Here is a 56,212-nt window from a genome sequence, read left to right as displayed (position 1 = left end):
CGGTCTTCGCCGGACAGGTTGCCCTGCCCGACCGGGCGGCACTCGCCGCACAGGTGGCGCCGGCCGGCGGGGAGGCGATGCGGCACGCCGCCCGACGCGCTGAGCAACGGCTCACCGACCTGTTGACGGCGGCACCCGCCACGGACCTGCTCGGTGCCCGGGCGCTCAGAACGGCCGGAACGGCGGCGCTGCGGGCCAGCAGGCGTCGCCACCGTGGCGGGGAGCGACTTACCGACGACGAGGTGGCCTGGCTCTGCCTGCTCCTGACTCATCTTCCGGTGCGCGACCACGCCTGGGAGCGCACCGACGGCCGGGACGAGGACGTCGCGTTCTGGGTCGAGCTGCTGCGCCGGGCCGAGCCGGAGCTGATCGCCGCCCCGGGCTCGCTGCTCGCGTTCGCCGCCTGGCGTGACGGGCAGGGTGCGTTGGCGGCGGTGGCGCTGGAGCGGGTGCTTGCCGAGCATCCGGACTATTCGCTCGCTCTGCTGCTGGACGATCTGCTGCGTCGGGGAGTGCCCCCGTCGCGGCTGGACGGTTGGCCGGCCAACGGGCTGCCCGGGGCGCGTCGGCGGGCGAAGCGACGCGCACGACGACGTCCGTGACGGCCGGCTCGCCGGCCACGGTGCAGCCGGACGCGGCATGATGAGGTACCGGTACCCACCGACGGCTGGTGCTCCGAGGCCGGTGCCGGTGGCGGTGCGGTGATCGGCGGGGTCACGCCCCAGCGCGGCCGTGCCGGATAATCGCCACATGTCCGAGCTTGCCGCTGGTACGGCATGAGCCTTGCCCTGCTGCTGTCCCTCGTCGGCCTGGCGCTGGTGGACAGCACCAGCATCGGCACCCTGTTCATCCCGGTGTGGCTGCTGCTGGCACCGGGGCCGGTGAGCGTCCGACGGGTGATGATCTACCTCGGCACCATCGCCGGTTTCTACTTCGTGGTCGGGTTGCTGCTGTATTTCGGCGGCAGCGGTCTGGCCGAGTTGTTGGGCGGTGCGCTGGACAACCGGCCGGTGCTCTGGGGGCAGTTGGTGCTCGGGGTGGGTCTGCTCGTGCTCAGCTTCCGTTACGACGGCAAGCGGGGCGCCGGTACGGGTCGGGTGCTGCGCTGGCGGGACCGGGTGACCGCCGGTGACTCGTCGTCGCGCTGGCTGGTGGGGCTGGCGCTGTTCGCCGCGCTGGCCGAGGTGGCGACGATGCTGCCGTACCTCGGCGCGCTGGGTCTGCTCGCCACCTCCGGCCTGGCGGTGCCCACCAGCATGGCGCTGCTCGTCGGCTACTGCCTGGTCATGGTGGTGCCGGCGATGCTGCTGCTGGGCGCCCGGGTGGCCTGGCCGAGGCTTGTCGAGCCGGTGCTCGCCCGGCTCAACGCGTGGATCGTCCGCTCCTCGGGCAGCATGCTCGGCTGGGTGCTGGGCATCGCGGGTTTCCTGATCGCTCGGGACGCCGCAGCCCGGCTGGAGCTGTTCGAGTTGCTGGCCGACCGCTGACGGTGGGGCCGGGGTCCGGTCAGTCGGTGACCCGGTGCCCGCCGGTGTAGACGTTCATCGTCCGCCCCCGCAGGAACCCGACCAGGGTCATTCCCGCCTCAGCGGCCACGTCGACCGCGAGGGTGCTCGGTGCCGACACCGCGGCGAGCAGCGGCACCCCCGCCATCCACGCCTTCTGGGTCAGCTCGAAACTGGCCCGACCCGACACGAGCAGCACCTGCCCGGTCAGCGGTAGCCGGCGTTCGCGTACCGCCCAGCCCACCACCTTGTCGACCGCGTTGTGCCGACCCACGTCCTCGCGCAGCACCACCAGCTCGCCGGCCGCGGAGAACAGGCCCGCCGCGTGCAGACCGCCGGTGCGGTCGAAGCCCCGCTGCCCGGCCCGCAGCCGCTGGGGCAGCTCGGTCAACAGTTCCGCCGGCACGCTGAGCGGGTCGTCACTGACCTGGAAAAGCGACCGGGTACGGACCGCGTCGATGCTCGCCTTGCCGCACACCCCGCAGGCGCTGGTGGTGGGGAAGTGCCGGGTCGGGTCGGTCACCGGGTCCGGAACCCCGGGCGCCAGGGTCACGTCGACCACGTTGTAGGTGTTCGGAGTGTCGGTGCCGGCACACAGCTGCGCGGTGGACACGTCGTCCGCGGAGCGGATCAGACCCTCGTTGAACAGGAAACCGATGGCCAGGTCGAGATCGGCACCCGGGGTACGCATGGTGACGGTCAGTGGCGGACGTCGCCCCGGTCCGGCGGAACCGACCCGGATCTCCAACGGCTCCTCGGCGGCGAGCGTGTCCGGCCGCCGCACCCGGCGTCGGCCGGTCTCGACCGCACCCAGATCCACCCGCACCACCGCACGCCGATCCGAAGCCCGTCCCACGTCACCCATCCTGCCTCGGCTCGCCGGACGCCATGCACACCGCCCCGAGCGTCACACGCTGACGCGTTCGTGGCACCGGAGCACGCGGCACGCGATCCGTCCGTGCGTTCAGCTCGACAGGAGCCGGTCACCGGTGCCTGCCCGCCACCTGTGCCTGCCCGTCGCGGTGGCTTTCGGCGTGGTGCGGGCGGTTAACGTGGCGGCATGACGGCGTACGCGGCGGTGGTGCTCGCCGGAGGTGCGGGGCGTCGGATGGGCGGGCGGGACAAGGCGGTGTTACCGGTCGGCGGGGTGCCGATGCGGGAGCGGGTGCTGACCGCCGTTGCCGATGCGTCGCCCCGGATCCTGGTCGGCCCCGGACCGGCGATCACCGGAGTTCGGCTCACCCGGGAGACACCACCGGGCGGCGGGCCGGTGGCCGCCGTCACGGCCGGGCTGGCCCTGCTCGACCCGGAAATACCCCTCGTCGCCCTGCTCGCCGCCGACCTGCCCCTGCTGACCCGGGACGCCGTCGGCGACCTGCTGGACCACCTGCACGGCGTCGACCGTGCCCGATCTGTCGGGACGGCGAGCGGGCAAAGGCCGGGGTCGGTGGCGGCCGACGGGGCCTGCTACGTGGACCGGTCGGGGCGACGGCAGACGCTGTGCGGGGTGTGGCGGTCAGCGGCCCTGCGGGCGGCCGTCGACCAACTGACCGTTCGACGCGGCGGTGAGGTGGCCGGTGCGCCGCTGCGGGAACTGCTCGCCGGCCTCACCGTGCGCGAGGTGACGTGGCACGGTGCCGGCCCGGAGCCCTGGTTCGACTGCGACACTGAGGGTGACCTACGCCGGGCGGAGGAGTGGACACGATGACGGTGCTGGACGACTGGGTCACGGCCGCCTGTGCGGAGCTGGGTCTCGATCCGGCGGAGGTGCCGGTGCCGACCGTGCTGGATCTGGCCCGCGATGTGGCTCACCAGGTGCTCCGGCCCGGTGCGCCGGTCTCCGCGTACCTGCTCGGTCTGGCCGTCGGGCGCGGCGCTGATCCGGCCGTGGCCGTGGCCCGGCTCGCCGGGTTGGCCGCCACCTGGCCGGTGGAGCTGGGCGGCGATCCGCATCCGCGGGCCGACCCGGCCGGCCCCGACCACGGTTGACGGCCGCGTTGTCCGATCACGGTCCGGGCTGATCCGTCCCGGCAGCCTGCTGGGTAGGGTGACCGGAACGGACGGAGGCGATCATGACGGCTGACCACCCCTCGGCACCGCCCGGCACGCCGGCGCACCACGAGTCGATCCTGCTCGACGAGCCGAGCACGGCCGACCTGCGGGCGAAGGTGACCGAGGCGTGGCGGGACTTCGCCCGGGCGCTGGCGGAGCGGCTGTCCACGCTGCCGCCGGGCGCGGAGGCGGCCCTGACCCTCGATCCGACCGCCTCCGGCACCGACGACGCGGTCTACTCCGTCTACGTCGAGGTACGCGGCGACGGGAGGTTCGCCGCCCGGGCGGTGGGCAACGCGGCCCTGCCGCAGGGGTACCGGCTGGACCGGGCGGCCGTCGCCGACATGGTCGCGCTGGGCTGGTCACCGCCGGGTGTGGTGGACGGCTCGGGAGACCACTTCGGCTTGGACGCCCCGGCGGACGAAGCCACCCGGCTGGCCGCGCTGCTCTCCCGTACCCTGCGCGACATCTACGGCGCCCCGCACCCGGCCTTTCTGGTGTACGCGTTCGCCGACGGCGAGGGCGAGCCGATCCCGGGCAAGGCGTTGGGGACCGCCCGCAGTGAGGTGAACCTGGCGCGGGAGATCGGCACCGAGCTGGAGAAGGCGCTGGCGGCGACCGACGAGGCCGATGCCGACACCGAGGTGCTGGATCTGGCCGAGCGGGTACGCACGGTCGTCTCGGCCATGCTCAAGTCGGACTCCGACCGGCTCCAGGTCGACTCGGACGGTGACATCAACATCCGGGCCGGCTCGGCGATGGTCTTCGTCCGGGTGCGGGACAATCCGCCGCTCGTCGACGTCTTCTCGCCGGTGCTGACCGAGGTCGAACCGACCGAGCGGCTGTACGTGAAGCTCTCCGAGCTGACCAACCGGATGCCGATCGGGCGCCTCTACTGTGCCGACGACACGGTGTGGGCGTCGATCCCGGTCTTCGGCCGCAACTTCCAGCCGACCCACCTGATGCTCGCGGTGCAGGTGATGACCGGGCTCGCGGACGAGCTGGACGACCGCCTGCACGGCGAGTTCGGCGGCAAGCGGTTCTTCGGCGAGGGCGACAAGCCGGGCCGCGGTGAGCACCGCACCGGCATGTACCTCTGAGGACGGTCAGCGCACGTCGAGCAGGGTTTTGCCGACCGTCGACCGGGCCTCGATGGCCGCGTGCGCCTCGGCCGCCCGAGCCAACGGGAAACGCTGGCCGATCACCGGGCGCAGCCGCCCGGCCGCACCCTCCGCCAGCGCCCGCTCGGTGTACGCCCGCAGCTGGGCGGGGGTCGGCGTCGGCCGGACCAGCGTCACGCCCCGCTCGGCGGCGGCCTGCGCGTCGATGCCCGCCCACTCGCCGCTGGCCAGCCCGAAGCTGAGCATCCGACCGCCCCGGTCGAGCAGGTCGAACGCGTCCCGTCCGACCGTGCCCCCGACCCCGTCGAAGACCACGTCGACGGCACCGGTCGCCGACCGTACCCGCCCGACCCAGTCCGGCTCCCGGTAGTCGACGGCGATCTCGGTGCCCAGCGGCGGCAGCAGGGCGACCTTGCGCGTACCGCCGGCGAGGCCGACCACCCGTGCTCCGGCGGCTGCGGCGAGCTGGACGAGCAGGCCGCCCACCCCACCGGCGGCGGCCTCGACCAGCACCCGGTCTCCCGACCGGACATCGGCCGCCTCGGCGAGCATCAGGGCCGTACGTCCGTCGGCGAGCAGGGCCACCGCCTGGTCGAGCGGCAGCCCGTCCGGCACCGCCACCGGCAGCGCCGCGTCCACGACGACCCGCTCGGCGTACGCGCCGGTGCCGCCGGTGCCGCTGACCACCCGTCGGCCGACCAGGTCCGGGTCGACGCCCGGTCCGACGTCGCCGATCAGACCGCCGACGCCGTTGCCCGGGATCACCGGCAGCGTCGCGCCCGACGGGCCGAAGCCGGTCGCCCGGAACTGGGTCTCCACGAAGGTGATGTTGGTGTGCACCACGTCGATCAGCACCTGTCCCGGTCCGGGTACGGGATCGGGTGCGGTACCCGGCACCAGCTTCTCCGGACCGCCGAACTCGTGGATCCACACCGCCCGCATGTCTCCCCCTTCACCGCCGCTTCCCGCCGAGTCGACCAGTTGAAGCGTGGTTGAGGTCAAGGCGGGTGGGGCCCGGAAACCCCGAGAAACCGGGCCCCACCCGCGGGGAGGAAGGTTCAGGTTGCGGCGATCCAGGCCAGGCTCCGGGCCGAAGCCGGGTCGGTGGCGCGCAGGCCCGCCTCGGAGACCGTCCAGAGCACGTCGCCGACCACGAGGGACCGTCGTACCGGCGGGTGCCACTGCCGCCGGCTGCTGTCGCCACCGACCGGGTGGGTCACCTCGCCGATCTCGCCGATGGTGTCGCCGCTGACCCGTAGCAGCCGGACACCGGCGTCGACCGGCAGCGCCACCAGGCCGGTGTCCGGGCGGTACAGGAAGGCGTGCGGGTCGTGCTCGGCGTGGGACCACCCGCCGGGCAGGTGCCACTGGTCCAGCCGGTCCGGCTTGGCGGGATCACCGACGTCGAAGAGCGAGACCTGCACTCCCTTGGTCCTGCCCTGGGCGTCGGCCTCCTGACCGACGCCCAGCAGGCGCCCCTCCGGCAGCGGATGCAGGTACGCGGAGTAGCCGGTGATCTTCAGCTCGCCGGTGACCACGGGTGCGGCCGGGTCGGCGAGGTCGAGCGCGTAGAGCGGATCGGTCTGCCGGAACGTCACGACGTACGCGACCGGGCCGAGGTAGCGCACCGAGTAGATCCGCTCACCCCGCCCGAGGCCGCCGATCATGCCGACCGGCACCAGCGCCCCGTCGTCGTGGCGTAGCACCCGAACCGCCGACTCGGATTCGCTGCCGTCGTCCCGGAATTCGCCGGTGGTGGTGGCCACCCGAAGGTGTCCCGCCCACTCGGAGAGCGCGTACTGGTTGATCAGTCGGCCGGGGACCGAACCGGCGGCCAGGAAGCGGGGACGCCCCGGCGCGGCGGTGTCGAACTGGTAGATGTCGGTGACCGGCTCGGCCGACGACGGCCGCCAGCGCGGCTTACCGGTGATCGGCTCCGGACGTGGACCCGCCAGGTAGAGGCTGGTCGCCGTGCCGTAGACGGTGTCGGCGTCGGCGGCCACCGAGACCGGATCACCGTCGCCCAGCCGGTCGCGGGTGAGATCGAAGCTGAGCACGGTGAGGGTGGACCAGCCGGTCATCCGCTCGGGTCGACTGAGCCGGTCGCAGCCGACCCGACCGGTGTGCCGCTCCGGTCCGGCGGTCCACTCGTACTCCGGCAGCCACGCCTCGACACCGGCCCGGGCGATCACCTGGCGGTTCCGTTCGGTGCGGACCTGGTCGGTGCCCTCGGCCTCCAGCGGGAATTCCAACTGGGCGTACGAACGGACCGCGACCCGGGCGGTGTCGCCGGTCAGCCGGGTGTCGACCGTGCTGCCCTGGATGCGGTACGTGCCGAGCACCACGGGACGGCCGGACAGGCCGATCAGCAGCAGGCGGGCACCGCCGGGACGCCTGATCGAGCGCAGCGCGTCGGCCGGACGCGGCGGATCCTCGCCGAGTACCAGCGCGCGGTCGCCGAGCAGCAACAGCCGGTGGTCCTGCCAGCGCAGTTCCTCCCGACCGCCGGCCAGGTCGAGTCGCCCGGTGACGCGGCGGCTCACCGGATCGACCACCCGCAGCACCCCGCCGGTGACGGTGACGATCCGTCGGCCGTCGGTCTTCACCAGGTCGGGTTCGTCGGCGCCGGTCTCGTGGTTGTTCGTCGTCGAATAGTCTGCCCCGGCGTTTTGACCGGCGGCGTCTGCCGGCGCTCCGCCGAAGGTACGGGCCATCGACTCCGCGCCACCGATCGCCGCCGTCCGGTCGCCGAACAGCGCCACGTCACCGGCGAAGCCGTACGGGCCGACCGAGGCGGTGGCCGCCGCCCGCAGCTCCGTGAGGGCATCGGTGCACGAGTCGAAGGAGACCAGGCCGACCGGCACCATCGGTGCTCCGGCGGTGTCGGGCCCGGTCGGCGGAGGTTGTGTCACGGTCATGCTGCCGGCGAGCAGAGCGAGCGCGACGAGTGAACCGCCTGCCGTGGCGAGCTTGGTGCCCCGTTTCATGGCCGGTTCGACGCGGTGGCTCCGCGTTCGGTTCCAGCCGGTGCCGGCTGTTGCGGCTTCAGCCGGTGGAGGGACCCACGCCGGGGGACTCGACCAGCCGGGAGAGCACGATGGTGCTGCGGCTGGAGGTCACGAACGTCTCGGCCCGCAGCCGCTCCAGCGCCTCCTCGAGATGGGCGATGTCGGCGGCCCGCAGGTGCACCAGGGCGTCGGCCTCCCCGGAGACGGTGTACGCACCGACCACCTCGGGATGACGGCGCACGGCGGCGCCGATCTGCGCCGGGGTGGTCCGACCGGCGCAGAACAGCTCCACGAAGGCCTCGGTGGTCCAGCCGACCGAGGCCGGATCCACGATGGCCGTGAATCCCCGGATCACCCCGGCGGATCGCAGTCGATCGACCCGCCGTTTCACCGCCGGAGCCGAGAGCGACACCCGGGTGCCGATGTCGGCGTACGAGGCGCGGGCGTCCGCGACGAGCAGCGCAATGATTCGCTGGTCAACGGCGTCGATCTGCAATGTTCCGCCTCTGGGAAGCAATGTTTGCGGCTGTTACCAAAGTTCTACCCTACCTACTCTTGGTGACCGTGAACCAGCAGCGCGTGCCGCGAAAGCGGACATATCTCATGTGCTCCCCCGAGCACTTCGCGGTCGAGTACGCGATCAACCCGTGGATGGACGTGACCGCACCGGTCGACGTGGAGCTGGCGGTCAAGCAGTGGGACCGCCTGCGCGAGACCCTGGTCGGCCTCGGCCACGAAGTGCATCTGCTGGTGCCGGAGCCAGGTCTGCCCGACATGGTCTACGCGGCCAACGGTGCGTTCATGGTCGACGGCACGGTCTACGGGGCTCGGTTCAAGCACCAGCAGCGGGCCGCCGAGGCGGCCACGCACCGGGCCTTCCACGAGGCGCAGGGCTGGCGGTTCATCGCGCCGAACGAGACGAACGAGGGCGAGGGCGACTTCGCGTACCTGCCGGAGGCGCACGGCGGGCTGATCCTGGCCGGGCACGGCTTCCGTACCGAGTTGCCGGCGCACGCCGAGGCGCAGGAGGCCCTCGGCCGGCCCGTTGTCTCACTGCGGCTGGTCGACCCGCGCTTCTACCACCTGGACGTGGCGCTCGCCTCGATCGACGACGGGAACGTCGTCTACTACCCCGGTGCCTTCTCCGCCGCCAGTCAGCGGGTGCTCGCCCAGCTCTTCCCGGACGCGGTGCTGGCGGACGACGAGGATGCCCTCGCCTTCGGGCTGAACCTGGTCAGCGACGGCGCCAACGTGGTGCTCAACAGCGAGGCCACCCGGCTCGCCGGTCAGCTCAAGGTGGCCGGCTACACCCCGGTGCCGGTGGAGCTGGCCGAGCTGAAGAAGGGCGGTGGCAGCGTGAAGTGCTGCGTCGCCGAACTCCGCCACTGAGCCCAGGCAGAGCGACGAGGCCGTCCCGGTAAGGGACGGCCTCGTTTCCGTCGCACCAGTCAGCCGAGCGTGGCCAACTCGTTGACCAGCACGTTCGACACCACCTGGCCGTCGCGCTGCACCTCGCGCAGGTACCACTTCTGCTGCGGCGTGCGCGGCTGGTTGAACTGCCAGGCACCGCGTGGACTGTCGATCTGCCCGATCCGCCCCAGCGCGAGGTTCACCTGCTGCGGGGTGGGCGCCTCGCCGGCGAGACGGATCGCCTGGTCGAGCACCTTGGCCGCGTCGTACGAGGCCATCGCGTACGTGGTCGGCGAGGTGTTGTGCTTTTTGCGGTAGGCCGATGCGAACCGGCGGTTGGCGGCGTTGTTGAGGTCGGCGGAGTAGTTCAACGCGGTGCGGATGCCGAGTGCGTCGCTCGTCGGGCGGATGTCCTCCAGCACCGAGCCTTCGGTGAGGAAACCGGGGGCGTAGATCCGGCCCCGGAACCCGGCGTCGCGCAGCTGCATGATGAACTCCACCGCCGCCGTGCCGGAGTAGAAGCAGAAGACGACCGACGGGTTACCGACCAGCGCGCGGTTGATGTCCGAGACGTAGGCGGTCCTGCTGGGACTGCTGTCGCCGGAGGTCCAGACCACCGGGGAGGCGATCCGGGGGTCGGATTCGCCGAACTCCTCACGGAACCCCCGGAGCACGTCCTCGACGCCGAGAACCCCTTCCGGCAGGATCGTGGCGACCCGGTCGGTGGCGGCGAGCTCGTCCTTCAGGTAGCGACCGAGCGCCCGGCCCGCCTCGTCGAGCACGTACGAGGTACGCCAGATGTACACGACGCTCTGCAGGCTCGGCGGGGAGGCGTTGGAACCGATCAACGGAACCCGGGCCTGCTCCACGATGTCCCGGATCCCGAACATGACCGCCGAGCTGGCGACCCCGGTCAGGGCGAGCACGCCTTGCTTGAGCAGCCCCTCGACGGCGGCCTGTCCGGACTTGACGTCGTCGCCTTCGTCGGCCGTGATCAGGTCGACCGGGTGACCGCCGAGCTGCCTGTCGTTCAGGTCCAGGTACAGCTCGAAGCCGTTGCCGAGTTCGTCGCCGACGGCCTTGCCCGCACCCGACTGTGGCGCGATGAGCCCGATCTTGATCGGGCTCGCTGAGCTGGCGGCCTCGGGCTCGGCGTCGGAGCCGCACCCGGCGACGAGTCCGCTCGTACCGATCGCGGCCAGCAGCTGGAGTGCCCGCCTGCGGTTCATCTGCGACACCGGGTTCCCTTCGAATGTGTTGCCGGGCGCATCCGCCCCTTCGGCGTTCTACCTGCTCGGCGACGCTGCGTCAATGGCTAGTGATCTTCGTGCAGAGACCGCAACGCGGCGGTAACTTCCGGCCATGCCGACGAGTCGGGGGCGATAAGACCGAAATGTTCGCAATCTGGTAGCTCAATCAGGCCGATATCGGCCCCCGCGGCGCGGGCGGAAGCCACGTAACTTCGAGAGAGGTCGATGGGGACCTGCTGATCCAGCGTGCCGTGCATCACTACCGTGCGTGGCCGCAGGGGAACCAGGGATCGTGGATCCGTCGTCGCGTACCGCTCCGGCACGTCGGCCGGGCCGCCGCCGAGCAGCGCGGCCACCGCACCGGCGTCCAGGTCCAGCCGGTACGCCTCGGCCAGGTCGGCGACCGGGGCGAGGGCCAGCACCCCGCCGACGGCACCGGGTGCGTGGGCCGCCGCGTACAACGCGAGGTGCCCGCCGGCCGAGTGACCGAGCAGCAGCGGGGGCGTCGAGGCGATCCGGTCCGACAGTGCGGCCTCGGCCAACCGGGGCAGCGCGGAGACTCCGGCCAGCACATCGGTGAGGGTGCCGGGCCAGCCACCACCGGGCTGCCCGGTCCGCCGGTACTCCAACTGGGCCACCGGATAGCCGATCGCGGCCAGTGCGCTCGCCAGCGGCCCGGTGTGCCGCCGGTCGTACTCCGCACGCCAGAAACCACCGTGCACCACCACCACCAGCGGCCGGGGCGGCCCGGAGCCGGCCGGGTGGCGCAGATCGGCGATCTGGTCCGGATGGTCGCCGTAGGCGACGGTGACGTCCGGTTCGGGCGCGGGGCGAGTCAGCACCGCCCGGGGATCGGAGGGCATCGGGCGACGGTAGCGCGCTTCACGACCAGCCGGGGAATGGGTGCCCGACCGGGACCGAGCAGCGGGCCGGCGGGCAGGGCGGGGGGCGACTGGGTAAAGATGGAGGGCATGACCGAAGCGCGCTCCGCTGGACAGAACGACGAGCCCGACCGGGACGGTGCCGGGCGGTCCGGAACCGTGGTGGTGGTCGGACCGGACGGCCGGCCCGTCGGCACCGTGCAGACCGAGGACGGACCCGGCGAGGATCCGTCGCGCCTGGTCGAACAGCCGGCCAAGGTGATGCGGATCGGCAGCATGATCAAGCAGCTGTTGGAGGAGGTCAAGGCCGCTCCCCTGGACGACGCCAGCCGACACCGGATGCGGGAGATCCACCAACGGTCGATCGTCGAGCTGAAGGAGGGACTCGCCCCCGAGCTGCGCGAGGAGCTGGAACGGATCTCGCTGCCGTTCTCCGAGGACCAGGCACCGAGTGAGGGCGAGCTGCGAATCGCCCACGCCCAGCTGGTCGGCTGGCTGGAGGGACTGTTCCACGGCATCCAGGCAGCGCTGGTCGCGCAGCAGATGGCGGCCCGGGTGCAACTGGAGCAGATGCGCTCCGGCCGGCAGGCGCTGCCCAGCGGACCGGCCGGGGCGATGCTGCCCGGGATGCCCGGCATGGGTCAGCCGAGTGGCGAAGGACACAGCACCGGCCAGTACCTCTGACCACCGTCCCGGTGCGGCAACGCTCGCCGCGCGTCGCACCGGGACGACTCACCGCACCCCGAAGACCTTCTCCAGGTACGCGGCCACCCCGTCCGACGAGTTCGCCGGGGCGACCTCGTCGGCGATCGCCAGCACGTCCGGGTGCGCGTTCCCGACCGCGACGGCGCGTCCCGCCCAGGTGAGCATCGGCAGGTCGTTGGGCATGTCGCCGAACGCCAGCACCTCCGGCGCCGCGACGCCGATGCGGTGGCAGTACCAGGCCAGGCCGGCGGCCTTCGTGACCCCCGCCGCCGAGATCTCCACCAGCCCGGAGTGCGAGGAGTGGGTGGCCTCGGCGAGCCCGGCGAGGGCGGCGGCGACCAGTCGGGTGAAGCGGTCCGGGTCCTGCTCACCGGCCCGCGCGAGCAGTTTGACCGCCGGCACCGACAACAGCTCCTCGGCGGTCTGCACGGCCCGGATCGCCTCGTCGTCGGCGTCCCACCGCAACGGGTAGTGCGCCTCGTGACGCATCTCCCGACCGTCGACGATCTCCACGGCCAGGCTCACCCCGGGTATTTCGGCCCGCAGACGGCGGACCACCTCGGCGAGCAGGTCCGGGGCCAGCGGGTCGGCCCGCAGCACCTCGTCGGTGGTCGGGTCGTAGACCACCGCGCCGTTGGCGCAGACCGCCGGCAACGGCGCGGCCAGCTGGTCGTACACCAGCCGGAGCCAGCGGATCGGCCGGCCGGTGACCAGCACGACCGGCGTGCCCTGGTCGGAGATCCGGGCCAGCACCGCGGCGGTGCGGGCGCTGAGGGTGCGGTCGTCGCGCAGGAGTGTCCCGTCGATGTCGGTGGCGACCAGCTGCGGCGTGGAATCCATCACCGGGACAGTAGCCGGTCGAGATAGATCGCCACTCCGTCGTCGTCGTTGCGCAGGGTGATCTCGTCGGCGACCGCGCGCAGGCTCGGGTGGGCGTTGGCCACGGCCACCCGCCCCCAGCCGGCCCACTCGAACATCGGCAGGTCGTTCGGCATGTCACCGAAGACCAGCACGTCCGCCGGGTCCACGCCGAGGGTCTGCGCGATGACACTGAGCCCGGAGGCCTTGTCCACCCCGGGTGGGCAGATCTCGATGAAGCCCAGGCCCGCCTGGGTGAGGGTGGCGAGGTGCGGCGGGACGATCTCGCGGGCGGTGGCCAGCAGCTCGTCCACGTGGTGATCGGCGGTACGCGCGAACGCCTTGATCACGTCACCGGCGAGGCACTCGGCGCGGCTGCGCACCTCGAACGCGTCCTGGTAGGGCCAGGCGGGGTGGTAGTCACCCCAGAGCGGGGCGTCGTGCTCGTCGGACGCCTCGACCATGACCGTCAGCGGTCCGACCGCGGCCTCCAGTTCGGCCAGCAGGACGGCCAGCACCTCGCTGGAGAGGCGTTCGTCACGGAGCACCACCGGTCCGTCCGGGTCGCTCTGGTCGACCACCCGGCCACCGCCCGCCAGCACGAGGAAATCGGCGGCGCGGATGTCGTTACGGGTCAGTTCGGTGAGCCGGGGGCCGCGACCGGTGGCGCCGACCACCGGGATACCGGCGGCGCGTACCCGGTCGAGGACCTCGTGGGTGAAGGCCGACACGGTGTCGTCGCTGCGGACGAGCGTCCCGTCGAGGTCGGTGGCGATCAGCTTGGGCAGGCCCGGGCGGGTCATCGTTCCTCCTTCGCCCGCCGCCGTCGCGACCAGCCGTTCACCTCGTCGATTGGCGACCCGGCGTGACGGCGGGCAGCAACCGTACCTCGCGAGAACGGTCGCAACCATGGCTTCCAGGCGAATCGGGTGCCAACGGGCGACGCACCGGAGATGACCTCTCGACCAGGGCCGGAGGGTCAGTCGGGCGGTGCCTCCCGGGCGAAGGGCACCGTCGGTGTGACGGTGATGTCCGCAGGCGGGCGGTCACCCTCCGGCTCCGCGTCCGCCGGCGTCCGGCGGCGGCGACGGCGCGCCCCGTCCACCCCTGGCTGGGCTTCGGCCGCTGCGGGTGAGGCCCGCAGGAGCGCGGCGGCGAACAGCCCGACGGCGACGAAGGCGACGATCAGGCCGCGGCCGTACTCGACGTCCACGGTCATTTCCGGGTTCAGGTACATCCCCCGTCCCAGGGTGTCGTCGAGCGCCGTCGCGGTCGTCGCCAGCAGCGCGAGCACACCCGCGGCGAGGGCCAGTCCGGCCACCCGGGCATTCGCCCGGACGGACTCCGTGCCGCGCACCGCGAGCGCCACCGTGGCACCGAGCGCGAGCAGCCCGACCAGGTACGCCGAGCCCAGCCCGACGTCGGAGACGCCGCTTGTCACCTGGAGCGGGGTCGCCGGGTCCGGTCCGCCGTTGGGGATGGTGAGCGTCGACCACTCGCCCAGCAGCGAGGCCAGGGCTGCCGCCGCACCGAGCCCGGCGAGCAGCACCGGCACCCGGTGGTCCCCGCCGAGGCCACCGAGAGCCCGCCGGAACCGGCCGGTCGCCGGCGACTCGTCCTCCGCACCCCACTCGATGACGCTGGCACCGTCGGAGCGGTCGTCCTGACGGGGAATGGGGAGGTCGTGGGTCATCACTCACCCTCTCCTGGTGGCCGGGGCGCCGCGCGTCCGCCGCGCTGCGGGGTCCGGGTCGCATCATGACACAGCCGGGACGCGACGCCGAGGAACGACCACGTGGCCATCGGCGGTCGGTCGCCTGCCGGCCGCCGGTGGACTAGCGTCAGGCGCATGCCTATTCGTACCGCTTCCGCACGCTGGCAGGGCAACCTCACCGAGGGGTCCGGCACCGTCCGCACCGGCAAGGGCGGGCTGGAGGGGAACTACTCCTTCAAGTCCCGTTTCGAGGAGGGTGAGGGCACCAACCCCGAGGAACTGATCGGTGCCGCACACGCCGGCTGCTTCTCGATGGCCTTCTCCAAGGCGCTGGCCGACGCCGGCACGACGCCCACCTCCGTCGAGACCACCGCGAAGGTTCACCTCGACAAGACCGACGCCGGCATGACCGTGACCCGGATCGAGCTGGACACCGTCGGCGAGGTGCCCGGCATCGACGAGGCGCAGTTCGCCAAGCTGGCCGAGACCGCCAAGCAGAACTGCCCGATCTCCCGCCTGCTCTCGCCCGGCGCCGAGATCACCCTCACCGCCCGCCTCACCTCCTGACCAACCCCTCCCATTCCTCGTCGATCTTGCACTTTCGGTCTCCGTTACGCGGCTTCTGTGCCGGTTCGCGGCGACCGGAAGTGCAAGATCGCGGGTGGGGTGGGGAAGAATGGGGGCGTGGCGGTGGAGATGGGGCGGGAGCGGTTCGAGGAGCTCGTGGGGGAGGCGCTCGACGAGGTTCCGGAGGAACTGCTGGCGCTGATGAACAACGTGGTGATCCTGGTCGAGGACGACCCGCCGCCCGGGGAGGATCTGCTCGGCCTGTACGAGGGACACGCGTTGACCGAGCGCGGCTGGGACTACGCGGGCGTACTGCCGGACCGGATCCTCATCTACCGCAATCCGATCCTGCGCATCTGTGACAGCGACGAGGACGTGGTCGACGAGGTGGCCGTCACGGTGGTGCACGAGATCGCCCACCACTTCGGCATCGACGACGCTCGCCTGCACGAGCTGGGCTGGGGCTGAGGGCCGCCGCCGGGGTTGCGGGCCGGCCCTACCGTCTCGGCCAGGTACGGCGAGTACGGGAGGAACCATGCGCAGCGAGCTGTTCTCGGCGGCGAATCTGGAGCAGGAGTCGACGCAACCCGGCATGCGGTTGCAGAACTCCAAGATGTTGAAGATCGAACTCGACGGTGAGGCGATGGCCCGGGTCGGCTCGATGGTGGCCTACCAGGGGCAGGTGCAGTTTCAGGCGCTCGGCTCCGGCGGACTGGGCAACTTCATCAAGCAGAAGCTCACCGGTGAGGGCGTACCGCTGATGAAACTCACCGGACGCGGCGACGTCTTCCTCGCCGACTTCGCCAAGGATGTGCACGTCATCGACCTGGAGCCGGGCGACGCCCTGTCCATCAACGGCTCGAGCGTGCTCGCCTTCGACGCCACCCTCCGCTATGACATCAAGATGGTCGGCGGGGCCGGCATGGCCTCGTCCGGCCTGTTCAACTGCGTCTTCACCGGGCACGGCAGGATCGCCGTCACCACCCGGGGGACGCCGGTCGTCCTCAACGTCGACGCGCCCACCTACGTCGACCCGCAGGCCGCCGTCTGCTGGTCGGCGAGCCTGCAGACCGGCTACCACCGGGCCGACCAGCTCGGGCTCGGCACGTTGCTCGGCCGCACCACCGGTGAGGCGTACACGATGAGCTTCGCCGGTCACGGCTTCGTCGTCGTCCAGCCCTCCGAGGAGCCACCGATCATGGGCAGCGGCCAACAGGACCAGGGCGGAGTGCTCGGCGGCCTGTTCCGGTAGCCGGTCCTGGCGGCGCTCACGCCTGCCGGCACAGCCAGGCCCGGCTGCGCCGGCTGGCGGCGCGCGCCGGGCCGCTCAGGTCAGCTCGCCCGCGCGTAGCCGGGCGAGCCAGGCCGCGGCGTCGGTGTAGTCCGCATCGGAAAGGCCTGCCGGTGCGGCCACCGGCCGTTCCCTGGTCGACGCGTCCCAGCGGTGTCGGGGATACGAGCCGAGGAAGCGTACGTCGGCGCAGATCCGGCGCAGCCCCTGCAACGCCTCGCCCATCCGCACGTCGGCGACGTGACCGGTGCAGTCGAGGAAGAAGACGTACCGGCCGAGCGCCTCGCCCGTGGGCCGGGACTCGATCCGGGTCAGGTTGACCCCGCGGACGGCCAGCTCCGTCAGCACGGACAGCAGCGCGCCAACCCGGTCGTGCGCGATGTAGACGGCGAGCGACGTCACGTCGTCGCCGGTGGGCGGCGGAGGTGGCCCGGGCCGCGACAACAGCGCGAAGCGGGTCACCGCGTCCGGATGGTCAGCGATCTTGTCAGCCAGGACGACGAGCCGGTGTCGGGTAGCGCCGATGGGGGCGCAGATGGCCGCGTCGAACTCACCGTTGGCCGCGCCGGCCGCCGCCGCACCGTTGGACAGCACGTCCACCACGACCGCGTCCGGCAGGTGCGCACGCAGCCAACCTCGGCACTGGGTGGACGCCTGCGGGTGGGCGGCGACGCTGCGCACCGACGGCAGCGGGGTTCCCGCGCGGGCCCCGAGTACGAACTCGACCGGCAGGATCACTTCCCGGGTGATGACCAGCGGCTCGCCCTCGGCCAACTCGTCGAGGGTGACCCCGACCGCGCCGCCGATCGAATTCTCCAGGGGCACCAGAGCCGCGTCGGCCTCGGCGGCGCGGACCGCCTCCAGCGCCTCACCGACGCTGCGGGCCGGCGTGCGGCTGCCCCGCTCGGCGGCCGGCACGGTACGCAATGCCTGCTCGGCGAAGGTGCCCTCGGGGCCGAGGTAGACGAAACGGGTCGGCGGTGTTCCCGGCATGTGCTCAGCCTACGCACCCGGAGTCGGCGACGAGCCCGACGGCGTGGGTGACGGGGTCGACGGCGTCGGCGACGGCGGCGGGACCGGCACCGCAACGCCGCCGCCGTCACTGCCACAGGCCAGCGCCTGGATGCCGGGCGGACTGGCGACCCGTACCTCGGCCGTGCACACGTCGGTGCCGGCGGTCACCAGCCGCAGCGTTCCGGCCCGGTCCCGGGTGACCACCTGGAGCGGCTCGTAGCCGGCCACGTCGAGCGTGGTCAGGTGCCAGTCGGCGGCACACAACGGACCCTTGCTGACGCTGACCCGGGCGCTGCCGGGCAACAGCCCACGCCGACCTCGCACCAACTCGATGATCCGTTTCGCGGACGGTTCCCTGGTGCAGGCCACCGCGACCAACCCGGGGTCGGCCGACGGGATGGTCGGAACGGCACCGGGAAGTACGCCGAATGACGGGGTGGCGGGGCTGGTCGGGCTGCTCGGTGTCCGGGTGGGCGCCAGGGTCGGCAGGCCGCTGTCGCCGACCTCCGGGGGCGCGCCGCATCCGACGGTCAGCACCGCGGCCAGCATGGCGACACCGACCAGTCGGCGGTGGCGCCGGCCGGGGCGGAGGGCCACGTGGGCACCGGAACGGAAGCCGGTGGTCGGCCGGCCGGGGGTGGCGTGGGGCGGCGAGGTGGGCGGCACGGGGGTGGTCCTCATCACGGGAGACACGGACTGGCGGGGCCGAGCCCATGGTAGGAGGAAGTCAGACCTCGGAGAAGAACGTGAGGGAGCCGGCCACCGCGCCGTCGGCGAGCACGGGGGTGGAGATCGCGTCCACCGTCGCGTCCGGTACGTCCTCCGTCGCCGCCTCGATCCGGAGCAGACCACGGGCCAGCCGGCCGGAGGTGAGCGCCAGCAGCGGCGGTATCTTGTCGATCTCGGGCTCGGCCAACTCGCCCCGGTAGGCGGTGAAGTCGAGCAGCCGCAGCCCGCCGTCGAGCAGCGGCAGACCGATCACGTCCTCCGGTGCGCCCAGTTGGAGCAGCTCACAACCGGCGGCGGAGACGGCCAGCACCCGGGTCTCGGCGTCGATCAGCAGGCAGGGCTCGTGGGCGCTGGAGACCGTGGCCGACCAGCGGCTGATGTTGTCGCACTCAGGCTCTGTCGGTGTCCCCCCGGAGGGCGCGAACACTTCCGACAGCGAGAGTTCGACGTGGGCCACCGAGCCTCCTATGCACACCGACGATGCGTCCACGCTAGCCGGTCGCGGCAGCGACCGCCGACCGCGTCGGGCGTACGGTTGCGTCGGTGTCGATCAGTGCCCGGTCGGCGACGGCGCGGGCCGGCAGGAGCTGGGCCGCCCCGGCAGCGTGGCGTCGCCGCTGACGTTACCGGCGGCCGGCCGGCTTGTCAGCGGCCATTCGGCCGTCCTCGTACCACCGGTAGTCGGCCGCCGGTGGGTGGCCACCGTTGCCCCAGGTCCCGGGGTGCTGCGCGACCCGGGAGAGCTTCTCGGCGGTGGCCGGGCTGATCCGGTTCCCGCCGGCCACCAGCAGTCGGTCGAGTTCGCGGTGGGTCGCCATCAGGCAGTCCTTGGGCAGGCCGTAGACGCTGATCACCCCGGATCCCACGAAGGTGAGCACCGGGGTCACCGGGATCGGATGGCCGACGGCGGCGGTCAGCGCCTTGCTCGCCCGCCGGGCGTCGCGGCGGGCCTCGGCCACGTACGGCGGGCGCTTGCCGTTGATCTGCACCACGTCACCGGCGACCAGAACGCGGGCGCGGCCGTGGTCGGCGATGGTGACGGCGAAGAGCCCACTCGGGCCGATGGCCAGGAACCCGGCCCGGTTGTCCGCGGGGTCGTCGAGCAGGACGTCGACCGCGTCGGTGCGGGGCCAGTCGATGACGTGCCAGGCCGGCCCGAGATGGTCGAGCTGGCCGAGTGCGCGGGCGCCGGCCGCCTCCAGCCGACGCGCGCCGCGCTCCGCCCGACGGCGGCGGGCCCACTCCAATGGGGACGGGCGAGGAGTCGCGACCACCCCGGGAGACTCGACCCGGGGGTGCGGTACCGCCACTGGCGGGAGCGCCCTGGCGGACGGTACGGCTCGACGTGCGGGGAAGACAGTCATCGCGACCTCCGGCAAAAGGTCCCTCGAAGTTACGTTCTCACTACCCTACGTTGCCAGTCCCGGTGGTCGGCAAGCCGGAGCGCCGGAATGACTGTGGATGAATGCCATATTCACCCACGGTTGTTTTACCGGATACCGCCAAACCCTGCCCTACGCTGCGGGGGTGAGCCACTACGTGGACAGTGAAGTCGGCCGGCTCGGCACCGTCCTGTTGCACCGGCCGGGGCCGGAACTCGCCCGGCTCACCCCGCGCAACAACGATTCGTTGCTCTTCGACGCGATCCCGTGGGTGGGGCGGGCACAGGAGGAGCACGACGCCTTCGCGGCGGCCCTGCGGGAACGCGGCGTCGAGGTGCTCTACCTCACCGACCTGCTCACCGAGACGCTGGCCGTGCCGGACGCGCGGAACGAGCTGACCGAAGAGGTGCTCGACTCGCCCCGGCTCGGCGACACCCTGCGCGCCCGGGTCGCCGCGCACCTGGCGTACCTCGATCCGGCCGCGCTGGCCGGCGTCCTCGTGGCCGGACTGGCCCACGAGGAGTTGCGGGTCGGCCGGGACCGTCGAGGTGGCCTCGTCTACACCCTGATGGACCGACACGACTTCATCATCGACCCGCTGCCCAACCTGCTGTTCACCCGTGACTCGTCACTGTGGATCGGTGACCGGGTCGGCGTGACGAGCCTGGCGATGCCCGCCCGGCGGCGGGAGACCACGCTCACCGATGCCATCTACCGGCACCACCCCCGGTTCGCCGGCACCGAGTTCGTCTACCGGCCGGGCCTGGAGCCACTGGAAGGCGGTGACGTGCTGCTGCTGGCACCCGGGGTGCTGGCCGTCGGTGTCGGCGAGCGGACGACTCCCGCCGGTGCCGAGCGCCTCGCGCGGCGGGTCTTCGCGGCCGGGCTGGCGCACACCATCCTGGTCGTACCGATCGCCCAGGAACGGGCCACCATGCACCTGGACACGATCTGCACGATGGTCGACACCGACGCGGTGCTGATGTATCCGAACGTGGCCAGCACCCTGTCGGCGTACACCGTCATCGCCGGCGCCGACGGCGAGGACCCGCGGGTGGACGGACCGTCGCCGTTCCTGCGGGCCGCCGCCGACGCGATGGACCTGGATCGGCTCCGGGTGATCGACACCGGGCTCGACCCGGTGACCGCCGAACGGGAACAGTGGGACGACGGCAACAACACCCTGGCCCTCGCGCCCCGACTCTGCGTCGGTTACGAGCGCAACGTCGAGACCAACGCCCAGTTGGAGCGGGCCGGCATCGAACTCATCCCGATCGCCGGCTCGGAGCTGGGCTCGGGGCGTGGTGGCCCCCGTTGCATGTCCTGCCCGATGCTGCGGGAGCGGAGCCCGGTCCGGTCCGGTTGACCGGCGGGTGGCTCAGCGCAGGGTGAGTTGGCGGCCGAGCAGCCCCTGCCGGGACCGGCGGGCGTCGGCGTCGAGCGGGCCGGTCTCGGACAGGGCGTCGGCGTACCGCTTGGCGAAGTCGGCGACCGGCTGCTCCCAGTCACCCGCCGGAGTGTCCTCGGGCAGGTCCCAGACCGGCACGAGCCGCCCGTGCGCCCGGAACATGCCGGCGAACCGGGTCGCCTCGCCGAGGGTCAGCGAGCCGGCCGCGCCGAGCCGGGCCAGCGCGTCCAGGGCGGCCTCCTCGGCCTCCGGCAGCACCCAGCGGACGTGGGCCTTCTCCGACACCCGGCACCAGTACGCGGCACGCGCGGCGGCCAGTCGCTGCGTCGGATAGATCGCCGCGTTCGCCCGCTCCAGGGAGGCGCGCACGTTCGGATCCTCGGCGGCCTCGGGAGCCAGCCAGAACTCGAAGCCCTCGTGCAGGCTGATCTCCAACGGGCCGTCGACCAGGATGTCCTGCAACCGGGGACCCGGGCCGGGCAACGGTGGCACCGCGACCTGTGCACCCGGGGCGGTACGCAGTGCGCAGAGCAGCGACTCGGCCAGGTCGCGCGAGACGTCCCCGGACTGGAGATGACGCTGCAGCCCGATGAAGATGTGGCCGTCGTCCCGGCTCATCGCGGGGGCGGCCATCGGCAGCACGGTGGCCAGGGTGACCGGCCGGTCGCCGTGCTCGTCGACGAGTGCCGGGACCAGCCGCAGGGGCGCGGAGGCGGCCGGCACCAGCTCCCGCAGGGCGATCCACTCGGGCTCGTCGACCAGCCCCTCGAAGGGCCGGGGAACGAAGACGTCCCGGATCCGTTCCCGCTTGCCGGAGGCGGTGGCCGCCCGCTGGTTCTTTCGACGCTTGCTCACGGCGACACAGCCTAGAGCCCTCCGGCGGCCGGTGGGGGCCGGACCCGCCTGCGCGCCGCGACGACGGGTCGACCCACCGGTTCAGCCGGTCGTCACCAGCGCCGGCCGGTCGCCGACCGGATCGAAGTCGGCCCAGACGCTCTGACCGAGCCCGTCGCGTTCCACACCCCAGCTGGTCGCCAGGCCGGAGACGATGTGCAGGCCGCGCCCGTCGGCCGCGTCCGGATCGGGTGGGCGGATCCGTGGGCCACTCGCGGCCCCGCCGTCCGTGACTCGCAGTCGCAGCTGCGGCCCCTCGGGCGGGTAGCGCAGCCGCCAGGCGACCCGGACCACGCCGCCCGGCAGCGGGTCGGCATGCCGGACCGCGTTGCCGACCAGCTCAGCCAGGACCGCCACCAGATCCGCGAGCATCGCCGGGGAGACGGCTCCGGCCAGCTCGGCGGCGAGCCGGTGCCGGGCGATCCGCGCCCCACTGGGATGGTGCGGCACCACCACGCACCACGCCCGTTCGACAGCTGTCGTCGCCACCTCTGCCCTCTTTCGCCCCGTGACCCCCACTGTCACCTGCGGGGCAGCCGCACCTCTGCGACGGTACCCCCACCACTTCTCGGACGAAGGAATACCCAGCCATTCTGTTGTTCAACGATCCGGCGGACCAGATAGAGGCCGAGACCGGTGCCGGGATAGCGACGCCGGTCACCGGAGTCGCCCTGCCAGAACCGGTCGAAGGCCCGTTCCACGTGCTCCGGGCGTACGCCGATGCCCCGGTCGGCGACCCGGAAACAGACCGTCTGGCCGTCCGCACCGGCGGCGACGTCGATCGGGGAGTCGGGTGGGGAGTACTTGCCGGCGTTGGTGACGAGTTCGGTGAGCACGGTGGCCAGGCTCTGCCGATGCCCGATCGCTCTGGGTAGTTCGACCGGCACCTCGAGGGTGGTCCGGCGACGCAGGTCCGCGGGCAGGTCGGCGATCGCGACCCGGAGCGTCTCGGTCAGGTCGAAGGGGGCCGGTGGCCCGTCGCCCGGCCACGCCTCGGCCGCGGACGAGAGCAGCCGGTCGAGCAGCCGGGCCAGCTCGTTGGCCCGCTGGCCGATGACCCGGGCCGCCTGCCGCCGGTCGGTCTCGCTCAGCGACTCCCAGTGGTCGGTGAGGGTGTCCGCGTAGCCCTTGATGACGGTGACCGGGGTACGCAGTTCGTGGCTGGTGACCGCGACGAACAGATCCCGCTCGTGGTCGTGCCGCTGCTGGTCGGTGGTGTCGCGGAAGGTGACCACCCGCAGGGCGCCGGGGCCCGGCAGCTCCCCGGAGGTGATCCGCAACCAGCGTCCGCTCGGCAGTCGGTGATCAAGAACCTGCCCCGACGGCGGCAGCGGGAAAGGTAGCGGTTGGTTCATCGCCTCTGCCGTGGACCGGCCGGTCACCTGCGCGGCGGCTGGATTCCAGAGTCGTACCTGGGCGTCCCGGTCGACCACGGCCAGGCCGTCGGCGAGCGCCGCGACCACCGGTCCGTCGCCGTGCACGGGCAGGCCGCTCTGGTCGCCGTACATGTGGGCGATGCAGGAGCCGAGGTATCCGACCACGCCGCGTTCCTCGGCCGTGGGTTCCTCGTCGCCGGCGAGGTAGAGGGCGTGCAGGCTGCCGACGGTGTGGCCACCGATCTCGGCCCGGGAGACGACCATCCGTCGCAGGCCGCGCTCGGCCAGTTCGCCGGCGAGCGCGTTGCTGAACCGGTCGGTCCGTACGCACTGCACCCGGGGGCCGGCGAGCAGGCAGATGGTGACCGGATCGTTGGCGGGCAGCGGCCGGCCGACGGTCCACTCGGCGGCACCGGTGGCGGCGATCACCCGACCGCCGCTCGGCGCGAACTCCACGAACGCCATCCCGGCTGCCCCGAGCGCCGGCTGGGCCACCCGGAGCAGCTGGGTCAGCACCGGCAGACCCGCGTCACCGGAGTTGATCATCTCGATGACGGCGGTGTGCCCGGCGATCAGAGCCGAGTAGTCGGTGCGGTCCGGCATGACCCGAGTGTGCCTGCCGGCCGCGTTTCCGGGCACCCCCGGCCCGGCTGCGATTAGCGGCGCAGCCGGGCGAGAGTCTGCGCCGGACGGTCGGTGATCACGCCGTCCACCCCCGCTGCCAGCACCAGGTCGAGGTCGGCCGGTTCGTTCACGGTCCACACGTAGACCTGGTTGCCGGCCGCCCGCAGCGCCGGCACCAGGGCCGGGCGGGCGCGGACCAGCGCGATCCCCGGTCCGGCGATGCCGGCACCGAAGGGCAGCCGACCCATGGGCAACCAACGGGGCAGCACTTCCAGCAGGAGCACGGTCGGCAGCGCCGGAGCCAGCGCCCGGATCCGGCGCACCGCCAGCGGGGAGAAGGACATCACGGTGACCCGTACGGGTGCGTCCGGGCGTGGCTCGGCCAGCCCGTACCGGTGCAGCAGGGCAACCAGCCGCCGCTCCACGTTGCCGCCGTAGCGGGACGGATGTTTGGTCTCCACGAGCAGGCGGACCGGTCGGCCGGCGGCCAGCACCGCCTCCAGCAGCCGTTCGAGGGTGAGCAGCCGGGTGTGTGCGTCGTCGAGCACCTCGTCGCCGTTGGCCGGCACACCCCCGGGATGCCAGGAACCGAAGTCCAACTGCTCCAACTCGGCGAGCGTACGGGCGCTGACCAGACCGCGACCGTTGCTGGTCCGATCCAGCCGCCGGTCGTGTACGCAGACCAGGTGCCCGTCCCGGGTCAACCGGACATCACACTCCAGCCCGTCGGCGCCCTCGTCGAGGGCGCGTAGATAGGCGGCGAGGGTGTGCTCCGGCAGGTCGTACGAGGCGCCACGGTGGGCGAAGACGAGGGGGCCGGCCACGGTTCGTGTCCTACAGAACCCGGCCCGGCTGCCCGTCGGAGCCGACCACCGGTCGACCGGCCGCCGCCCAGTCGCCCATCCCTCCGGCGACGTTGCTCACCTGGTCCCAGCCGTTGCGCAGCAGATACGTCACCACCTGGGCGGATCGTCCGCCGGAACGGCAGATGACGGCCACGTCGCGGTCCGTCGGCACCTCGGCCAGGCGGGCGGGGAGTTCCATCATCGGCAGGTGGTGGGCGCCGGGGGCGTGGCCGGCGGCCCACTCGTCGTCCTCCCGGACGTCGAGCAGGTACGTCTGATCGTTGATCTCGGAAACGGTCACGGTGGGTATCTGAGGTCCGAACACGGGTACCAAGCCTAGAACCTCGCCGCGCGGCTGCCCGCGACCGCACGGCGGTCACCGTCCGCTCCCGGTCCGGTGCCGGTCAGAGCCGGGTCACCCAGCGCGGATGGGCGCCGGCCCACTCCGACATCCGGCTGCCGCGAACCGCCGCGAACAGCCCGTCACCCTCGTCGTCGAGCCGGACGTAGGACACCTGGTCGATCATCTGGGGGTAGGACGGCACCTGCACGCCCCGTAGTCCGTCGGTGGCCAGGCCGTGCAGGGCCAGCAACAGGTCCTCCACCGGCACACCGTTGGTGTCCACGGTCAGCGAGCTGCCGACGGCCCCGATCAGCCGGTGCAGCCGTACCGGGTCGGTGCGCAGCCGGGTCTCGCCGGCCTGTTCCAGCATCGCCCCCAGCAACTGCTGCTGATGGGTCTGCCGGTCGTAGTCGCCGCCCGGCAGGTCGTAGCGCTGGCGCACGTAGTCCAACGCCTGCGCGCCGTCCATCCGCTGGCAGCCCGGACGGAAGACCCGGTCGGTGTGGATCGACCGAACCTCGCCGCGTACGCACATCTCGACCCCGCCGAGCAGGTCGATGACGTTTCGCAGGCCGGCGAAGTCGACAAGGGCGGCACCGTCGAAGCGGATGCCGGTGAGTCGGGCCAGGGTGGCCGAGAGCAGGTGCGCACCGGGCTGGCCGCCGCCGCCGTACTCGTACGCCGTGTTGATCTTGTCTTCGCCGCCGGGATAGCCGCCGCCCGGCGGAATGGCCACCAGCAGGTCGCGCGGCACGGAGACCAGGTAGCCCTCGCGTAGCCCGGGCGGCACGTGCACGATCAGGATGGTGTCGGTGCGCTGCTCGGAGTCGGCGTCACCGGGACGCCGGTCCGAACCGACGAGCAGGTAGTTGAGCGGGCCGTCCAGGTCGGTGCGGTCGGCGCGGGCGCTCGGGTCGAGCAGCTCCGCCCGGGTCATCGTGCCTTCGTACCGGTTGGTGAGCACCCGCAGCCCGACCACGGCGAGCGTGGCCAGCAACAGCACCGTCAGCCCGACGCCGAGCAGCACGCGGGGCCATCGCGGTCGTCGGGCCGGCGCGCCCGGTGACCGCCTTCCGCTCGTACGCCCCGTCCCGGCCGTGACGTCCCTCCCGCAGACCTGACATGAATTCTTCTCACATCAGGTTACGGAAGTGTCACCGGGAGTGCCGGCGGTTCGGTCATCACGAGCCGGCCGGTCACTTCCGTGAGGAGATCACCTCGGGGTTGTAGAACACGAACTCGGCGAGCTTGTCCCTGCGAACCGCCTGGAACATGTCCAGGGTCTGCTCGCTCAGCGCCTCGGTGCCGTTGCCCTTGGCGTTGTACGTGCCGCCGTTGGTCTTCAGCATGATCAGCTCGTTGCCGGTCACCCCGCGCATGGTGAACACGAAGTCCTCCACCGGCACCCCACCGGTGTCCAGGATGAACGCCTTGCCGGCCGCCTTGATCAGCTGGTTCAGCTTGACCGGGTTGGTGAGGCTGCCGTTCTGGGTGGCCTTCTTCGCCATCGCCTTGATCAGCTGCTGCTGGTTCTGCTGGCGGTCGTAGTCGCTGTTCTTGAGGCCGTACCGCTGGCGGGAGAAGTCCAGGGCCGCCCACCCCTCCATCTCCTGGCAGCCCTTCTTGTGCACCACCGGGGTGCGGGGCTTGCCGGTCTTCTTGGCGTCCGCGTTCCACATCGGCTCGCCGTCGACGTACGACATGTGGATCGAGGTGACCTCCTGCTTCGGGCAGATGCGCACCGAGCCGAGTGCGTCGATCACCTTCTTGAAGCCGCCGAAGTTGATGATGGCGGCACCGTCGAAGCTGACCCCGGTCATGCCCTTGATGGTCTGCGCCATCAACTGGGCGCCGCCCTCCCAGCCGCCGCCGTTCTGGGCACCGGCCTGGAACGCGCCGTTGATCTTCCCGACGCCGCCCGGGTAACCGGTCTTCTCGAACGCCGGGATCCGCGCCTCGGTGTCCCGGGGAATCGAGATCAGGTACGCCTGGTCGTGGGTGGCCGGGATGTGCAGCACGATGATGCTGTCCGCGCGTACGTCGTCGGCCGCCCAGCGCTCCCGGGCGTCGACCCCGAGCAGCAGCATGTCGATCGGGCCCTTGAGGTCGGCCCCACCCTCCGCGGAGGTCTTGCCCGCGTCGCCGAGCAGGTTGCGCTGGGAGATGCTGCCGGTGGCCTGACTGATCACCGCCTTGCTGCCGACGATCGCCACACCGCTCGTCATCATCAGCGCGGCCCCGAAGACCACGGTGAGCCGGGCCCAGAGCGGATCCTTGCGCCGGGTGCGCTTCTTGCCGGACTTACCGGACCCGGCGTTGCGGGTGGGCGGGGCGGCGGACGCGCGCGGCGGCTCAAGCAGGGAGGGGCTGTGAACCGGCATGCGTGCTCCAGCTCGTGTACGCAGAAGGGGGCGGGAACACTTTACGTTCGCATTCCGGCGCTGGCGAGTTCACGTGGTGTCCAGTTCACGTTCTCTACCACGTCATCCTGCTGAAATGGCCGATCGTCCACAGCAAAGTAGACGATCGGCCGTTCCGGGCGTACCGGTCGTGATCAGCCGTTGCCGGTGGTCGACGGTTTGTTGGCCCGCATCCAGTCGGCCATCGTGTCCCCGGCCATCGCCCGGTACATGGTCAGCGCCTTCTCCCGGTCGGAGACGACCACCGACTCACCGTTGATGGTCTGGCTGCCCAGATGCGGGCTGGTGACGAAGGTCAGGTTCTCGCCGCGCAGATTGCGGAACTGCACCGCCATGTCGGTGAGCGAGAAGCCCTGGTCGACGGTTACCGCTTCGGTGACCGACTGGAGGAAGGCGTTGAGCTTCTTCGGGTTGGTGAGCGTGCCCGTGCTCGCCGCCTTGTCCATCAGCGCCCGGAGGAAATCCTGCTGGTGGCGCATCCGGGCGAAGTCGCCGTCCGGGAACTGCTTGCGTTGACGGATCCAGTCCAGGGCCTCGGCGCCGTTCATGTGGTTGGTGCCCTTGGTGAACTTCCGGTACGGCTTGTGGATCGAGGTGATGGTCTGTTCCACCTCCAGGTCCACCCCGCCGAGGGCGTCGGTGACCTGCTTGAACCCGGCGAAGTCGATGGCCATCACGTGATCGATGTGCACGTCGGTGAAGCACTCGACCGTGCGTACCGCCAGGGGTAGACCACCGAACGCGAACGCAGCGTTGATCTTGCGCCGTTGACCCGTCTCACATCCGGCACCGGCGCTCTCCGGGATCGGCACGTACAGGTCCCGGGGGATGGAGACGAGGTACGCCTGCTTGTGGTCGGCGGGGATGTGCATGACGATGATCGTGTCGGCCCGCCACTCGCCGGCCCGGTCCATCGGCGCGTCCGGATCCCGTGAGTCGGTGCCCACCATCAGGATGTTGAGCGCGCCGTTCACCGCCTTGGCCGGCCGGTCACCGGTGATCTCCGAGAACGGGTCGGTGCGGGCCATGTTGTTGTCCAGGCTGCGGGCGTAGAACCAGGCACCCGCGCCGGCGATCAGGGCCAGCACCAGCACGGCGACGCCGGCCACCAGCGCGATGCGGCGCCAGTGCGGTCGCCGCCGTCGCGGCGACGGACCGCCACCGGGCCCACCCGGACCCAGCGGACCGCGGGGTCCTCCCGGCCCGGCGGGTGGGACCGGCTCGTCGTCGTACGCCGGGTGCCACCGGGTGTCGGCCGGTCCGCCGGCCCGGCCCCCGCGTCCCGGGCCCGGCACTGCCGCCCGGCCGGCGCTGCGGTGCAGGTGAAGGGCCGGCAGGGCGGCGGAAATGGTCGCTGACATGTAACTCAATGTACGCAGCGCGAGCCAGTCTCGCCCCTACCGAGCGCTGCGCCGCCGGTGTCGGGCTACCCCAACCGCTGGCGGAAGTGTTCGATGGTGCGGCGCAGCCCCTCCTCGGGAGCGACCGTCGGCTCGTAGCCGAGCGCCTCCCGGGCCAGGGTGAGATCCGGCCGACGCATCTCCGGATCGTCGGCGCTGCGCGTGACATATGTCACCTCGGAGCGGCTGTCGCAGAGCGAGACGATCGTCTCGGCCAGCTCCCGCATGCTCATCTCGTGCTCGGTGCCGCAGTTCACCGGCCCGCTCTCGGTCGAGTCGAGCAGCAGCAGGATGCCCCGGACCAGGTCGGCGACGTAGCAGATGGAGCGGGTCTGGTTGCCGGTGCCGTGCACCGTGATCGGTTCGCCCCGCATCGCCTGCGAGATGAAGGTCGGGATGGCCCGCCCGTCGTCCGGCCGCATCCTCGGCCCGTAGGTGTTGAAGATCCGCACGATCGCGGTGTCCACGCCGCGACTGCGGCGGTACGCCATCGTCGCGGCCTCCGAGAAGCGCTTCGCCTCGTCGTAGACGCTGCGAATCCCGATCGGGTTGACGTTGCCCCAGTACGTCTCCCGCTGGGGGTGCTCCTTCGGGTCGCCGTACGCCTCCGAGGTGGAGGCCAGCAGGAACCGGGCGCCGTCGGCGGCGGCCCGCTCCAACAGGTGCAGGGTGGCCACCGAGCCGACCCGCAGGATCTCCACCGGCAGCTTCTCGAAGTCGGTCGGGCTGGCCGGCGAGGCCATGTGCAGGATCGCGTCGAACCGATCCGCCACCGCCGGATGGCTGGGCAGCCCGTCGGAGATGTCGGCCTCGACAAGCGTGAAGGTCGGCGTGTCGAGCAGGTGCGCGACGTTCTCCTTGGACCCGGTGACGAAGTTGTCGAGGGCGACGACTGTGCAACCGCGCTCGATCAGCGAATCCACCAGGTGCGACGGCACGAACCCGGCCCCGCCGGTGACCAGGATGCGGTGACCGGGACCGAAGCGCTGCTCAACCTTCATGAGTTGTCAGCCTAAAGGAGCGCGATGACAGCTCCGTCGGGACGGTCAGGCCAGTCCCCGGTAGCGGCCCCGGTGGTGCAGCAGCGGTTCCCCGTCGTCGGCCAGCTCCACCCGCTCGATGGTCGCCTCCACCAGCAGACCCCAGCCGTACTGCCGGGCAGCGTCGAGGCGGCAGCCGGCCCAGCCGCCCGCGTCGTCCGGCACCGGCCCGTACGGCGTGTCCAGCCAGGCGCCGATGGCGAAGAGACCGCCCGGCGAGGGGAACAGGCCGGCGAACCGGTCGGCGAGCTGCCGGTGCGACGGGCCGAGCGGGGCCACGGCGAAACAGCCGGCCTCCTCGACCGCCGCCCACAGCTCCGACTCGGCGTCCACCAGCCCGAGCAGCCGGCCCGGCTCACCCTCGGCGACCAGCGTCGACGACACCGTCAGGCCGGCCGGCCCGGGCGCCGTCCAGAGGGTCACCGGCGCGGCGAGCCGGCCCCGCAGCCGGCGTACGGGCGAACGATTCCCGGCCGGCGCGGCGAACGGGTCGGTGTGGTGGATCTGGGCACCCGGCTCATGATTCACGTGAAACATTGTGACCCGTCCGCCCGGTTCGACCGGCCCTGGCCGCGGCTTCGCGACATGCGGCATGTCGCGGTATCCGAAGAACGTGACACCGCACCACGCCGCGTCCGGTGCGGCCTCAGCGCCGCGGGGTGACCAGGGCGAGCAGTTCGGGCTGGCGGTGGTCCAGCACGTCGCCGGCCAGGTACGCGCCGAGCAGCGCCGCCCCGACGCCGTAGGCCACGCCCAGCGGCAGGCCCAGCCAGAGCCAGGCGTCGCCGAGCAGTGCCGCGGCGACCACCATCGGTGCGGCGAGCGCCCCGGTCGCCGCCATGGCCAGCAGGGTCAGCATGCCCTTGACCACCCCGGCTCCGCTGTTCATCGCGAACGGGTTGCTCGTCTCCGGCAGCGAGTACGCGCCCAGCACGGAGACGAACAAGTTGACCGCCAGCCCGGCACCGTAGGTGGCGACCAGTGCACCCGCCATGAATCCGATCCACGTCGGCTCACCGATCACCAGCGCGATCACCACGGCGACCACCGCCAGCATCGGCAGCACGTAGAGCGAGAACGCGGTGATCCGGGCGCGCAGCTCCAGCCGCCCCGGCACGCCGGCCACCACGTTCGCCGCGTACGCGCTGCCGTCGAAGCCGAACTGGTTGGCCAGCGTCACCGCGGCGAGCAGACCGACGAAGAGCATGGAGAGGCTGACCAGCACCGGTGAGGAGTCCCCGGCAGGGCTGAAACCCTGGTCGCTGTCGAAGGTGAAGCCCTGCCCACCGAAATTGACCATCACCGGCACGAAGAGGCCGACCACCGCGATGGTGATCAGGTTGGCGCGTCGTCGGGCGTCCCGCCACCAGTAGCGGGCCTCCCGGGAGACCAGGGCACCGAACCGGTCCCGGCGCAGCCAGCCGGCGGCCCGGGGGAAGAGCTGGGCCACCACGCCGCCGGTGACTCCGGGCCTTGCCCGGGTGGGTCCGGCGGTCGCCGCGCCCACCATCGCGGACTCCAGCGAGCGTGACCACCAGGCCAGCAGCGCGACGATCGTCACCACGGTGATCAACAGCTTCACGGGAGCGGCCCAGGCCCGGCCCTGCGCCACGTCGATACCCGCCGTCCACGGGGCACCGAGGGGGGTCCAGCCGATCACCGTCGCCACACCGGTGAGCCGGTCCCAGTCGGTGTCCTGGATCGCGGCCACGCCGGCGAGCTGCAACGGGCCGAGCGAGGCGGCGAGCACCGCGAGCAGGACGGCGGCCAGGTCGCGTACCCTGCGGGAGCGGAGCATGGAAGCGAACGCGCTGGTCACCGCTCGGGCACCGGCGACGCAGAGGAGCAGCCCGCAGAACACCCCGACGGCGGTGACCACGGCGGCCGACCAGCCGCCGAACACCCCGGCGGTGACCACCAGCCCGGAGAGGGCCAGCAGCGCGGCGACCGTGGGCACGCTCACCAGCGCCGCCGCGAACAGCCCGGTCACCAGGGTGCGTCGGGACAGCGGCAGCAGCGCGAAGCGGGCCGGGTCGAGGGTCTCGTCGACGCCGAAGAAGACCAGCGGCAGCAGCAGCCAACCGAGCACCATCAGCCCACCGGCGAACGCGGCGACCAGCAGGGCGTACCGGTCGTCGCCGGCCAGCCCGGGAGCGGCCAGGCCGAAGAAGGCACCGACCGCGAACCAGAGCCCGATCAGCGAGCCGACCAGGAACAGCGTCACCCGCCAGCCCTGACCGCGGAAGTTGTTGCCCATCACCCGCAGCTTGAGCCGGACGAAGTGACGCGCCGAGACCGGCCGCACCTGGCTCGCCGGTGCGGTCACCGGGACAGCCACGCCAACTCCTCACCGGTGGCGGTACGGCCGCCGACCACCTCGACGAAGACGTCCTCCAGCGAGCGGTCGCCGCGGACCTGCTCCAGCGTGCCGACCCGCTTGATGGTGCCGGCTGCGAGGATCGCCACGTGCGAGCAGAGCCGTTGCACGACCTCCATGACGTGGCTGGAGAAGACCACCGTCCCACCGCCGCCCACGTACCGCTTCAGGATGTCCCGGATCAGCGCCGCCGAGACCGGGTCGACCGCCTCGAACGGTTCGTCGAGCACGAGCACCCGGGGACCGTGCAACAACGCGCAGGCCAGACCGATCTTCTTCTTCATGCCGGCGGAGTAGTCGACCACCAGGGTCCGGCCGGCGTCGGCGAGGGCCAGCACGTCGAGCAGCTCCGCCGCCCGCTGGTCGACCACGGCCGGATCCATGCCGCGCAGCAGACCGTGATAGGCGAGCAACTCGGCTCCGCTGAGCCGGTCGAACAGGCGTACCCCGTCCGGCATGACGCCAAGCAACCGCTTCGCGGTGACCGGATCGGCCCACACGTCGTGGCCGAGCACCCACGCGCCGCCGGCGTCGGGACGTAGCAGCCCGACGGCCATCGACAGGGTCGTGGTCTTGCCGGCGCCGTTCGGGCCGAGCAGCCCGTAGAACGAGCCGGCCGGGACGTCGAGATCCACGCCGGCCACCGCGACCTTGCCGTCGAAGCTCTTGGCCAGGCCGCGCAGCGCCAGCGCCGGGTGCTCACCAGTCATGCGCCCGACCGTATCCCGTGCCGACCAGCCCGCCGCCCGACCGGAGGAGGATCCGCAGCTCATCCCCGAGTCGGACCACCGCCGCCCCGGTGCCGCGAGCGCCCTCAAGAGTTAAGTGCGTCGGGGGCGTGCAGCCGGAGCATGGTGCGGCCGATGTCGGCCGGGGCGCGACGGCGGGTGGCCAGCGATACCGCGATCATCACCGTGAAGGCCAGCGGCACCGTCCAGGCGGCCGGCTGGGCGATGAGGGTGGCCGGCCAGCCGGTCAGGGCCGGCCCGAGGACGGTGACCAGGACCGACGCCACGGCGGCCCCGCCGCCGACGAGGATCCCGGCGGCGGCGCCCGCGTCGGTGAGACCCCGCCACCAGATGCCGAGCACCAGCAGCGGGCAGAAACTGGACGCGGCGACCGCGAACGCCAGGCCCACCACCTGCGAGACGTCCAGACCGGAGACGTTGAGGGCGAGGACCGTCGGCACCACCCCGGCGATCACCGTGGCCAGCCGGAAGCCGCGCACCGAGCCCCGACCGAGCACGTCGGTGGAGATCACCCCCGCGACGCTGGTGAGCAGCCCGGACGAGGTGGACAGGAAGGCCGCGAACGCCCCGGCGGCGACCAGCGCCGCCAGTAGCCGACCGGTGGTCCCGGCACCGAGCGCCGCCTCGGGCAGCAGCACCACCACCGCGTCGGTCTGGCCGGTGACCAGCAGTTGCGGTGTGTAGATCCGGCCCAGTACGCCGTAGATGGTGGGCAGCAGGTAGAAGACCCCGACGAGGGCCAGGACCACCAGGGTGGTCCGCCGCGCGGCGGCCCCGTCGGGGTTGGTGTAGAAGCGGACCAGCACGTGCGGCAGCCCCATGGTGCCCAGGAAGGTGGCCAGGATCAGCGAGTACGTGCCGAACAGCCCCCGGTCGTCGGAACCGGCGTCGCTGGGCAGCAACCAGTCGGTGGCACCGTTGGCCACCCCGGAGACCTCGGGCACCGGTTCACCCTCGGCGAAGCTCAGTTCGTCGCCGGGGCGTACCTCCAGGGTCTGACCGTCGGAGAGGGTGAGCACGGCGCGCTGTTCGACCACGACGGTGGTCGCCGTGCGGAACGTCGCTCCCTCGGGCGGGGTCACCGCCGGGCGGCCGTCGGCCTGCCACTGCAAGGCGAGGAAGATCGCCGGTACGGCCAGCGCGGTCAGCTTGAGCCAGTACTGGAACGCCTGCACGAAGGTGACCGCCCGCATCCCACCCAGGGCCACGTTCGCGGTGACGACGGCGGCCACCACCAGCGCGCCGACCGGGTACGGCGACCCGGCCAGCGTGGCCAGCGTCAGACCGGCACCCTGGAGCTGCGGCACCAGGTAGAGCCAGCCGATGAAGATCACGAAGACGGTGGCCAGCGTCCGTAGCCGGCGGGACCCGAGCCGCAGCTCGCAGAAGTCGGGCAGGGTGAAGGCACCGGATCGACGCAGCGGCGCGGCAACGAACAGCAGCAGGGCCAGGTAGCCGGCGGCGAACCCGACCGGGTACCAGAGCACGTCCACGCCGTACTTGAGGATCAGCCCGGCGACGCCGAGGAAGCTCGCCGCCGACAGGTACTCGCCGCCGATCGCGGCGGCGTTCCAGGTGGGGCTGACCACCCGGGAGGCGACCAGGAAGTCGGAGGTGGTGCGGGCCAGCCGCAGCCCGTAGAAGCCGATGGCGACGGTGACCAGGGTGACCGCCACGATCGCCGGTACGACGAGATTGTTGCTCACGTCAGCGCTCCGGCCGCTGGACCAGGTCGGTGAAGTCCTGCTCGTTGCGCTCAGCCAGGCGGACGTACGTCCACCCGACGGCGACCAGGAACGGGAAGGAGAGCACCCCGAGCAGCAGCCACGGCAGGTTGACACCGAGCACGGTCATCCGGCCGACCGAGGGTGCGATGGCGAACAGCCAGGGCAGCCCGCCCAGCCCGACCATCACCACCGCCGACAGTTGCAGGGCCAGCGCCAGCTGAGCGCGGACCAGGCCGCGAACGAGGGCCTCACCGACCCGGGTCTGCTGGGTCAGTTCGGTGTGGGTGCCGGCGGGCCAGCGCGACCGGCGGGACACCTCGGCCAACACCACCCGGGTACGCGGCGGCGGCCCGGACCCGGCGGTCGCATCGGGAGGTCCGGCGGGGTCGGGTCGGCGGGGTGCCGGCGGTGCATCCTCGGCGGCCATCCCGGCAGTCTCGTCGGCCCGACGGGAATGTCAAGCGGCCTGTGGACAACGGTGTGGACAACCGGTCGGGCCTGTGGACAACTCGGTGGACAACGCCGCCGTTCAGCGGCTCCACTCCTGCTTGGCGGCCCGGACCAGCTTGTCCTTCAGCTCGCGGGTGTGCCGCCGGCTCACCGGCAGCTCGGTGTCGTCGATGACCACCACGTAGCCGGAGTTGACCAGGCGGAGTTCGGCGATCAGCCGCAGCTGCACCAGGTACGACCGGTGGATCCGGACGAACCCGGCGTCGGCCCATCGTTCGGCGAGCGTCGCCAGCGACACCCGCACCAGGTGCGAGCCGTCGGCGGTGTGCAGCCGGGCGTAGTCGCCCTGCGCCTCGACCCACCGCACCGCGGACCGGGGCAGCATCCGGGTGGTACCGGCCAGCTCGACCGGGATGGTGGGATCCTCCTCGGCCCGGGCCAGCGCAGCGGGATGGGTGGGTACCACCCGCGAGCCGACCACCCGGCGCAGCGCCTCGGCCAGCCGCTCGGCGCGTACCGGCTTGCGTACGTAGTCGGTGGCACCCACGTCGAAGGCGTCCGCGGCACCGTCGTCGTACGCGGTGACGAAGACGATCGCCGGGGGTCGGGCGAAGCGGCGCAGTACCCGGGCCAGCTCCATGCCGTCCAGGCCGGGCATCCGGATGTCCAGGAAGACCACGTCCACGTCGTCGTCGCGCAGCACCCGCAGCGCCTCGGTCGCGTCACCGGCCGTGTGCAGCCGGGCCACCCGGGGGTCGGCCCGCAGGTGGTACGCCAACTCGTCAAGTGCCGGCGGCTCGTCGTCGACCGCCAGCACCCGCAGGAAGCCGGCGCCGGGGGCCGGGCCGGAGCCGGTCACGAACCGGCCCGTACGCCGGGGTGGAACTTCGGCACCCGCATGCTCACCTTCGTACCCGAGCCGACCCCGGTCTCGACGACCAGGCCGAAGCCGTCGCCGAAGACCGACCGCAGGCGCTCGTCGACGTTCGACAGCCCGACGTGCTGGCCCGGATCGTCCCCCGGGTCGCCGGTGGACCCGGCCAGCTCGGCGATCCCCGCGGTCAGCGTGGCCGGATCCATCCCCACTCCGTCGTCCTCCACCGTTATGTGGCATTCGGCGCCCGCGTCCCGGGCCTCGATGCTCACCATGCCCGTGCCCGGCTTGCGCGACAACCCGTGGCGTACCGCGTTCTCGACAAGTGGTTGCAGGCACAGGAACGGCAGGGTCACCGGCAGCACCTCGGGGGCGATCTGGAGCCGCACCTGGAGCCGGTCGCCGAACCTGGCCCGTTCGATGGTCAGGTAGCGGTCGATCGAGCGCAGCTCCTCGGCCAGCGTGGTGAACTCGCCGTGCGCCCGGAACGAGTACCGGGTGAACTCGGCGAACTCCAGGATCAGCTCCCGGGCCCGTTCCGGGTCGGTGCGGACGAAGGAACCGATCGCGGTCAGCGCGTTGTAGATGAAGTGCGGGCTGATCTGGGCGCGCAGGGCGCGTACCTCGGCCCGGGCCAACCGCTCCCGGGACGAGTCCAGCTCCGCCAGGGCCAGTTGGCTGCCGGCCCAGTGGGCGGTCTCCAGGGTGGCCTGGACCAGACCGGGTGCCGGCGCACCGTCGGTGACCGCCACCAGCGCACCGGCGATCCGGCCGGACGCCCCACCGAGCGGGGCCACCACCGCGCCCCGGACCGGACAGTCGATCCGGTCGCAGGTCAGCTCCGCCTCGCCCAGCACGGTGGATCGCTCGGACGCGATCACCCGTCGGGCGGCGGTCCGGAGCTGCTCCCGGTGGTGCGCGCCGCGTCCGTCCAGCGCGAGCAGGTCGTCGGCGTCGGTCAACGCCAGCCCTTCCGCGCCGACCAGGGTGCGCAGGTGACGGGCGGCCTTCGCCGCGCCGGCCGGGTTCAGCCCGGCCCGCAGCGGTTCGGCGGCCAGTCCGGCGGTGTGCAGCACCTCGTAGGTCGCCCGTTGCCCGGGCGTGGCGATGCCGCGCCGACCACGCAGCCGACCGACCGCGTACAGCGCCCCGGCCAGCACGCTGACCAGTGAGAAAACGCCGATCACGGCGGAGATGTTGCCACCCACGTGGACGATCCTGCTGGTTGCGGACGCTGCGGGAAAGGGGTGGGCGCCGGTCAGTAGGCGCCCTTGCGGGCGACCACCACGCCGACGGTGCGCCACAGGATGCTCAGGTCGTACGCCAGCGACCAGTTGTCGACGTAGTACAGGTCCAGCCGGACGGCCTCGTCCCAGGAGAGGTCGGAGCGACCGGACACCTGCCACAACCCGGTCATCCCCGGACGGACCAGCAGCCGGCGTCGCACATCACCGAGGAAGTCACCGTCGTCGGCGGGCAGCGGACGCGGCCCGACCAGCGACATCTCACCCTTGAGCACGTTGATCAGCTGCGGCAGCTCGTCGAGCGACGAGGCGCGCAGGAAGCGGCCCACCGGGAACACCCGCGGATCCTGCTTCATCTTGAACAGCATGCCGTCGGTCTCGTTCTGGTCGACCAGGCTGGCCAGCCGGTCCTCCGCGTCGACGTACATGGTCCGGAACTTCCACACCCGGAACGTGCGCCCCTCGTGGCCCACCCGGGGTTGCCGGAAGAAGACCGGACCCGGGTCGGAGATCCGGATCGCGATGGCGATCGCGATGAACACCGGGATCAGCGCGAGCAGTCCGAGCCCGGCGGCGACCCGGTCCATCATGTTCTTGGCCAGCAGCGCGGGCCCGGAGAGGGTGGGCTCCTCGACGTGCAGCAGCGGTAGGCCCTCGATCGGGCGGATGTGCACCCGGGGCCCGGCGATGTCGGTCAGCTGGGGGGCCACCACCAGGTCGACGCCGGAGCCCTCCAACTGCCAGGCCAGGCGGCGCAGCTCACCGGGTTCGGCGCTGGCCGAGCCACAGACCGCGATGGTGTCCGCGCCCATCTCGCGGACCAGGGCCAGCACGTCGCGACCGGCGTACACCGGGACCGGGGTCTGCACGCCCTTGGCGGCCGCGTACCCGTCGGTGATGTGGATGGCGACCGGGACCAGCCCGGCGGCCGGGGTGCGGGTGACGGCCGTGTACACCTCCAGGCACTCCGGCAGGGTGCCGACCAGCACCATCCGGTGCGCCGCCTGCTGGATGTTGCGCCGGACGGTGTGCAGCACGAAACGGGCCAGGATCCGGCCCAGCAGGATCAGCAGCAGCGCCAGCAGCAGCGCCGTGCCGACGGTGAACCGGGACAGGTCGGTCTTGGTGGCGAAGGCGAGGAACGACAGCGCCGCGCAGACGGCGACCCCGGCCCGGATCACCCGCTTGAACTCGTCCGGCCCCAGCCCGAGACAGCGCCGGTCGTAGGCCCCGTTGAACCAGAGGGTGGCCAGCCAGCCGAGCGGCAGCAGCAGGAACGCCACCGTGTAGAACCAGGTCGGGTCGTTCTGGGCCTGGTGGAAACCCGCGGTGGCCTGGTCGAAGGTGCGGATCGCGGTGTAGCTGGCGAAGGCCGCGGCGGCGAAGTCGAGCAGCAGCAGGATCGCCGTGTACGGCCGGTGCCAGCGCGACACGCGCCGCCGGGCCCGGGCCCACGCCGACCGGGGTACGCCGTTCGGCGACGGCGGGTTCGGCGGCTGGATCTCGAAGCTGTCGACGTGCCGCACGAGTCTGCTCCGGCCTTCGTTGGTCACCGGGCGCTGGAGGCTAGCCGTCACCTCACCCATGTCCTCCCGCATGACCCGTGGCGTTCACTCGCCGTGACCGCCAGGGTCGCCCACCGTTCCAGTTTCCCACGCGAGTTCCGTTCCGTCGCCGACCCGAGGGACATTGCGCGGCGGCCACCTACCGCCTGGGATCTGGCCGGCCCCATGCCATCCGGAAGCCGGGGACCGGGGCCACTATACCGAGGGATGGCGGCCCCGGTAGAGCGCCGGACCGGTGGTTGCGCACCGCGCGTCCGATTCCGCTCCGTAATCAGTGAGTGGTGTTACTCACCGTACGAGTCTGGACAACCGTCGGTCAGCAAGCGGCTTTCCGCCGGTCTGGCAGGTGGGGCAGTACTGGAGGCTGGAGTCGGCGAACGAGACCTCCCGTACGGTGTCGCCGCAGACCGGACAGGGCAGCCCGGTACGGGCGTGCACCTTGAGCCCGGACCGCTTCTCGCCCTTCAACTCCGCCGCCCGCTGCCCCAGCGACCGGGTCACCGCGTCACCCAGCACCCGACGGGTCGCCGCGTGCAGGGTCGCCATCTGATCGTCGGACAGCCGGTCGGTCAACGCGAACGGCGACAGCTTCGCCGCGTGCAGGATCTCGTCGGAGTACGCGTTGCCGACCCCACCGAGCACCGACTGGTCGGTGAGCACCCCCTTGACCTGGCCCCGGCGGCCACGCAGCGCAGCGGCGAAGGTGGCCAGGTCGGCCGAGAGCGCGTCCGGCCCGAGCTTGGCCACCCCCGGCACCACCTGCGGGTCCGTCACCAGGTAGGCGGCGAGCTTCTTCTGCGTACCGGCCTCGGTCAGGTCGAAGCCGGAGCCGTCGTCGAGGCGTACCCGGATCGCGATCGGTCCCTTGCCGGGTCGTAGCGGAACGGTCGAGGCGAACGCCTCCCGGTAGTGCAGCCAGCCGGCGCGGGCCAGGTGGACCACCAGGTGCAGACCGCCGTCGAAGACCACGTCGAGGAACTTGCCGTACCGCCGGGCGTCGGTCACCGCCCGGCCCGCGACGGCGGTCGGCGCCGGGTCGTACGTCTTCAGGGCGCTGATGGCGGCGACCTCCAGACGGTCGACACGCCGGCCCACCGCACGCTGTCGCAGGTAACCGGCGAGCGCCTCCACCTCCGGTAGTTCGGGCATCGTCCAACGGTAGCCTTCTTTCCCGTGAGAATCGTGGTGGCGCACAACCGGTACCGAGAAGCTCAGCCGTCCGGTGAGAACACCATCGTCGACGCCGAGATCGCCCAGCTCACCGCCGCCGGGGTGGAGGTGCTGCCGTTCCTGCGCAGTTCGGACGAGATTCCGACGATGCCGAGGACGGCGAAGGCGCTGCTGCCGATCTCCCCGATCTACGCTCCCCGCGCCCAGCAGGAGCTGGCCCAGCTGCTCACCGAGCACCGGCCGGACGTGCTGCACCTGCACAACCCGTACCCGCTGCTGTCGCCCTGGGTGGTACGGACCGCGCACCGGCACGGGGTGCCGGTGGTGCAGACGGTGCACAACTACCGACAGGTGTGCTCCTCGGGGCTGTACTTCCGGGACGGCATGATCTGCCAGGACTGCCGGGGCCGGGCGCTGGGCGTGCCGGCGGTGGTGCACCGCTGCTACCGGGGATCGCGGGCGCAGAGCGCGCTGATGGCCACCACGCTGGCCGTGCACCGGGGCACCTGGAAGTCGGTGGACCGGTTCATCGCCCTGACCACCGCGGTCGCCGACCACCTGCGCGACTACGGCATCCCCGAGTCGCGGATCGTGGTGAAACCGAACGGGATTCCGGACCCGGGTACGCCCGCTCCGCTCGGTCGGGGTTTTCTCTTCCTCGGCCGGCTCTCCCCCGAGAAGGGCCTCGACCTGCTCGTGGAGGCCTGGCGGCGACACCCCGACGGCACGTTGGGCCCGCTGCGCGTCGCCGGAGACGGCGAGCTGCGCCCGCTGGTCGAGGCGCTGGCGGCCGAGCGCTCCGACGTCACGTACCTCGGCCCGCTGGACCGGGCCGGCGTCCGCGCGGCGCTGGCCGAGACCGCCGTGGTGCTGGCCACCTCCACCTGGCACGACGTGTTGCCTACCGTGATCATCGAGGCTCTGGCCAGCGGGCGGCCGGTGCTCGGCACCGCGCTCGGCGGCATCCCGTACCTGCTCGGCGCGGATACTCCCCGAGAACCCGCCGGCACCGGCCCGGCCGCCGTCGCCTCAGCCTCCGCCCCCGCGGTTACCGGCTCCGTGCCGGGCTCCTCGGCGCCGAACTCCTCCGGCGTCGCGGCGATGCCGGATGCCCCTGGTACCGGGGAGCCGGGGGCGGTGCCGGCCGGTGTGGTGACCGGCGAGGCCGGCTGGGTGGTGCCCCCGGAGCCGGCCGCGCTGGCCGCCGCGCTGCCGACGGCCGCGGCGAGGGCCACTGCCCTCTCCGCCTCGGCTCGGTCCCGCTACGAGCGCACCTTCCACCCCGACGTGGTCACCAAGCGCCTCCTAGACATCTACGCCTCCCTCACCCACCCCTGACCCACCCCCGACCACTCAGTTGATCATGAGGTTAGCGGCAGTTTTTGATCTTCAAAGTGCCGCCAACCTCATGATCAACGCGATGGGGGTGGGGGTGGGGGTCAGCGGAGGGAGGCGCGGGCGGAGAAGGCGATGCTGGCCAGGAGGAAGGCGCCGTTGACCGCGGTGAAGGCGAGCATGACCCAGAGGGTGAGGGCTGGGGCCAGCGCCAGGACCAGGGCGGCCACGAAGATGACGGCGCCGTAGTCGCGGACCAGCTTGACCAGGCGTACGGGCAGGCTGGTGGAGGTGACCATGCTGGCCGCGTTCGGGCCGGACTGCATCACCGAGGTGACCAGGTTGACCATCCAGGTGCCGGCGAACGCCGCCACCAGCCAGGTCGGCGTCGCCGGCCGCTGCGCCACGGCGGTGGCGGACAGGGCGGCGACCAGGGCGATCTGGGCGGCCACGTCACAGAGCACGTCGACCCGGGCGCCGGCCGCGCTGCCCTGCCCGGTCACCCGGGCCAGCTGACCGTCGGCGCAGTCCAGGGCGTACGCGATCTGCCAGCCGAACAGTGCGACCAGCCCGACCACCGGAGCCGGCACGTCCCCGGCGGCGACCGGGCCGGCGAGCGCCACCACGGTGACCGAGGTGGCCAGCCCGAGCAGCAGGTTGGTGATGGTCAACGCGGTCGGCCGGAGCCCGAGACGCTGGGCGACGAGCGCGAAGACCGCGCCGATCCACTGGCTGACCGACTCGCTGAACAGGCCACCACCCCGGTTCACCCGGTGGAAGTCGGTGACCGTGGGGTGGGACGGCTCAGCCAAGGTGCTCACGAAGGGCGTCAACGTAGTCTCCCAGCCGGGTACGAAGGTCGTCGGCGGACAGCGCCTGGTGTTCGAGGATCGTGTAACGGTCGGGCCGGGTACGCGGGGCGAAGGCCACCGCCTCGACGAACTGCTCGTCGGTCAGCCCGAGGTCGGCGGGTCGGGTGGACAGCCCGTGCCGGTGCAGGCAGCGGGCGAGCTGGCCGAACCGTTCCAGGTCGCCCCGGAGGAAGGTGCAGAAGAGCGCGCCGAGGCCGGCCTGCTCTCCGTGCGAGGCGGTGCTCGGGAAGAGATGGTCGATGGCGTGCGAGATCTCGTGGTCGCCGCCGCTGGCCGGCCGGCTGGACCCGCAGATCGACATCGAGATGCCGCCCAGGATCAACGCCTCGGCCAGCGTGGTCAGGAAACCGTCGTCGGTGATCTTCCCCGGATGGTTGACCAGCGCTTCCGCGCCGGTACGGGCCAGCGTCACGGCCAGCCCGTCGATCGGCTCGCCGCGAACCTCGTGGGCCAGTTCCCAGTCGGCGCAGGCGCTGAGGTTGCTCACCGCGTCGCCGATGCCGGCCTGGGTCTGCCGGTCCGGTCCGTTCTCCACGAAGTCGAGGTCGACCAGGACGGCGATCGGAATGTGCACCCCGTACGAGCCCTTGCCGCCCTCGTGCGTCAGCGACGCCACCGGAGAGGCGATCCCGTCGTTGGCGAGGCTGGTCGCCACGGTGACCATCGGGATGCCGTAGCGGGTGGCGGCGTACTTCGCGGTGTCGATGGTCTTCCCGCCGCCGATCCCGACCACGGCGTCGTAGTTGCGGCGGCGCAGCTGGTCACCGAGCTGGTTGGCGGAGTCGACGCTGCCGCCGGCGACGGTGAACACGTCGGCCGACCCGAGCGAGGGCCGGCACAGGTCGACGATCTTCTCGCCCTGACCCGGGCCGACCACCACCGCGACGTCGCCGCCGCTGGAGATCCGACGGTCCGCCAGCAGCGAGCCGAGGTCGGCCACCGCACCCCGGCGGACCTCGATCGACAGCGGCGTCGCGACGGTACGGGCTAGTAGCGGCACGCGATCTCCCGCGCCCGGGCCAGGTCGGCGTGGTTGTCGACCTCGACCCAGGCCACGTCACCGATCGGTGCGGCCCGGACCTCGCCGCCACGGTCGGCGAACTCCTGGTACCCGTCCTCGTAGTACAGGTTCGGGTCGCGTCGCCAGGTCGCCTCCAGGGCGTCGGCGAGCGCCTCGGCCACCTGCGGCTCGATGAGCGTGGCCCCGATGTACTCGCCGTACGCCTCGCCCGGGTCCATCAGCTTGGTGATCCGGGTGAGCTGGCCGGCGGCGTCGAAGGTGGTCTTCATCTCCTCCTCGGCCAGCGGCTTGAGGGTGTCGACCGCGAGCAGCACGCCCGGCCCCCGCTCGGCCAGCAGGGTCTTCTCGATGCTCACCGGGTGCACGGTGTCGCCGTTGACCAGCAGAACCCCCCGCGAGAACCAGGCCCGCGCCAGCCAGAGGGAGTACGCGTTGTTCCACTCCTCAGCCTTGTCGTTGGGGACCAGGGTGATCGTGACGCCGTACCGACGCTCCAGCTCCGCCTGGCGTTCGCGGACGGCGTCGGCGGCGTAGCCGACCACCACCACGACCTCGGTGAGCCCCACCTCGGCCAGGTTGCGCAGCGCGATGTCGAGGATGGTGATCTCGCCGTCCACCGGCACCAACGCCTTGGGCAGGGTGTCGGTGAACGGGCGCAGCCGGCGACCCGCGCCAGCTGCCAGCACCATTCCGACCATGCCCGCATCAGTTTCTGTTCTCGCAGCGTTCACCGAAGGAGGATAGCGCCGCCCGGGGCGGCGCTGTCGCCGGTCAACCGGCCACCGGTCGTCCCCGCCCGGCACCAACCTCGGTCAGCCCCGGCGGAACCGCCGGGTCGGCTCGTCACCCGGTGACCGGGGCCCGACCGCGTCGCTCACCAACCGGTGGACCGCAGGACGGCGAAGGCCCGCTCGGCGATGTGCCGGATCAGCCCGTCGTTGACGTCACGGTGCTCGTCGAGCAGGTCGAGGTCGCCGGGGCCGAGCCAGCGGTACTCGGTGTGCTTGCCCGCCTCCAGCACGGGCGCGGCCAGATCGCCGTCGACCCGGACCAGCCAGTCACTCTCGATCCGGGCCAGGCCGTCGTTCCCCACGTAGCGGTACTCGCCGATTTCGGCGATCACCTCGGTGACCCGCCAGCCGGTCTCCTCGGTGACCTCCCGGTGCAGCGCGTCCTGCACGGACTCGCCCGGTTCGAGGTGCCCGCCGACGATGTCCCAGCAGTTGGGGAAGAGCCGCCGGTGTGGCGAGCGGCGTTGGAAGAACAGGCGTCCGTCGGGGGCGACGATCAGCGCTCCCGCGCAGCGCAGCGGCTCGGTGGGCACGTCGAGCACAGTAGTCGCGACCGCACCCCCACGACGATGTCCGGTCTTGTCCTGGAAACCTGCGGGGCTCACCATTGCGGGTAACCGGGTGCAGCCGTCCCAAAGGGGTGATGTGTCATGCAGGTTCGGGAAGCCATGTCCAGTGAGATCCTCGTGGTCGGTCCGGAGCACACGCTCCGGCAGGCGGCGCGGATGATGTCGGAGCGCCGTATCGGGTCGGCGGTGGTGATCGACCCGGATTCCGAGGGCATCGGGATCATGACGGAGCGCGACGTGCTCAACGCGATCGGAGCCGGGCTCGACTGCGATATCGAGCGGACCGGGGCCCACCTGACCTGGGACGTCGTCTACGCCGGGCCGGAATGGACGATCGAGGAAGCGGCGGCGGCGATGGCTCGGGGTGGCTTCCGGCACCTCGTCGTCCTCGACGGTCGTGAGGTCGCCGGGGTGATCTCGGTACGCGACATCATGCGGGTGTGGGCGGCCAGCCGGATGGTCGGCACCGGCTGACCACGGTGGGCTGTCGGTCGATCCGTCGCGGGTTGGGCGGGCCGATCGGCGGGTAATGCCCTAGCTGCGGGCGCGGGCGGAACGTGTCCCGCGTGGGGAGGCGTGATGCGTGGCGCGGACCGGTTGATCCAGCAGCAGTACGAGATGCTCCTGCGGCGGGACGTGGCTCGCCTGCCGGAGCTGTACGCGACGGACGCCCACTACGCCATGCCGGGTGTCACGGTGCGTCCGCCCGAATTGCCGGCCCTGCTGCGTACCTGGACGGGTGCCTTTCCCGATCTGCGGGTCGAGCCGCTCGGTGCGGTACGCACGGCCGGTGGGGCGGCGGTCGAGCAGTTGCTGACCGGCACCCACACCGGCGTGCTGCACACGCCGTTCGGCACCGTCGCGCCCACCGGGCGGGACGTCGCCTGGGAGGTGGTGGACGTGGTCCGGGTGCGTCGGGGGCGGATCGCCGCCTGGCGGTCCTACTTCGACTGGGGCCAGCTGATGACTCTGCTGGGTCTGCACGTGGCGGGCACGTCCCGGCGGCCGTCGGAACCGGTGGGCGTTCCGGCCTGAGCTGCCGCACAGTCGGCGCGGGCGGGTGGGCCACCGGACGCGACCCGTTCACCCGACCCGGTGGCTCAGGATGCGGACATCGCCGTGCCTTCCGCGTACGTCCCACCTCCGCCCGTACGCTGAACAGCCATGACCGCCGAGCAGCTGATCTCCTTCGCCCGTGGCGCCCCCTCACTGGACATCGTCGATGTCGAGGGGCTCAAGGCCGCCGCCGTCCGCGCCTTCGACGCCGACCCAGCCGGGGTGACCGCGTACGGCACCTCCGTCGGTTACGTCCCGCTCCGCAGGTGGATCGCCGAGAAGCACGGTGTCGAGGCGGAGCAGGTGCTGGTCACCAACGGCTCGTTGCAGGCCGACGCCTTTCTCTTCGACCACCTGGTCCGCCCGGGCGACGCGGTGGTGGTGGAACGGCCCACCTACGACCGCACCCTGCTCAACCTGCGGAACATGGGCAGCGAACTGCACGCTGTCACCATCCAGCCGGACGGTATGGACACCGCCGAGCTACGCAAGCTGCTGGAGTCCGGGGTACGCCCCCGGCTGGCCCACGTGATCCCGAACTACCAGAATCCGGCGGGCGTGACGCTGTCCCTGGAGAAGCGTCGCGAACTACTCGACCTGGCCGCCGAGTTCGGTTTCACGATCTTCGAGGACGACCCGTACGCCGACATCCGGTTCCGGGGCGAGGCGCTGCCGTCGATGCTGTCGATGGACACCCGCAACGTGGTCGTGCACGCCTCCAGCTTCACCAAGACCGTCTGCCCGGGGGTTCGGGTCGGCTACCTGGTGGGTCCGGCCGACCTGATCGGCGACATCGCGAAGAAGGCGACGAGCCTCTACATCTCGCCCGGCATGGTGTCGCAGGCCATCGTGCACCAGTTCTGCGTGTCGGGGGACATCGGCCGGTCGATCGAGACGGTGCGGGCGGCCCTCGGCGAGCGCGCCACGGTGCTCGCCGAGTCGCTGCGCCGGCACATTCCGCAGGCCCGGTTCGTGGAGCCCGACGGTGGCTACTTCCTCTGGGTCGAGTTGCCGGAGGACGTCGAGGTCGACCGGCTCGCCCCGGCGGCGGCCGAGCGCGGCGTCGCGGTGGTCAAGGGCAGCGACTTCGTCCTGGACGGTGGGCGGCACGCCCTCCGGCTGGCCTATTCGGCGGTCACCGCGGACCGCATCGACGAGGGCGTTCGGCGGCTGGCCGACGCGATGACGTCGGTGCGTGGCTGAATTTCTGTCGGCTTTCTGACAGAACAGCGATACCGGCCGGCTCGGGTCTCCCGCTGACGGGGCTCGGGGCCCACAATGCTGCGAGCGTTACTCACCACGCGTAGGCACAACCCCCGCCCCCACGGCGCCGGGCGGGCCGGATCGCCCCCTCACCCCCCCGATGCGGTCCGGTCCGTCCGGCGCCACCCCCGGCCGTCCGGCGATGATCGCTGCGGCGGCGTAACCTGCAAACCGCAGCCGGCGGGGGGAGGGTGTGATGACGGAGCGGACGCGGCGCACGGGGGCGACCGCCCCGGCCACCGCCGGCAACCGGACCGCGAGTGCCCACGGGAGCCGTACCCTGCGGCCGCGGAGCTGGTCACCGGTCCGGGCCGTGACTCGTCGGCTCAGCTCGGACGGACCGCAGTCCGGCCAGCCGTCGACCGAGCGGCCACGCAGCGCCGTGGTCGACTGCGCGCTCTACCTCGACGGTCAGCGGCAGGCCGGCGACTGGGACTACGCCGACGCGCTGGCCGCGGCGGGCGGTGCCGAAGCGGGTTTCGTCTGGCTCGGCCTGCACGAGCCGGAGCTGGCCGAGATGACCGAGATCGCCACCACCTACGGGCTGCACGAGCTGGCGGTGGAGGACGCGGTCAAGGCCCAACAGCGTCCGAAGCTCGAACGTTTCGGCGAGGTCAGCTTCCTGGTGCTGCGCACCGCCCGCTACTGCGAGCACACCGAGCTCACGGAGAACTCCGAGGTGGTGGAGACCGGGCAGGTGATGCTCTTCATCGGTCCGCAGTTCGTGATCAGCGTCCGGCACGGTGACGCCTGCCGGCTGGCGCCCGTCCGCGAGGAGCTGGAGGCTCGCCGGGAACTGCTGCTCAACGGCCCCTGGGCCGTCGCGTACGCGATCACGGACCGGGTCGTCGACCTCTACCTGGAGGTCGCCGACCAGCTCGAGGACGACATGGACGTGCTGGAGACGGAGGTGTTCGACCGCCAGACAAGCGGCCGGATCCAGCGGATCTACCAGATGAAGCGGGAACTCGTCGAGTTCAAGCGGGCGGTGATGCCGTTGCAGCGGCCGCTGGTGACGCTGACCTCGCAGATGAACCGGGACGTGCCCAAGGAGGTACGCCGCTACTTCCGGGACGTGCAGGATCACCTCAGCCGCACCGTCGAGCAGGTCAACTCGTACGACGACCTGCTCAACTCGATCCTCCAGGCGCGGCTGGCCCAGGTCACTGTCGACCAGAACAACGACATGCGCAAGATCGCGGCCTGGGCGGCCATCGCCGCCGTGTGGACCGCGATCGCCGGCATCTACGGCATGAACTTCGACTTCATGCCGGAGCTGAGGATGACCTACGGCTACCCCGTGGTGCTGGCCCTGATGCTCAGCATCTCGTTGGCCCTCTACCGCTGGTTCCGCCGCAACGACTGGCTCTGACCCCCGCCCCACCAGACCGCGCCCCCGGCCGTCGCGTCGACCATGAAGTTGTTGCCGCGCGCACCGGAGTGTCGCGGCAACAACTTCATGATCAACCCCCTTGGGGCGGGAGGGGTCAGGCGCGGGTGTTGGACTTGTGGTTGGTGGCCTTGCTGAGGTCGTCGGCGGGGCGGCCGGTGGTGGTGCGGGCACCCTCGGCGACCGAGGGGACCTTCCCGGAGGTGGCGACGCCGGACGGTGCCGTAGCGGTGGTGGCGCTGTCGCCGGCGGCCACCGCCGAGCTGCCCGCGCCGGTCGAGACCTTGCCGGCACCGGCCGGACCGGCCGTACGCACCTCGATGGTCTCCACCTCCTCGTGCATCGGCTCAAGCGCGGCACCCGCGTCGTACTCGGCCCACTCCTGCTGCTCACGGTGCCGACGCAGAGCCATCGCACCGGCGAGCCCGGCCACCGTGCCGGCGGCCAACAAGCCGATCATGGTCCCGCTGCGGCGGGACTTCTTCTTCGCCTTCATCTTCTTCGCCTTCCTGGTGACCGCGGCCTGCTTGGCGAGGGCGGCCTTCTTCCCCTTGACGGCCCGATCGGCCGCGTCGGACTGCGCGTGACGCACGGCCAGCGCGAGCGGCGCGAGAGCGGCGGCCGTCGACGCGAGGCCGCTCGATGCCCGGTCCCGGACGACGACGGCGGTCGGTGCCACCGCATCGCGAGCTGCCTGGAACCGAGGGCCGACCGTGTCGCCGGCGCCTCTCGCGGCATGCGTGGCGGCCTGCCGCAGGTGACCGATGCCGCGGTTCAGTTCGGTCCGGGCCAACTGCGCCTGGCTCTTGCGCCGCCAGTTTCCAAACACGGTCCCACCTCCTGGGAGTTGCTCTGTCTCATCCTCCACCTTCGGATGCCTCCGCATGTCCAGATCGGGCACATGGGAGGATCCGCATGGAACTGACCAACGAGTAAGGAGTACCCGTGGCCGAGGCTGTCTACGCCACCGTGCACACCAACGCCGGCCCGATCCGGCTGGAACTCTTCGCCAACCACGCGCCGAAGACCGTTCGCAACTTCGTCGAGCTGGCCGAGGGTACGCGTGAGTACACCGACCCGCGGACCGGACAGCCGGGCAACGGTCCGTACTACGACGGCACCATCTCGCACCGCGTCATCAGCGGTTTCATGATTCAGATGGGTGACCCGACCGGCACCGGCCGTGGCGGACCGGGCTACACCTTCGCCGACGAGTTCCACCCCGAGCTGCGGTTCGACCGGCCGTACCTGCTGGCGATGGCGAACGCCGGGCCCGGCACCAACGGCTCGCAGTTCTTCATCACCGTCTCGCCGACGCCGCACCTGAACAACCGGCACACCATCTTCGGACAGGTGGCCGACGAGCAGTCCGCGAAGATCGTCGAGGCGATCGCCAACACCCCGACCGGCCCCAGCGACCGGCCGCTCCAGGACGTCGTCATCGAGCGCATCGAGATCGAGCGCTCGGCCTGACCCGCGCTGGATCCGGCCCGCCGGCCGAGGTTGGGCGCGGCGGGCCGGACGCGGGCGACCTGGACGGGGCACACGCCTACCCGCCTGAGCGGTGGCTCGGGGTACCTTTGCTCGCATGACTGAGCGCTCGGGTGTCTGGGGCCAGCGATGAGCGAGTCCCCGCCGACCACGCCGGCCTGCTATCGCCACCCCGGCCGGGAGACGTACGTCCGCTGCACCCGGTGTGACCGGTCGATCTGCCCCGACTGCATGAACGAGGCGTCGGTCGGTTTCCAGTGCCCGGAGTGCGTGTCGGAGGGACGCCGTAGCGTGCGGCCGGCGCGTACCGCCTTCGGTGGCGGGGTCGTCGGTCGGCAGGGTTACGTGACCAAGACCCTGATCGCCATCAACCTGCTGGTGATGCTGGTGTCGATCGCCTCGGACCGGGGCGGCGACGCGGCGGCCGGTGGCAACGGCTTCGGCGGGCTGATGGGCGGCGGCACCCCGTTGACCGAGTGGGGCGCGGTGCTGGGTCGGGCGATGTTTCTCGACGGCACCGTCGGCGGCGTCGCCGAGGGCCAGTGGTACCGCCTGGTCACCGCGATGTTCCTGCACTACGGCGTGGTGCACCTGCTGCTGAACATGTGGGCGCTCTGGGTGCTCGGTCGTTCGCTGGAGGCGGTGCTCGGGCCGCTGCGTTTCGCCGCGCTCTACTTCATCGCCGGCTTCGGCGGCAACGTCGCGGTCTACGTGTTCAGCGCGCCCAACCAGATGTCGGCAGGAGCGTCGACCGCCATCTTCGGCCTGTTCGCGGCGATATTCGTGATCATGCGGCGACTCGGGCGGGACACCTCGGCCATCGTCCCCATCCTGGTGATCAACCTGATCTTCACCTTCACCGTGCCGCAGATCTCGATCGCTGGTCACCTGGGCGGCCTGGTGTTCGGTGCGCTGATGGCGTTGGTGCTGGCCTACGCGCCGCGCTCGCGCCGGACGCTCGTGCAGTTCGGCGGTGGCGCGATCATCCTCGTGGTGCTGCTCGGGATGGCCCTGGTCCGCACCGCCGCGCTACTGGGCTGACCGCTGCCCGGCGCCGTGCCGGCGGGACCGGGCCGCACCGCCGGCCCGGGTGCGCGGAGCGGATCAACCGGTGCCGCCGGGACTTGCCGCCCGGGCGGCGCGCAACGCGTCGGCGACCTCGGTCGGATCGGTGCCGAGATCGAGCCGGTTGAACAGGTGCAGCGAGTCACCCGTGTCGATCTCCAAGGTCGGTCCGGCGAGTCCGCGCCCGGACCGACGGTGCACCTGGATGGTCTCCACCGTCGGCCAGGGCAGGTGCCGCCGGCTCAGCATCCCGGCCGGCACGGTGACGCCGGTCGCGTCCACCGCCAGCCGCACCGGTGCGAGCAGATCCCGCAGGCCCCAGCCGACGAGGATCGCCGCGGCCAACCCGCCGAGCACCGGCCGGAGCGGGTCACCCGCGGCGAGCAGCATCCCCAGGGCGAGCACGACAACCGCGGCAGCCAGCTTGAGAACGGGTAGGGCAGGTGGCACCCGCCACTGCTGTGCGATCGTGTCGTCCGCCACGGCACCAGCATGCCAGCGCCGCCGGGAACCGGCATCCGCCCCGGGGCCGTGCCCGAGGTCGGGTCGGGGAGGGCGGCCCGGGTGGGCGTAGGATCGGGAGCAGCCCAAGTTACCGGGGAGTAGACATGAGTGACGCGGTTATCGTCGGTGCGGTGCGCACCCCGGTCGGGCGGCGCAAGGGCAGCCTGGCCACGGTGCACCCGGTGGATCTGTCCGCACACGTGCTGCGCGCCCTGGCCGAACGCACCGGGATCGATCCGGCCCAGGTGGACGACGTGGTCTGGGGCTGTGTGTCGCAGGTCGGGGAGCAGTCGTGGAACGTCGCCCGCAACGCCGTACTGGCCGCCGGCTGGCCGGAGTCGGTGCCGGGCACCACGGTCGACCGGCAGTGCGGTTCCAGCCAGCAGGCCCTGCACTTCGCCGCGGCCACCGTGCTCTCCGGTCAGGCGGATCTGGTCGTCGCCGGTGGGGCCGAGTCGATGACCCGGGTGCCGATGGGCTCCAGCGTCGCCGGTGGGATGCCGTTCAGCGAGCAGATTCTGAGCCGCTACCGGGGGGTCGAGGGAGTCGCCGAGGATTCCCCGCTGCCCTTCAACCAGGGCGTGGGAGCGGAGCTGATCGCGCAGCGCTGGCGCCTGTCCCGGTCCCAGCTCGACGAGTTCGCGCTGACCAGCCACGAGAAGGCCGCGGCGGCGCAGGACGCGGGAGCGTTCGAGGCCGAGCTGGCCCCGGTGGCGCTCACGGACGGCGGCAAGTTCGCGGTGGACGAGGGCATCCGGCGCGACACCTCGCTGGCGAAGCTGGGCGAGCTGCCCACCCCGTTCCGCCCCGACGGTGTGGTCACCGCCGGCTCGGCCTCGCAGATCTCCGACGGTGCCGCCGCGCTGGCGGTCACCACGAGCGAGTGGGCCAGCCGGCACGGGCTGCGCCCGCTGGCCCGCGTACACACCGCCGTGGTCGCGGCCGACGACCCGGTCGCCATGCTCACCGCGCCGATCCCGGCGACCGCGAAGGCGCTGCGCCGCGCGGGGCTGGGCATCGAGGAGATCGGGGTGTACGAGGTGAACGAGGCGTTCGCCCCGGTACCGCTGGCCTGGTTGGCGGAGACCGAGGCGGACCCGGACCGGCTCAACCCGCGCGGCGGTGCGATCGCCCTCGGGCATCCGCTCGGCGGCTCCGGTGCCCGGATCATGACCACGATGCTCGCCCACATGCGCGACAACAACATCCGCTACGGCCTCCAAACCATGTGCGAAGGCGGCGGAATGGCCAACGCCACCATCCTCGAACTCCTCTAACCCCCCCACCCACCCACCCCACCCACCCCACCCACCCCACCCCACCCCCTCCCGCCACGTTGATCAAGAAGTTTTGGTCGGGCTGAGCGCGATCGGCGACCAGAACTTCTTGATCAACGCAGTGGGTCCGGGTGGGTCCGGGTGGGGGCGGGTGGGGCCGGGTGGGCTATGTGGAAATTGCAGAAAGCATGTCCACCGGCCATGTCACCGCGGGGACCGGGTCGTTGGGCAGGTCATGGACGTCTTCTCCCGAACGTTCCTTCCGGCCGCCGCCGAGGCCGGCCTGGCGGTGCAGACCGCCAGTCGGCACATGCCGGTGTTCCGTCGCTGCGTGGGTTCCGGCGACGCCACCGTCCTGGTCACCCGGTGCAGCCGGCCCGACCGGCCGGTCCACGGGGAGTATCTGCTGCTGCTCACCCATCGGCGGCTGGTGGTCACCCGGCAGACGCGGGTGCTGCACCGGCTCCGCCTGCACCTCAACACGGAACTCCGCGAGCTGAGCCACGTCACCTGGAGCCCCGACCCGCGACTGCACTGCGTCGAACTGGCCGCCACCGCGATCGACGGCATCCGCGAGCGGTTCCTGATCCGCACCCAGCACCCGAAGCAGGTGTGGCAGCTGGACGCCCTGCTCGATCACGCGTTCCGGACCCGTGTGCGCAGCGCACCGCCACGGGTCGTGACCACCGTCGCCGAGCCCTCCACCGCTCGGCCGGTCACCTTCCAGCCCGTCGTGGCCCGCTGAGCGGGTCTTCTTACCGAATCCGAACACGGCCTGACGCTGCCGGATCCCGTCGATCGGCAATCATGGCCCAGTGACCGCCGAGAACCCGCAACGCGGGCTCGTCCTCGTGGTGGAGGACGAACCGAGCATCGCCGACCTGGTCCGGCTCTACCTCAGCCGGGACGGCTTCGGCGTACACGTCGAACGGGACGGCAGCGCCGGCTTCTCGGCGGCTCGCCGGCTGCGTCCGGTGGCCTGCGTGCTCGACATCGCCCTGCCAGGTCTGACCGGCACCGAGATCTGCCGCCGGCTACGCGAGGCCGGCGACTGGACCCCGGTCATCTTCCTCACCGCCCGCGACGACGAGGTGGACCGCGTCGTCGGCTTGGAACTGGGGGCCGACGACTACCTCACCAAGCCGTTCAGCCCTCGGGAACTCGTCGCCCGGCTGCGGGCGGTGCTGCGCCGCGCCGCCGGCCCGCCGGGTGGTGCCGGGCAGCCCGTCGTGCTCGGCCGGGTCACCGTCGACCCCGACCGCAGGTCGGTCACCGCCGACGGCGTGCCGGTGCAGCTGACCTCCACCGAGTTCGACCTGCTGGCCCACCTGATGAGCCGACCCGGTCGGGTCTTCTCGCGGGAGGAACTGCTGGCCGCCGTGTGGGGGTACGCGGCACACGCCGGCACCCGTACCGTCGACGTGCATGTGGCGCAGGTGCGGGCGAAACTCGGTGGTGCCAGCGTGATCCGGACCCATCGTGGAGTCGGATACGCCGCCGATGGCTGATCGTCCCGGTCGTACGCTCACCGCTCGCGCGGTGTTGGTGACCTGCGCGGTGGCCCTGGTGTCGGTGCTGGTCACCGCGATGGTCGCGGTGCCGGTGGCGGTCCGCGCCGCCGAACGGCGGGACCGGCAGGCGCTCGCCGCACAGGCACAGGTCGCCGCCGAGCTGCTGCGGGCGCGCCCCGGCCGGGTCCGGGAACTGGCCGGCGAGCGGTTGATCCGCCAACTCGGAAACCAGGGCACCACCATCTTCCTGATCTCCGGCGGTGAGGTGGACCGTGCCGGCCTGCCTCCCCAGGTGGTGAACCGGGTGTCCAACGGGCGGAATGTCTCCGGTCGGCGGTTGGTCGACGGGAAACGGGCGCTGGTCGAGGGCCGGGCACTGCCCCGCGGCGACGGCGTGGTGCTGACCCGTCCACTCGGCGCCGGGGTGTGGCGTGAGGTGCTGCGCGGCCTCTGGCTTCCGCTGCTGGCGGGGATGGTCGCGGGTGCGGTCGCCGGTTCGCTGCTCGCCCGCCGGCTGGCCCGGCCGATCCGCCGGGCGGCCCTCGTCGCGGCCCGGCTGCGAGCCGGCGACCGCACCGTCCGGGTGCCGGTCGAGTCGCCGGCCGAGGTGGCCGACCTGGCGTACGCGCTGAACGGGCTGGCCGCCGCACTGGCCACCAGCGAGGGACGACAGCGGGAGTTCCTGCTCTCCGTCTCGCACGAACTGCGTACCCCGCTCACCGCGATCCGTGGTTACGCCGAGGCGCTGGCCGACGGGGTGGTCGAACCGTCAGCGGCGGCCGAGACCGGTCGGACCATGCTCGACGAGGCGGAGCGCCTGGACCGCCTGGTCACCGACCTGCTCGCCCTGGCCCGCCTGGAGGCGGTCGACTTTCCCCTCGAACCGGTGCCGGTGGACCTGGTCGCTCTGGCGGCCGACGCCGGCCGGACCTGGGCGGACCGCTGCTCCTCGGTCGGGGTGACGTTCCGCACCGAACTGCCGGGGCAGCCGGTGCCGGTGTACACCGACCCGGGGCGGATCCGGCAGGTGATCGACGGGCTGCTGGAGAACGCGCTGCGGGTGGTGCCGCCGGGTGCGCCGGTGGTGCTGGCGGTTCGGCCAGCCGGTGCCGATCCGAGCGCCGGCGGGGTGGTCGAGGTCCGCGACGGTGGACCCGGGTTGACCGACGACGACCTGACAGTGGCCTTCGAGCGCGGGGCGCTGCACCAACGCTACCGAGGACTACGCGAGGTCGGCAGCGGGCTCGGACTGGCGCTCGCCGCCGGACTGGTCCGCCGGCTCGGTGGTGAGACAAGCGCCGGGCACGCTGCCGAGGGCGGTGCCGCGTTCACCATCCGGCTGCCGGGATTCCTTACCTGACCCGAACGTCGGCCTGACGGTCGGCTCACCCGGCCGGTCCACGCTGGGGGGACGGATCCGCGCCGACCGTGACGCGGCGCGACGAGATCCGGCGGACCAGCACCGACGAGAGGACGAGGAATGGCACGCAGGGGATCCTTCACCGCCACCGGCGCGCTACTGGTGACGGTCGCGTTGGCCGCCGCCGGTTGCGGGGTCGGTCGGGCCGAGCGGGACGCGACGCAGGACAGCGCCGTCGAGGTGGTCGCCGCGATGGGCGCGGAGGGCCAGGCACTGGCCGCGCTCGGTCTCGACCCCGAGGAACTGGACGCCGACCCGAGAGCGGCCGCGCCGGTGGAGCCGACCCCGAGCGCGGCCGACAAGCGCAAGGAGCGGGTCGAGGAGTGGCGCAAGCGCCGGGCGGCCCGGGTGCTGCTGCGCAAGAACACGTTGCACGGCGACGTCGTGGTGCAGACCAAGGACGGCGGCACGAAGACCGTCTCGGTGCAGCGCGGCGAGGTGACCGCCCTCACCGACGACAAGGTCACGGTCAAGTCGACCGACGGCTTCACCAGGACCTGGACCTTCACCGACGACCTGCGGGTGATCGAACGGCGCAGGTCGATCGCCGCCACGGACATCAAGGTCGGCACCAGGCTGGGCGTGGCCGGCACCGTGGACGGCGAGCAGGCGCAGGCCCGCCTGATCGTCGTGCCGCTCGAGCAGAAGTGACAG

General features: G+C 72.0%; 58 protein-coding genes and 2 pseudogenes (1 of these 60 cut by a window edge). 23 read left to right on the top strand and 37 right to left on the bottom strand.

From position 1 onward, the window contains the following. Positions 1-602, top strand: partial view of a DUF4192 domain-containing protein gene (locus tag V5O40_RS11965; RefSeq protein ID WP_332905495.1) — the 3' portion only. 433 nt of this gene lie to the left of the window's left edge; 602 of the gene's 1,035 nt are visible here — the last part of the coding sequence; the start codon falls outside the window, past its left edge; the stop codon is at positions 600-602. A 174-nt stretch (positions 603-776) separates the two neighbouring features. Then, positions 777-1,487 (top strand): GAP family protein, encoded by a 711-nt coding sequence (locus V5O40_RS11960; protein WP_332905494.1) that lies wholly within the window; start codon positions 777-779, stop codon positions 1,485-1,487. A 19-nt stretch (positions 1,488-1,506) separates the two neighbouring features. Here V5O40_RS11960 and fdhD read toward each other — a convergent pair whose 3' ends face one another. After that, a complete protein-coding gene (gene fdhD / locus V5O40_RS11955; RefSeq protein ID WP_332905493.1) occupies positions 1,507-2,361 on the bottom strand; it encodes a formate dehydrogenase accessory sulfurtransferase FdhD in 855 nt (284 codons plus the stop codon). Between the two features lie 204 nt (positions 2,362-2,565). On the opposite strand from fdhD, the gene mobA reads away from it, so the two are divergent. The 3 genes from mobA (at position 2,566) to V5O40_RS11940 (ending at position 4,657) form a co-directional block, all read left to right on the top strand. After that, on the top strand, positions 2,566-3,213 hold the full coding sequence (gene mobA, locus V5O40_RS11950) for a molybdenum cofactor guanylyltransferase (protein ID WP_332905492.1): 648 nt from the start codon (positions 2,566-2,568) through the stop codon (positions 3,211-3,213). After that, positions 3,210-3,494, top strand: a complete 285-nt coding sequence (locus V5O40_RS11945) for a DUF6457 domain-containing protein (RefSeq protein WP_269740600.1) — start codon at positions 3,210-3,212, stop codon at positions 3,492-3,494. Before mobA ends, V5O40_RS11945 begins: the two co-directional genes overlap by 4 nt. A gap of 83 nt (positions 3,495-3,577) precedes the next feature. After that, positions 3,578-4,657, top strand: a complete 1,080-nt coding sequence (locus tag V5O40_RS11940) for a T3SS (YopN, CesT) and YbjN peptide-binding chaperone 1 (protein ID WP_332905491.1) — start codon at positions 3,578-3,580, stop codon at positions 4,655-4,657. 6 nt (positions 4,658-4,663) lie between these two features. On the opposite strand, the gene V5O40_RS11935 is transcribed toward V5O40_RS11940, so the two are convergent. The 3 genes from V5O40_RS11935 to V5O40_RS11925 form a co-directional block, all read right to left on the bottom strand. Continuing rightward, a complete protein-coding gene (locus V5O40_RS11935) occupies positions 4,664-5,620 on the bottom strand; it encodes a zinc-binding dehydrogenase (RefSeq protein WP_332905490.1) in 957 nt (318 codons plus the stop codon). Positions 5,621-5,736: 116 nt separating this feature from the next. After that, on the bottom strand, positions 5,737-7,665 hold the full coding sequence (locus V5O40_RS11930; RefSeq protein ID WP_332905489.1) for a beta-propeller domain-containing protein: 1,929 nt from the start codon (positions 7,663-7,665) through the stop codon (positions 5,737-5,739). 58 nt (positions 7,666-7,723) lie between these two features. Then, positions 7,724-8,182, bottom strand: a complete 459-nt coding sequence (locus V5O40_RS11925; protein ID WP_164448819.1) for an Lrp/AsnC family transcriptional regulator — start codon at positions 8,180-8,182, stop codon at positions 7,724-7,726. Positions 8,183-8,241: 59 nt separating this feature from the next. Between V5O40_RS11925 and ddaH the strand changes: the two genes are divergently transcribed. Then, positions 8,242-9,075, top strand: coding sequence for a dimethylargininase (gene ddaH, locus V5O40_RS11920; protein ID WP_332905488.1), 834 nt, complete (start codon positions 8,242-8,244; stop codon positions 9,073-9,075). Between the two features lie 59 nt (positions 9,076-9,134). Here ddaH and V5O40_RS11915 read toward each other — a convergent pair whose 3' ends face one another. Then, on the bottom strand, positions 9,135-10,334 hold the full coding sequence (locus tag V5O40_RS11915) for an ABC transporter substrate-binding protein (protein WP_332905487.1): 1,200 nt from the start codon (positions 10,332-10,334) through the stop codon (positions 9,135-9,137). A 77-nt stretch (positions 10,335-10,411) separates the two neighbouring features. Continuing rightward, positions 10,412-11,209: an alpha/beta hydrolase family protein gene (locus V5O40_RS11910; protein WP_332905486.1), complete on the bottom strand. Its 798-nt coding sequence runs from the start codon at positions 11,207-11,209 to the stop codon at positions 10,412-10,414. Positions 11,210-11,308: 99 nt separating this feature from the next. Here V5O40_RS11910 and V5O40_RS11905 point away from each other — a divergent pair, with 99 nt between their 5' ends. Then, the gene (locus tag V5O40_RS11905) at positions 11,309-11,911 is read left to right on the top strand and encodes a bacterial proteasome activator family protein (RefSeq protein WP_269742697.1); all 603 of its coding nucleotides are present in this window, start codon (positions 11,309-11,311) and stop codon (positions 11,909-11,911) included. Positions 11,912-11,959: 48 nt separating this feature from the next. Here V5O40_RS11905 and V5O40_RS11900 read toward each other — a convergent pair whose 3' ends face one another. From V5O40_RS11900 to V5O40_RS11890, 3 genes are all read right to left on the bottom strand, one after another. Then, positions 11,960-12,772 (bottom strand): HAD family hydrolase, encoded by an 813-nt coding sequence (locus V5O40_RS11900; RefSeq protein WP_332905485.1) that lies wholly within the window; start codon positions 12,770-12,772, stop codon positions 11,960-11,962. Further along, positions 12,772-13,593, bottom strand: a complete 822-nt coding sequence (locus V5O40_RS11895; RefSeq protein WP_269740607.1) for an HAD family hydrolase — start codon at positions 13,591-13,593, stop codon at positions 12,772-12,774. Before V5O40_RS11895 ends, V5O40_RS11900 begins: the two co-directional genes overlap by 1 nt. A 176-nt stretch (positions 13,594-13,769) precedes the next feature. Continuing rightward, positions 13,770-14,483 carry a hypothetical protein gene (locus V5O40_RS11890; RefSeq protein ID WP_332905484.1) on the bottom strand — a complete coding sequence of 238 codons (714 nt, stop codon included), beginning with the start codon at positions 14,481-14,483 and terminating at the stop codon, positions 13,770-13,772. A gap of 156 nt (positions 14,484-14,639) precedes the next feature. Between V5O40_RS11890 and V5O40_RS11885 the strand changes: the two genes are divergently transcribed. The 3 genes from V5O40_RS11885 (at position 14,640) to V5O40_RS11875 (ending at position 16,323) form a co-directional block, all read left to right on the top strand. Beyond that, positions 14,640-15,071: an OsmC family protein gene (locus tag V5O40_RS11885; RefSeq protein ID WP_332905483.1), complete on the top strand. Its 432-nt coding sequence runs from the start codon at positions 14,640-14,642 to the stop codon at positions 15,069-15,071. A gap of 123 nt (positions 15,072-15,194) precedes the next feature. Then, positions 15,195-15,539, top strand: coding sequence for a metallopeptidase family protein (locus V5O40_RS11880; RefSeq protein WP_332905523.1), 345 nt, complete (start codon positions 15,195-15,197; stop codon positions 15,537-15,539). A 67-nt stretch (positions 15,540-15,606) separates the two neighbouring features. Beyond that, entirely contained in the window at positions 15,607-16,323 is a 717-nt protein-coding gene (locus V5O40_RS11875) for an AIM24 family protein (RefSeq protein WP_164448827.1), read from the top strand. 75 nt (positions 16,324-16,398) lie between these two features. Here the strand turns inward: V5O40_RS11875 and pheA are convergent, their stop codons facing one another. The 4 genes from pheA to V5O40_RS11855 form a co-directional block, all read right to left on the bottom strand. After that, a complete protein-coding gene (gene pheA / locus V5O40_RS11870; protein WP_332905482.1) occupies positions 16,399-17,355 on the bottom strand; it encodes a prephenate dehydratase in 957 nt (318 codons plus the stop codon). 9 nt (positions 17,356-17,364) lie between these two features. Beyond that, on the bottom strand, positions 17,365-18,057 hold the full coding sequence (locus tag V5O40_RS11865) for a hypothetical protein (protein WP_332905481.1): 693 nt from the start codon (positions 18,055-18,057) through the stop codon (positions 17,365-17,367). A 46-nt stretch (positions 18,058-18,103) separates the two neighbouring features. Continuing rightward, positions 18,104-18,562, bottom strand: a complete 459-nt coding sequence (locus tag V5O40_RS11860) for a PAS domain-containing protein (protein WP_332905480.1) — start codon at positions 18,560-18,562, stop codon at positions 18,104-18,106. 166 nt (positions 18,563-18,728) lie between these two features. Next, on the bottom strand, positions 18,729-19,469 hold the full coding sequence (locus V5O40_RS11855; protein WP_332905479.1) for a hypothetical protein: 741 nt from the start codon (positions 19,467-19,469) through the stop codon (positions 18,729-18,731). A 163-nt stretch (positions 19,470-19,632) separates the two neighbouring features. On the opposite strand from V5O40_RS11855, the gene V5O40_RS11850 reads away from it, so the two are divergent. Further along, positions 19,633-20,853, top strand: coding sequence for an arginine deiminase (locus V5O40_RS11850; RefSeq protein ID WP_332905478.1), 1,221 nt, complete (start codon positions 19,633-19,635; stop codon positions 20,851-20,853). Positions 20,854-20,865: 12 nt separating this feature from the next. Here the strand turns inward: V5O40_RS11850 and V5O40_RS11845 are convergent, their stop codons facing one another. The 18 genes and pseudogenes from V5O40_RS11845 to V5O40_RS11760 all read right to left on the bottom strand — a co-directional run bounded on the left by V5O40_RS11845 (position 20,866) and on the right by V5O40_RS11760 (position 39,972). Then, on the bottom strand, positions 20,866-21,750 hold the full coding sequence (locus V5O40_RS11845; RefSeq protein WP_332905477.1) for a DUF5926 family protein: 885 nt from the start codon (positions 21,748-21,750) through the stop codon (positions 20,866-20,868). A gap of 81 nt (positions 21,751-21,831) precedes the next feature. Continuing rightward, positions 21,832-22,245, bottom strand: coding sequence for an ATP-binding protein (locus tag V5O40_RS11840; RefSeq protein ID WP_269742698.1), 414 nt, complete (start codon positions 22,243-22,245; stop codon positions 21,832-21,834). Positions 22,246-22,310: 65 nt separating this feature from the next. Then, positions 22,311-23,768, bottom strand: a complete 1,458-nt coding sequence (locus V5O40_RS11835) for a sensor histidine kinase (protein WP_332905476.1) — start codon at positions 23,766-23,768, stop codon at positions 22,311-22,313. Between the two features lie 53 nt (positions 23,769-23,821). After that, positions 23,822-24,613 carry a glycerophosphodiester phosphodiesterase gene (locus V5O40_RS11830; protein ID WP_332905475.1) on the bottom strand — a complete coding sequence of 264 codons (792 nt, stop codon included), beginning with the start codon at positions 24,611-24,613 and terminating at the stop codon, positions 23,822-23,824. A gap of 10 nt (positions 24,614-24,623) precedes the next feature. Beyond that, a complete protein-coding gene (locus V5O40_RS11825; RefSeq protein WP_332905474.1) occupies positions 24,624-24,959 on the bottom strand; it encodes a rhodanese-like domain-containing protein in 336 nt (111 codons plus the stop codon). Between the two features lie 79 nt (positions 24,960-25,038). Next, the gene (locus V5O40_RS11820; RefSeq protein ID WP_456299389.1) at positions 25,039-26,004 is read right to left on the bottom strand and encodes an LCP family protein; all 966 of its coding nucleotides are present in this window, start codon (positions 26,002-26,004) and stop codon (positions 25,039-25,041) included. A gap of 169 nt (positions 26,005-26,173) precedes the next feature. Then, positions 26,174-27,358 (bottom strand): LCP family protein, encoded by a 1,185-nt coding sequence (locus V5O40_RS11815; RefSeq protein WP_332905473.1) that lies wholly within the window; start codon positions 27,356-27,358, stop codon positions 26,174-26,176. A gap of 173 nt (positions 27,359-27,531) precedes the next feature. Beyond that, entirely contained in the window at positions 27,532-28,758 is a 1,227-nt protein-coding gene (locus V5O40_RS11810; protein ID WP_332905472.1) for an LCP family protein, read from the bottom strand. A gap of 65 nt (positions 28,759-28,823) precedes the next feature. Next, positions 28,824-29,798 (bottom strand): NAD-dependent epimerase/dehydratase family protein, encoded by a 975-nt coding sequence (locus V5O40_RS11805; RefSeq protein ID WP_332905471.1) that lies wholly within the window; start codon positions 29,796-29,798, stop codon positions 28,824-28,826. Between the two features lie 45 nt (positions 29,799-29,843). Then, a pseudogene (locus V5O40_RS11800) lies at positions 29,844-30,374 on the bottom strand (flavin reductase family protein); the annotation flags it as partial. A 109-nt stretch (positions 30,375-30,483) separates the two neighbouring features. After that, positions 30,484-32,175, bottom strand: coding sequence for an ABC transporter permease (locus tag V5O40_RS11795; protein ID WP_332905469.1), 1,692 nt, complete (start codon positions 32,173-32,175; stop codon positions 30,484-30,486). After that, complete coding sequence (locus V5O40_RS11790; protein WP_332905468.1) at positions 32,160-32,924, bottom strand: ABC transporter ATP-binding protein; 765 nt, start codon at positions 32,922-32,924, stop codon at positions 32,160-32,162. Before V5O40_RS11790 ends, V5O40_RS11795 begins: the two co-directional genes overlap by 16 nt. 104 nt (positions 32,925-33,028) lie before the next feature. After that, on the bottom strand, positions 33,029-34,669 hold the full coding sequence (locus tag V5O40_RS11785; RefSeq protein ID WP_332905467.1) for a sodium/solute symporter: 1,641 nt from the start codon (positions 34,667-34,669) through the stop codon (positions 33,029-33,031). A gap of 1 nt (position 34,670) precedes the next feature. Beyond that, positions 34,671-35,117: a DUF485 domain-containing protein gene (locus tag V5O40_RS11780; RefSeq protein WP_332905466.1), complete on the bottom strand. Its 447-nt coding sequence runs from the start codon at positions 35,115-35,117 to the stop codon at positions 34,671-34,673. A 102-nt stretch (positions 35,118-35,219) separates the two neighbouring features. Further along, the gene (locus V5O40_RS11775; protein WP_332905465.1) at positions 35,220-35,999 is read right to left on the bottom strand and encodes a LytR/AlgR family response regulator transcription factor; all 780 of its coding nucleotides are present in this window, start codon (positions 35,997-35,999) and stop codon (positions 35,220-35,222) included. Continuing rightward, a complete protein-coding gene (locus V5O40_RS11770; RefSeq protein ID WP_332905464.1) occupies positions 35,996-37,222 on the bottom strand; it encodes a sensor histidine kinase in 1,227 nt (408 codons plus the stop codon). Before V5O40_RS11770 ends, V5O40_RS11775 begins: the two co-directional genes overlap by 4 nt. 50 nt (positions 37,223-37,272) lie before the next feature. Further along, the gene (locus tag V5O40_RS11765; protein WP_332905521.1) at positions 37,273-38,844 is read right to left on the bottom strand and encodes a sugar transferase; all 1,572 of its coding nucleotides are present in this window, start codon (positions 38,842-38,844) and stop codon (positions 37,273-37,275) included. 267 nt (positions 38,845-39,111) lie between these two features. After that, a complete protein-coding gene (locus tag V5O40_RS11760) occupies positions 39,112-39,972 on the bottom strand; it encodes an Fpg/Nei family DNA glycosylase (RefSeq protein WP_332905463.1) in 861 nt (286 codons plus the stop codon). 24 nt (positions 39,973-39,996) lie between these two features. Between V5O40_RS11760 and V5O40_RS11755 the strand changes: the two genes are divergently transcribed. Further along, positions 39,997-41,331 carry a glycosyltransferase family 4 protein gene (locus V5O40_RS11755; protein ID WP_332905462.1) on the top strand — a complete coding sequence of 445 codons (1,335 nt, stop codon included), beginning with the start codon at positions 39,997-39,999 and terminating at the stop codon, positions 41,329-41,331. Between the two features lie 101 nt (positions 41,332-41,432). Here the strand turns inward: V5O40_RS11755 and V5O40_RS11750 are convergent, their stop codons facing one another. The 4 genes from V5O40_RS11750 to V5O40_RS11735 all read right to left on the bottom strand — a co-directional run bounded on the left by V5O40_RS11750 (position 41,433) and on the right by V5O40_RS11735 (position 44,545). After that, complete coding sequence (locus V5O40_RS11750) at positions 41,433-42,149, bottom strand: CDP-alcohol phosphatidyltransferase family protein (protein ID WP_332905461.1); 717 nt, start codon at positions 42,147-42,149, stop codon at positions 41,433-41,435. Then, a complete protein-coding gene (locus tag V5O40_RS11745; protein ID WP_332905460.1) occupies positions 42,133-43,200 on the bottom strand; it encodes an iron-containing alcohol dehydrogenase family protein in 1,068 nt (355 codons plus the stop codon). Before V5O40_RS11745 ends, V5O40_RS11750 begins: the two co-directional genes overlap by 17 nt. Next, positions 43,188-43,919, bottom strand: coding sequence for a phosphocholine cytidylyltransferase family protein (locus V5O40_RS11740; protein ID WP_332905520.1), 732 nt, complete (start codon positions 43,917-43,919; stop codon positions 43,188-43,190). Before V5O40_RS11740 ends, V5O40_RS11745 begins: the two co-directional genes overlap by 13 nt. Positions 43,920-44,095: 176 nt before the next feature. Beyond that, the gene (locus V5O40_RS11735) at positions 44,096-44,545 is read right to left on the bottom strand and encodes an NUDIX domain-containing protein (protein ID WP_332905459.1); all 450 of its coding nucleotides are present in this window, start codon (positions 44,543-44,545) and stop codon (positions 44,096-44,098) included. A gap of 117 nt (positions 44,546-44,662) precedes the next feature. Between V5O40_RS11735 and V5O40_RS11730 the strand changes: the two genes are divergently transcribed. From V5O40_RS11730 to corA, 4 genes are all read left to right on the top strand, one after another. After that, positions 44,663-45,055 carry a CBS domain-containing protein gene (locus V5O40_RS11730; RefSeq protein ID WP_164448848.1) on the top strand — a complete coding sequence of 131 codons (393 nt, stop codon included), beginning with the start codon at positions 44,663-44,665 and terminating at the stop codon, positions 45,053-45,055. Positions 45,056-45,160: 105 nt separating this feature from the next. Further along, the gene (locus tag V5O40_RS11725) at positions 45,161-45,616 is read left to right on the top strand and encodes an ester cyclase (RefSeq protein ID WP_332905458.1); all 456 of its coding nucleotides are present in this window, start codon (positions 45,161-45,163) and stop codon (positions 45,614-45,616) included. Between the two features lie 129 nt (positions 45,617-45,745). Further along, a complete protein-coding gene (locus V5O40_RS11720; RefSeq protein WP_281582681.1) occupies positions 45,746-46,840 on the top strand; it encodes an aminotransferase-like domain-containing protein in 1,095 nt (364 codons plus the stop codon). Positions 46,841-47,213: 373 nt separating this feature from the next. After that, on the top strand, positions 47,214-48,272 hold the full coding sequence (gene corA, locus V5O40_RS11715; RefSeq protein ID WP_332905519.1) for a magnesium/cobalt transporter CorA: 1,059 nt from the start codon (positions 47,214-47,216) through the stop codon (positions 48,270-48,272). A 115-nt stretch (positions 48,273-48,387) separates the two neighbouring features. Here the strand turns inward: corA and V5O40_RS11710 are convergent, their stop codons facing one another. After that, on the bottom strand, positions 48,388-49,176 hold the full coding sequence (locus V5O40_RS11710) for a hypothetical protein (protein WP_332905457.1): 789 nt from the start codon (positions 49,174-49,176) through the stop codon (positions 48,388-48,390). Positions 49,177-49,235: 59 nt separating this feature from the next. Here V5O40_RS11710 and V5O40_RS11705 point away from each other — a divergent pair, with 59 nt between their 5' ends. After that, on the top strand, positions 49,236-49,763 hold the full coding sequence (locus V5O40_RS11705; RefSeq protein ID WP_164448853.1) for a peptidylprolyl isomerase: 528 nt from the start codon (positions 49,236-49,238) through the stop codon (positions 49,761-49,763). Between the two features lie 147 nt (positions 49,764-49,910). Next, entirely contained in the window at positions 49,911-50,822 is a 912-nt protein-coding gene (locus tag V5O40_RS11700) for a rhomboid family intramembrane serine protease (protein WP_332905456.1), read from the top strand. A 63-nt stretch (positions 50,823-50,885) separates the two neighbouring features. On the opposite strand, the gene V5O40_RS11695 is transcribed toward V5O40_RS11700, so the two are convergent. Then, complete coding sequence (locus V5O40_RS11695) at positions 50,886-51,329, bottom strand: PH domain-containing protein (RefSeq protein ID WP_408631865.1); 444 nt, start codon at positions 51,327-51,329, stop codon at positions 50,886-50,888. A gap of 125 nt (positions 51,330-51,454) precedes the next feature. Between V5O40_RS11695 and V5O40_RS11690 the strand changes: the two genes are divergently transcribed. From V5O40_RS11690 to V5O40_RS11670, 5 genes and pseudogenes are all read left to right on the top strand, one after another. Beyond that, a complete protein-coding gene (locus tag V5O40_RS11690) occupies positions 51,455-52,627 on the top strand; it encodes a thiolase family protein (protein ID WP_332905455.1) in 1,173 nt (390 codons plus the stop codon). Positions 52,628-52,862: 235 nt separating this feature from the next. Continuing rightward, a complete protein-coding gene (locus V5O40_RS11685; protein ID WP_332905454.1) occupies positions 52,863-53,372 on the top strand; it encodes a hypothetical protein in 510 nt (169 codons plus the stop codon). Positions 53,373-53,442: 70 nt separating this feature from the next. After that, positions 53,443-54,135 (top strand): response regulator transcription factor, encoded by a 693-nt coding sequence (locus tag V5O40_RS11680; protein WP_332905453.1) that lies wholly within the window; start codon positions 53,443-53,445, stop codon positions 54,133-54,135. Further along, positions 54,128-55,515, top strand: a pseudogene (locus V5O40_RS11675) (sensor histidine kinase). Before V5O40_RS11680 ends, V5O40_RS11675 begins: the two are co-directional and overlap by 8 nt. A gap of 103 nt (positions 55,516-55,618) precedes the next feature. After that, positions 55,619-56,209 carry a hypothetical protein gene (locus V5O40_RS11670; protein WP_408631864.1) on the top strand — a complete coding sequence of 197 codons (591 nt, stop codon included), beginning with the start codon at positions 55,619-55,621 and terminating at the stop codon, positions 56,207-56,209. Positions 56,210-56,212 lie beyond the last annotated feature (3 nt).

Source organism: Micromonospora palythoicola (assembly GCF_036689795.1).
Lineage (GTDB): Bacteria > Actinomycetota > Actinomycetes > Mycobacteriales > Micromonosporaceae > Micromonospora > Micromonospora palythoicola.
Note: the sequence above shows the minus strand (reverse complement) of the source record. Positions and strands in the feature narration are given on the sequence as shown.

Coding starts and splice junctions, on each gene's coding strand:
- V5O40_RS11855 (WP_332905479.1), bottom strand. CDS start 19,469: ATGACTGTCTTCCCCGCACGTCGAGCCGTACCGTCCGCCAGGGCGCTC.
- V5O40_RS11805 (WP_332905471.1), bottom strand. CDS start 29,798: ATGAAGGTTGAGCAGCGCTTCGGTCCCGGTCACCGCATCCTGGTCACC.
- V5O40_RS11835 (WP_332905476.1), bottom strand. CDS start 23,768: ATGCCGGACCGCACCGACTACTCGGCTCTGATCGCCGGGCACACCGCC.
- V5O40_RS11900 (WP_332905485.1), bottom strand. CDS start 12,772: ATGGATTCCACGCCGCAGCTGGTCGCCACCGACATCGACGGGACACTC.
- V5O40_RS11780 (WP_332905466.1), bottom strand. CDS start 35,117: ATGGCCGCCGAGGATGCACCGCCGGCACCCCGCCGACCCGACCCCGCC.
- V5O40_RS11875 (WP_164448827.1), top strand. CDS start 15,607: ATGCGCAGCGAGCTGTTCTCGGCGGCGAATCTGGAGCAGGAGTCGACG.
- pheA (WP_332905482.1), bottom strand. CDS start 17,355: ATGCCGGGAACACCGCCGACCCGTTTCGTCTACCTCGGCCCCGAGGGC.
- V5O40_RS11865 (WP_332905481.1), bottom strand. CDS start 18,057: ATGAGGACCACCCCCGTGCCGCCCACCTCGCCGCCCCACGCCACCCCC.
- V5O40_RS11700 (WP_332905456.1), top strand. CDS start 49,911: ATGAGCGAGTCCCCGCCGACCACGCCGGCCTGCTATCGCCACCCCGGC.
- V5O40_RS11710 (WP_332905457.1), bottom strand. CDS start 49,176: ATGCGGAGGCATCCGAAGGTGGAGGATGAGACAGAGCAACTCCCAGGA.
- V5O40_RS11760 (WP_332905463.1), bottom strand. CDS start 39,972: ATGCCCGAACTACCGGAGGTGGAGGCGCTCGCCGGTTACCTGCGACAG.
- V5O40_RS11720 (WP_281582681.1), top strand. CDS start 45,746: ATGACCGCCGAGCAGCTGATCTCCTTCGCCCGTGGCGCCCCCTCACTG.
- V5O40_RS11765 (WP_332905521.1), bottom strand. CDS start 38,844: ATGGGTGAGGTGACGGCTAGCCTCCAGCGCCCGGTGACCAACGAAGGC.
- V5O40_RS11930 (WP_332905489.1), bottom strand. CDS start 7,665: ATGAAACGGGGCACCAAGCTCGCCACGGCAGGCGGTTCACTCGTCGCG.
- V5O40_RS11945 (WP_269740600.1), top strand. CDS start 3,210: ATGACGGTGCTGGACGACTGGGTCACGGCCGCCTGTGCGGAGCTGGGT.
- V5O40_RS11685 (WP_332905454.1), top strand. CDS start 52,863: ATGGACGTCTTCTCCCGAACGTTCCTTCCGGCCGCCGCCGAGGCCGGC.
- V5O40_RS11790 (WP_332905468.1), bottom strand. CDS start 32,924: ATGACTGGTGAGCACCCGGCGCTGGCGCTGCGCGGCCTGGCCAAGAGC.
- V5O40_RS11890 (WP_332905484.1), bottom strand. CDS start 14,483: ATGACCCACGACCTCCCCATTCCCCGTCAGGACGACCGCTCCGACGGT.
- V5O40_RS11895 (WP_269740607.1), bottom strand. CDS start 13,593: ATGACCCGCCCGGGCCTGCCCAAGCTGATCGCCACCGACCTCGACGGG.
- V5O40_RS11810 (WP_332905472.1), bottom strand. CDS start 28,758: ATGTCAGCGACCATTTCCGCCGCCCTGCCGGCCCTTCACCTGCACCGC.
- V5O40_RS11670 (WP_408631864.1), top strand. CDS start 55,619: ATGGCACGCAGGGGATCCTTCACCGCCACCGGCGCGCTACTGGTGACG.
- mobA (WP_332905492.1), top strand. CDS start 2,566: ATGACGGCGTACGCGGCGGTGGTGCTCGCCGGAGGTGCGGGGCGTCGG.
- V5O40_RS11885 (WP_332905483.1), top strand. CDS start 14,640: ATGCCTATTCGTACCGCTTCCGCACGCTGGCAGGGCAACCTCACCGAG.
- V5O40_RS11940 (WP_332905491.1), top strand. CDS start 3,578: ATGACGGCTGACCACCCCTCGGCACCGCCCGGCACGCCGGCGCACCAC.
- V5O40_RS11740 (WP_332905520.1), bottom strand. CDS start 43,919: ATGGTCGGAATGGTGCTGGCAGCTGGCGCGGGTCGCCGGCTGCGCCCG.
- V5O40_RS11905 (WP_269742697.1), top strand. CDS start 11,309: ATGGAGGGCATGACCGAAGCGCGCTCCGCTGGACAGAACGACGAGCCC.
- V5O40_RS11935 (WP_332905490.1), bottom strand. CDS start 5,620: ATGCGGGCGGTGTGGATCCACGAGTTCGGCGGTCCGGAGAAGCTGGTG.
- V5O40_RS11815 (WP_332905473.1), bottom strand. CDS start 27,358: ATGCCGGTTCACAGCCCCTCCCTGCTTGAGCCGCCGCGCGCGTCCGCC.
- V5O40_RS11730 (WP_164448848.1), top strand. CDS start 44,663: ATGCAGGTTCGGGAAGCCATGTCCAGTGAGATCCTCGTGGTCGGTCCG.
- V5O40_RS11960 (WP_332905494.1), top strand. CDS start 777: ATGAGCCTTGCCCTGCTGCTGTCCCTCGTCGGCCTGGCGCTGGTGGAC.
- V5O40_RS11910 (WP_332905486.1), bottom strand. CDS start 11,209: ATGCCCTCCGATCCCCGGGCGGTGCTGACTCGCCCCGCGCCCGAACCG.
- V5O40_RS11725 (WP_332905458.1), top strand. CDS start 45,161: ATGCGTGGCGCGGACCGGTTGATCCAGCAGCAGTACGAGATGCTCCTG.
- V5O40_RS11690 (WP_332905455.1), top strand. CDS start 51,455: ATGAGTGACGCGGTTATCGTCGGTGCGGTGCGCACCCCGGTCGGGCGG.